The 54,989-nt window shown below is 73.5% G+C and carries 59 protein-coding genes, 1 tRNA gene and 2 pseudogenes (1 of these 62 running past the window's edge); 34 read left to right on the top strand and 28 right to left on the bottom strand.

Annotated elements, in window-relative coordinates:
- Positions 1-500: the 5' portion of a class I SAM-dependent methyltransferase gene (locus FZC61_RS21315; protein WP_148616242.1), read on the bottom strand. Its footprint begins 394 nt before the window's first position; only the first 500 of its 894 coding nucleotides appear in the window; the start codon lies at positions 498-500; the stop codon falls past the left edge of the window.
- A gap of 100 nt (positions 501-600) precedes the next feature.
- On the opposite strand from FZC61_RS21315, the gene FZC61_RS21310 reads away from it, so the two are divergent.
- On the top strand, positions 601-1,329 hold the full coding sequence (locus tag FZC61_RS21310) for a Fic family protein (protein WP_148616240.1): 729 nt from the start codon (positions 601-603) through the stop codon (positions 1,327-1,329).
- Here FZC61_RS21310 and FZC61_RS21305 read toward each other — a convergent pair.
- A complete protein-coding gene (locus FZC61_RS21305; RefSeq protein ID WP_148616238.1) occupies positions 1,326-1,706 on the bottom strand; it encodes a hypothetical protein in 381 nt (126 codons plus the stop codon). The two genes, FZC61_RS21310 and FZC61_RS21305, sit on opposite strands and share 4 nt — an antisense overlap.
- Positions 1,707-1,770: 64 nt before the next feature.
- Between FZC61_RS21305 and FZC61_RS21300 the strand changes: the two genes are divergently transcribed.
- Positions 1,771-2,304 carry a TetR/AcrR family transcriptional regulator gene (locus tag FZC61_RS21300; RefSeq protein WP_148616235.1) on the top strand — a complete coding sequence of 178 codons (534 nt, stop codon included), beginning with the start codon at positions 1,771-1,773 and terminating at the stop codon, positions 2,302-2,304.
- A 253-nt stretch (positions 2,305-2,557) separates the two neighbouring features.
- Here FZC61_RS21300 and FZC61_RS21295 read toward each other — a convergent pair whose 3' ends face one another.
- The 4 genes from FZC61_RS21295 to FZC61_RS21280 form a co-directional block, all read right to left on the bottom strand.
- A complete protein-coding gene (locus tag FZC61_RS21295; protein WP_148616233.1) occupies positions 2,558-2,914 on the bottom strand; it encodes a hypothetical protein in 357 nt (118 codons plus the stop codon).
- A 16-nt stretch (positions 2,915-2,930) separates the two neighbouring features.
- A complete protein-coding gene (locus FZC61_RS21290; RefSeq protein ID WP_148616231.1) occupies positions 2,931-4,292 on the bottom strand; it encodes a PGAP1-like alpha/beta domain-containing protein in 1,362 nt (453 codons plus the stop codon).
- A gap of 2 nt (positions 4,293-4,294) precedes the next feature.
- Positions 4,295-4,798, bottom strand: a complete 504-nt coding sequence (locus FZC61_RS21285) for a hypothetical protein (protein ID WP_148616229.1) — start codon at positions 4,796-4,798, stop codon at positions 4,295-4,297.
- Positions 4,799-4,887: 89 nt separating this feature from the next.
- Positions 4,888-5,685, bottom strand: coding sequence for an HAD family hydrolase (locus FZC61_RS21280; protein WP_148616227.1), 798 nt, complete (start codon positions 5,683-5,685; stop codon positions 4,888-4,890).
- A 185-nt stretch (positions 5,686-5,870) separates the two neighbouring features.
- On the opposite strand from FZC61_RS21280, the gene ssd reads away from it, so the two are divergent.
- The 7 genes from ssd (at position 5,871) to FZC61_RS21245 (ending at position 10,718) form a co-directional block, all read left to right on the top strand.
- Positions 5,871-6,974 (top strand): septum site-determining protein Ssd, encoded by a 1,104-nt coding sequence (ssd, locus tag FZC61_RS21275; protein WP_148616225.1) that lies wholly within the window; start codon positions 5,871-5,873, stop codon positions 6,972-6,974.
- On the top strand, positions 6,974-8,137 hold the full coding sequence (locus FZC61_RS21270) for a TadA family conjugal transfer-associated ATPase (RefSeq protein ID WP_211357384.1): 1,164 nt from the start codon (positions 6,974-6,976) through the stop codon (positions 8,135-8,137). Before ssd ends, FZC61_RS21270 begins: the two co-directional genes overlap by 1 nt.
- Positions 8,134-8,937, top strand: a complete 804-nt coding sequence (locus FZC61_RS21265; protein WP_148616224.1) for a type II secretion system F family protein — start codon at positions 8,134-8,136, stop codon at positions 8,935-8,937. Before FZC61_RS21270 ends, FZC61_RS21265 begins: the two co-directional genes overlap by 4 nt.
- Positions 8,934-9,659: a type II secretion system F family protein gene (locus FZC61_RS21260; protein ID WP_148616222.1), complete on the top strand. Its 726-nt coding sequence runs from the start codon at positions 8,934-8,936 to the stop codon at positions 9,657-9,659. The genes FZC61_RS21265 and FZC61_RS21260 overlap by 4 nt, the downstream gene beginning before the upstream one ends.
- 143 nt (positions 9,660-9,802) lie before the next feature.
- The gene (locus FZC61_RS21255; RefSeq protein WP_148616220.1) at positions 9,803-10,000 is read left to right on the top strand and encodes a DUF4244 domain-containing protein; all 198 of its coding nucleotides are present in this window, start codon (positions 9,803-9,805) and stop codon (positions 9,998-10,000) included.
- Positions 10,001-10,029: 29 nt separating this feature from the next.
- Entirely contained in the window at positions 10,030-10,362 is a 333-nt protein-coding gene (locus FZC61_RS21250; RefSeq protein WP_246142843.1) for a TadE family type IV pilus minor pilin, read from the top strand.
- Positions 10,359-10,718 (top strand): Rv3654c family TadE-like protein, encoded by a 360-nt coding sequence (locus FZC61_RS21245; protein WP_246142842.1) that lies wholly within the window; start codon positions 10,359-10,361, stop codon positions 10,716-10,718. The genes FZC61_RS21250 and FZC61_RS21245 overlap by 4 nt, the downstream gene beginning before the upstream one ends.
- Positions 10,719-10,737: 19 nt before the next feature.
- Here FZC61_RS21245 and FZC61_RS21240 read toward each other — a convergent pair whose 3' ends face one another.
- The gene (locus FZC61_RS21240; protein ID WP_148616218.1) at positions 10,738-11,037 is read right to left on the bottom strand and encodes a hypothetical protein; all 300 of its coding nucleotides are present in this window, start codon (positions 11,035-11,037) and stop codon (positions 10,738-10,740) included.
- A gap of 9 nt (positions 11,038-11,046) precedes the next feature.
- Positions 11,047-13,443 carry a DEAD/DEAH box helicase gene (locus FZC61_RS21235; RefSeq protein WP_211357382.1) on the bottom strand — a complete coding sequence of 799 codons (2,397 nt, stop codon included), beginning with the start codon at positions 13,441-13,443 and terminating at the stop codon, positions 11,047-11,049.
- 175 nt (positions 13,444-13,618) lie between these two features.
- Between FZC61_RS21235 and FZC61_RS21230 the strand changes: the two genes are divergently transcribed.
- From FZC61_RS21230 to FZC61_RS21220, 3 genes are all read left to right on the top strand, one after another.
- Positions 13,619-13,957 carry an anti-sigma factor antagonist gene (locus tag FZC61_RS21230; protein WP_148616215.1) on the top strand — a complete coding sequence of 113 codons (339 nt, stop codon included), beginning with the start codon at positions 13,619-13,621 and terminating at the stop codon, positions 13,955-13,957.
- Positions 13,958-14,175: 218 nt separating this feature from the next.
- Entirely contained in the window at positions 14,176-16,497 is a 2,322-nt protein-coding gene (locus FZC61_RS21225) for a sodium-translocating pyrophosphatase (protein ID WP_148616214.1), read from the top strand.
- 67 nt (positions 16,498-16,564) lie between these two features.
- Positions 16,565-17,386, top strand: coding sequence for a metallophosphoesterase family protein (locus FZC61_RS21220; RefSeq protein ID WP_148616213.1), 822 nt, complete (start codon positions 16,565-16,567; stop codon positions 17,384-17,386).
- Here the strand turns inward: FZC61_RS21220 and FZC61_RS21215 are convergent, their stop codons facing one another.
- Positions 17,387-18,385 carry an Ig-like domain repeat protein gene (locus tag FZC61_RS21215; RefSeq protein ID WP_148616211.1) on the bottom strand — a complete coding sequence of 333 codons (999 nt, stop codon included), beginning with the start codon at positions 18,383-18,385 and terminating at the stop codon, positions 17,387-17,389. It lies immediately after the preceding gene.
- Between the two features lie 48 nt (positions 18,386-18,433).
- Here FZC61_RS21215 and FZC61_RS21210 point away from each other — a divergent pair, with 48 nt between their 5' ends.
- The 3 genes from FZC61_RS21210 to FZC61_RS21200 are packed head-to-tail and all read left to right on the top strand — an operon-like array spanning position 18,434 to position 21,198.
- Entirely contained in the window at positions 18,434-19,924 is a 1,491-nt protein-coding gene (locus FZC61_RS21210; RefSeq protein ID WP_148616209.1) for a DUF7059 domain-containing protein, read from the top strand.
- Positions 19,925-19,961: 37 nt separating this feature from the next.
- Positions 19,962-20,714, top strand: coding sequence for a cyclase family protein (locus FZC61_RS21205; RefSeq protein WP_148616208.1), 753 nt, complete (start codon positions 19,962-19,964; stop codon positions 20,712-20,714).
- A gap of 22 nt (positions 20,715-20,736) precedes the next feature.
- Positions 20,737-21,198 (top strand): DUF2510 domain-containing protein, encoded by a 462-nt coding sequence (locus FZC61_RS21200; RefSeq protein ID WP_148616206.1) that lies wholly within the window; start codon positions 20,737-20,739, stop codon positions 21,196-21,198.
- Positions 21,199-21,229: 31 nt separating this feature from the next.
- Here the strand turns inward: FZC61_RS21200 and FZC61_RS21195 are convergent, their stop codons facing one another.
- From FZC61_RS21195 to FZC61_RS21185, 4 genes are read right to left on the bottom strand one after another with little or no spacing between them, the layout of a single operon-like run.
- Positions 21,230-21,496, bottom strand: a complete 267-nt coding sequence (locus FZC61_RS21195; RefSeq protein ID WP_246142840.1) for a type II toxin-antitoxin system VapC family toxin — start codon at positions 21,494-21,496, stop codon at positions 21,230-21,232.
- Positions 21,497-21,505: 9 nt separating this feature from the next.
- Positions 21,506-21,625: a type II toxin-antitoxin system VapC family toxin gene (locus FZC61_RS23810; RefSeq protein WP_246142839.1), complete on the bottom strand. Its 120-nt coding sequence runs from the start codon at positions 21,623-21,625 to the stop codon at positions 21,506-21,508.
- Entirely contained in the window at positions 21,622-21,876 is a 255-nt protein-coding gene (locus FZC61_RS21190) for a type II toxin-antitoxin system VapB family antitoxin (RefSeq protein WP_170286210.1), read from the bottom strand. The genes FZC61_RS23810 and FZC61_RS21190 overlap by 4 nt, the downstream gene beginning before the upstream one ends.
- Positions 21,877-21,893: 17 nt before the next feature.
- Positions 21,894-22,298 carry a hypothetical protein gene (locus tag FZC61_RS21185; protein WP_148616203.1) on the bottom strand — a complete coding sequence of 135 codons (405 nt, stop codon included), beginning with the start codon at positions 22,296-22,298 and terminating at the stop codon, positions 21,894-21,896.
- Positions 22,299-22,688: 390 nt separating this feature from the next.
- Between FZC61_RS21185 and topA the strand changes: the two genes are divergently transcribed.
- The 6 genes from topA to FZC61_RS21155 all read left to right on the top strand — a co-directional run bounded on the left by topA (position 22,689) and on the right by FZC61_RS21155 (position 31,023).
- Positions 22,689-25,424 (top strand): type I DNA topoisomerase, encoded by a 2,736-nt coding sequence (topA, locus tag FZC61_RS21180; protein WP_148616201.1) that lies wholly within the window; start codon positions 22,689-22,691, stop codon positions 25,422-25,424.
- Positions 25,425-25,558: 134 nt separating this feature from the next.
- Positions 25,559-26,218 (top strand): dTMP kinase, encoded by a 660-nt coding sequence (tmk, locus tag FZC61_RS21175; RefSeq protein ID WP_148616200.1) that lies wholly within the window; start codon positions 25,559-25,561, stop codon positions 26,216-26,218.
- 70 nt (positions 26,219-26,288) lie between these two features.
- Positions 26,289-27,434, top strand: a complete 1,146-nt coding sequence (locus FZC61_RS21170; protein WP_148616198.1) for a DNA polymerase III subunit delta' — start codon at positions 26,289-26,291, stop codon at positions 27,432-27,434.
- Between the two features lie 95 nt (positions 27,435-27,529).
- A complete protein-coding gene (locus tag FZC61_RS21165; protein ID WP_148616196.1) occupies positions 27,530-28,504 on the top strand; it encodes a hypothetical protein in 975 nt (324 codons plus the stop codon).
- A 257-nt stretch (positions 28,505-28,761) separates the two neighbouring features.
- Positions 28,762-30,354, top strand: a complete 1,593-nt coding sequence (locus FZC61_RS21160; RefSeq protein WP_246142838.1) for an alpha/beta hydrolase — start codon at positions 28,762-28,764, stop codon at positions 30,352-30,354.
- A 72-nt stretch (positions 30,355-30,426) separates the two neighbouring features.
- Complete coding sequence (locus FZC61_RS21155) at positions 30,427-31,023, top strand: hypothetical protein (protein ID WP_148616192.1); 597 nt, start codon at positions 30,427-30,429, stop codon at positions 31,021-31,023.
- Positions 31,024-31,047: 24 nt separating this feature from the next.
- On the opposite strand, the gene FZC61_RS21150 is transcribed toward FZC61_RS21155, so the two are convergent.
- From FZC61_RS21150 to FZC61_RS21135, 4 genes are read right to left on the bottom strand one after another with little or no spacing between them, the layout of a single operon-like run.
- On the bottom strand, positions 31,048-32,037 hold the full coding sequence (locus FZC61_RS21150) for a VWA domain-containing protein (protein WP_148616190.1): 990 nt from the start codon (positions 32,035-32,037) through the stop codon (positions 31,048-31,050).
- Complete coding sequence (locus FZC61_RS21145; RefSeq protein ID WP_211357381.1) at positions 32,034-32,975, bottom strand: DUF58 domain-containing protein; 942 nt, start codon at positions 32,973-32,975, stop codon at positions 32,034-32,036. The genes FZC61_RS21150 and FZC61_RS21145 overlap by 4 nt, the downstream gene beginning before the upstream one ends.
- Positions 32,972-34,051 carry an AAA family ATPase gene (locus tag FZC61_RS21140; protein WP_148616189.1) on the bottom strand — a complete coding sequence of 360 codons (1,080 nt, stop codon included), beginning with the start codon at positions 34,049-34,051 and terminating at the stop codon, positions 32,972-32,974. Before FZC61_RS21140 ends, FZC61_RS21145 begins: the two co-directional genes overlap by 4 nt.
- 46 nt (positions 34,052-34,097) lie before the next feature.
- On the bottom strand, positions 34,098-35,024 hold the full coding sequence (locus tag FZC61_RS21135; protein ID WP_148616187.1) for a LysR family transcriptional regulator: 927 nt from the start codon (positions 35,022-35,024) through the stop codon (positions 34,098-34,100).
- A gap of 70 nt (positions 35,025-35,094) precedes the next feature.
- Here FZC61_RS21135 and FZC61_RS21130 point away from each other — a divergent pair, with 70 nt between their 5' ends.
- The 4 genes from FZC61_RS21130 (at position 35,095) to istB (ending at position 36,914) form a co-directional block, all read left to right on the top strand.
- Complete coding sequence (locus FZC61_RS21130) at positions 35,095-35,280, top strand: hypothetical protein (protein WP_148616185.1); 186 nt, start codon at positions 35,095-35,097, stop codon at positions 35,278-35,280.
- 98 nt (positions 35,281-35,378) lie between these two features.
- A tRNA-Thr gene (locus FZC61_RS21125) sits at positions 35,379-35,451 on the top strand.
- A gap of 246 nt (positions 35,452-35,697) precedes the next feature.
- Positions 35,698-36,126: a Mu transposase domain-containing protein gene (locus FZC61_RS21120; protein WP_148616184.1), complete on the top strand. Its 429-nt coding sequence runs from the start codon at positions 35,698-35,700 to the stop codon at positions 36,124-36,126.
- Positions 36,126-36,914, top strand: coding sequence for an IS21-like element helper ATPase IstB (gene istB, locus FZC61_RS21115; RefSeq protein ID WP_148616182.1), 789 nt, complete (start codon positions 36,126-36,128; stop codon positions 36,912-36,914). The genes FZC61_RS21120 and istB overlap by 1 nt, the downstream gene beginning before the upstream one ends.
- A 513-nt stretch (positions 36,915-37,427) precedes the next feature.
- On the opposite strand, the gene FZC61_RS21110 is transcribed toward istB, so the two are convergent.
- From FZC61_RS21110 to FZC61_RS21100, 3 genes are all read right to left on the bottom strand, one after another.
- Positions 37,428-37,697 (bottom strand): hypothetical protein, encoded by a 270-nt coding sequence (locus FZC61_RS21110; RefSeq protein WP_148616180.1) that lies wholly within the window; start codon positions 37,695-37,697, stop codon positions 37,428-37,430.
- A 138-nt stretch (positions 37,698-37,835) separates the two neighbouring features.
- On the bottom strand, positions 37,836-38,078 hold the full coding sequence (locus FZC61_RS21105; protein WP_148616179.1) for a hypothetical protein: 243 nt from the start codon (positions 38,076-38,078) through the stop codon (positions 37,836-37,838).
- A 166-nt stretch (positions 38,079-38,244) separates the two neighbouring features.
- Entirely contained in the window at positions 38,245-39,213 is a 969-nt protein-coding gene (locus FZC61_RS21100) for a GlxA family transcriptional regulator (RefSeq protein WP_148616177.1), read from the bottom strand.
- 74 nt (positions 39,214-39,287) lie between these two features.
- Here FZC61_RS21100 and FZC61_RS21095 point away from each other — a divergent pair, with 74 nt between their 5' ends.
- From FZC61_RS21095 to FZC61_RS21080, 4 genes are read left to right on the top strand one after another with little or no spacing between them, the layout of a single operon-like run.
- Positions 39,288-39,923 (top strand): isochorismatase family protein, encoded by a 636-nt coding sequence (locus FZC61_RS21095; RefSeq protein WP_148616175.1) that lies wholly within the window; start codon positions 39,288-39,290, stop codon positions 39,921-39,923.
- Positions 39,924-39,970: 47 nt separating this feature from the next.
- Positions 39,971-41,158: a thiolase family protein gene (locus tag FZC61_RS21090; protein ID WP_148616173.1), complete on the top strand. Its 1,188-nt coding sequence runs from the start codon at positions 39,971-39,973 to the stop codon at positions 41,156-41,158.
- Between the two features lie 5 nt (positions 41,159-41,163).
- Positions 41,164-41,817: a 3-oxoacid CoA-transferase subunit A gene (locus tag FZC61_RS21085; protein WP_246142837.1), complete on the top strand. Its 654-nt coding sequence runs from the start codon at positions 41,164-41,166 to the stop codon at positions 41,815-41,817.
- Positions 41,814-42,455, top strand: coding sequence for a 3-oxoacid CoA-transferase subunit B (locus FZC61_RS21080; protein WP_148616171.1), 642 nt, complete (start codon positions 41,814-41,816; stop codon positions 42,453-42,455). Before FZC61_RS21085 ends, FZC61_RS21080 begins: the two co-directional genes overlap by 4 nt.
- 97 nt (positions 42,456-42,552) lie before the next feature.
- Here the strand turns inward: FZC61_RS21080 and FZC61_RS21075 are convergent, their stop codons facing one another.
- Together FZC61_RS21075 and FZC61_RS21070 are read right to left on the bottom strand one after the other, a co-directional pair.
- Entirely contained in the window at positions 42,553-43,182 is a 630-nt protein-coding gene (locus FZC61_RS21075; protein ID WP_148616169.1) for a YceI family protein, read from the bottom strand.
- An 83-nt stretch (positions 43,183-43,265) separates the two neighbouring features.
- A complete protein-coding gene (locus tag FZC61_RS21070) occupies positions 43,266-44,231 on the bottom strand; it encodes a GlxA family transcriptional regulator (protein WP_148616167.1) in 966 nt (321 codons plus the stop codon).
- 71 nt (positions 44,232-44,302) lie between these two features.
- Between FZC61_RS21070 and FZC61_RS21065 the strand changes: the two genes are divergently transcribed.
- Entirely contained in the window at positions 44,303-44,899 is a 597-nt protein-coding gene (locus FZC61_RS21065; RefSeq protein WP_246142836.1) for a DJ-1/PfpI family protein, read from the top strand.
- Between the two features lies 1 nt (position 44,900).
- Here FZC61_RS21065 and FZC61_RS21060 read toward each other — a convergent pair whose 3' ends face one another.
- The 6 genes and pseudogenes from FZC61_RS21060 to gabT form a co-directional block, all read right to left on the bottom strand.
- Positions 44,901-47,333 carry a glycoside hydrolase family 31 protein gene (locus FZC61_RS21060; protein ID WP_148616166.1) on the bottom strand — a complete coding sequence of 811 codons (2,433 nt, stop codon included), beginning with the start codon at positions 47,331-47,333 and terminating at the stop codon, positions 44,901-44,903.
- Between the two features lie 75 nt (positions 47,334-47,408).
- Positions 47,409-47,744, bottom strand: a pseudogene (locus FZC61_RS24015) (lysoplasmalogenase family protein); the annotation flags it as partial.
- 40 nt (positions 47,745-47,784) lie between these two features.
- Positions 47,785-48,114: pseudogene (locus FZC61_RS24125) on the bottom strand (lysoplasmalogenase family protein); the annotation flags it as partial.
- A 145-nt stretch (positions 48,115-48,259) separates the two neighbouring features.
- Complete coding sequence (locus FZC61_RS21050) at positions 48,260-48,880, bottom strand: hypothetical protein (protein WP_148616162.1); 621 nt, start codon at positions 48,878-48,880, stop codon at positions 48,260-48,262.
- A 247-nt stretch (positions 48,881-49,127) separates the two neighbouring features.
- Positions 49,128-50,630, bottom strand: a complete 1,503-nt coding sequence (locus FZC61_RS21045) for an APC family permease (RefSeq protein WP_246142835.1) — start codon at positions 50,628-50,630, stop codon at positions 49,128-49,130.
- A gap of 103 nt (positions 50,631-50,733) precedes the next feature.
- Positions 50,734-52,104, bottom strand: a complete 1,371-nt coding sequence (gene gabT / locus FZC61_RS21040) for a 4-aminobutyrate--2-oxoglutarate transaminase (protein ID WP_148616287.1) — start codon at positions 52,102-52,104, stop codon at positions 50,734-50,736.
- Between the two features lie 154 nt (positions 52,105-52,258).
- On the opposite strand from gabT, the gene FZC61_RS21035 reads away from it, so the two are divergent.
- The 4 genes from FZC61_RS21035 to FZC61_RS21020 form a co-directional block, all read left to right on the top strand.
- Positions 52,259-52,867 carry a cysteine hydrolase family protein gene (locus tag FZC61_RS21035; protein ID WP_148616160.1) on the top strand — a complete coding sequence of 203 codons (609 nt, stop codon included), beginning with the start codon at positions 52,259-52,261 and terminating at the stop codon, positions 52,865-52,867.
- A gap of 16 nt (positions 52,868-52,883) precedes the next feature.
- On the top strand, positions 52,884-54,092 hold the full coding sequence (locus FZC61_RS21030) for an MFS transporter (RefSeq protein ID WP_170286208.1): 1,209 nt from the start codon (positions 52,884-52,886) through the stop codon (positions 54,090-54,092).
- 7 nt (positions 54,093-54,099) lie between these two features.
- Complete coding sequence (locus FZC61_RS21025; RefSeq protein WP_148616155.1) at positions 54,100-54,609, top strand: MarR family winged helix-turn-helix transcriptional regulator; 510 nt, start codon at positions 54,100-54,102, stop codon at positions 54,607-54,609.
- Positions 54,606-54,989, top strand: a 384-nt coding sequence (locus tag FZC61_RS21020) for a citrate/2-methylcitrate synthase (protein ID WP_425465829.1), incomplete at its 3' end; no start/stop codon positions are given. The genes FZC61_RS21025 and FZC61_RS21020, both read left to right, overlap by 4 nt.

The following is a 54,989-nucleotide window of genomic DNA, read 5'->3' as shown; positions in this document are numbered from 1 at the left end:
GACTCGACCGAGGCCAGGGGGGCCGTGACGTTGTCCTGGGTGCCGATGATGCGGCCGAGCTTGCGGACCCAGGGGATGCGCTCGTCGCGCTGGTTCCACACCGCGGCCAGGTGGCCGCCGGGGCGCAGCACCCGGGCGATCTCGGGCAGGGCGACCGCGGCGTCGAACCAGTGGAAGCACTGGGCGGCGACGACGACGTCGACGGACTGGTCGGCGACGGGGATCTCCTCGGCCCCGGTCGCGGAGGTGCGCACGTCGGGCAGCCGCCGGCGCAGCACGGCCAGCATCGCCTCGTCGGGCTCGGTCGCGTGGACGTCGTGGCCCGCAGCGACCAGGCGCTCGGTCAGCTTGCCGGTGCCGGCGCCGAGCTCGAGCACCGTCACGGGGCGGTCGCCGACCAGCCACGCCACGGCGTCGTCGGGGTAGGACGGCCGTCCGCGGTGGTAGGCGTCGGCCACGCCCCCGAAGGATCGGGCGTGGCGCTGGTGGTCCTCGCTCATCGCTGCCGATCGTACGGCGCCGGGCCGTGCCGGTGGGCGAGGCGCGAGCGGGTCGAGGTGCCGAACCCTGGCGCCGATCGGGCACCGATACCGTGGACGGGTGACCACCGATCCCCTCGCCTGGCTGGTGACCCTCGAGGGCGTCCCGTCGGCCTACGCCGCCGCGCGCGACGGGATCGACGTGGTGCTGCGCGACCGCGGGCTGCGCCGTACCTCGCCCGAGACGACGGCCGAGTCGCTGTTACGTGGGGCCCACGCCAGTGCGGTCCTCGAGGGCTCGACCTCGACGCTGGCGCAGGTGCGGCGCGGCGAGGGCGACGAGATCGCCGTCGACAGCGTGCGGGTCTCGACCGAACTGCTCTTGCTGGCGCCCACGCTGGGGCGCTCGCCGCTGCAGGCCCTGGCCCGCGTGCACGCCCTGGCCGCCACCGGGTCGGTCGCCGACGACCGGTTGGGGCGCCCGCGCGACGCCGAGTCGGCCGCCCGGCTGCGCGACATCGCCTCCGTGCTGACCTCGAACACCGACGCTCCGGCCCTGCTCGTCGCGGGCCTGGTGCACGCCGAGCTGGTCACGGCGGCACCGTTCCCGTCGCACAACGGCATCGTGGCCCGCGCCGTCGAGCGGCTCGTGCTGGTCGCGCGCGGCGTCGACGAGAAGTCGTTGATCGTGCCCGAGGCCGGCCACCTGGCGCTGCGGGAGGCCTACGAGTCCAACCTGCGCGGCTACGCCGAGGGTGGTGCTGCCGGCGTGCACGCCTGGACCCTGTACGCCGCCGAGGCCTACGCCGCCGCCGCGGAGGCGAGCCCGCTGCGGCGGGCCGCGGACTAGCTCACTCGTCCTGGCCGATCCTGACCGAGGGCGACCGCGCCCAGGGCGACGAAGGAGGCAGCCCCGGCCGCGACGCCGAGCAGGGTGGCCCTCGGGGCGCCGTTGCGCAGGCCGATGAGGCTGGCCGCGACGTCGATGCTGTCGATGGCCAGGCCGGCCTGCAGGACCACGCGGCGCACGGCCGGGTCGGGGTGGCGCAGGCCGAGGGCCAGGGCGAGCTCGCGGGCGCCGAACAGCCGGCTGATGATGCCGGCCGAGGGCCCGGCGTCCGCGAGGCTGCCGAGGCCGAACGTGCGCCACGACGGGCCGGGAGCCGCCCATGTGCCGGCGCCGACGGCGGCGCGGGAGGCGGACAGGATCTGCAGTGCACTCGTCATGGCGTGCTCCTCCTTTGTAGTGACTACTACATAAACTAGCTGTAGTGATCACTACGATCAAGGCATGGGTTATCGACACACGCGCGAGGAGCTGCTCCAGGGTGCCGTCGACGCAGCCCTCGAGGACGGCCTCCACCGGCTCACCTTCGGCCGGCTCGCGACGCGGCTCGGTGTCACCGACCGCGCGATCGTCTACTACTTCCCGAGCAAGGACGACCTGGTGACCCAGGTGCTCACCGTGCTGGGCGACCGGCTCGTCGGCGTGCTCGCCGACGCCGTGTCCGGTGGGGCGCGTGACCACCGGGACCTGGTGGCCCGGGCCTGGCCGGTGCTCGCCCGGCCGCAGGTCGACCCCCTCTTCGCCCTCTACTTCGAGGCCGTCGGGCTCGCGACCGCCGGTGCCGAGCCCTACCGCTCGCTGGCCGCGCCGCTGGTCGCCGGCTGGGTCGACTGGTTTGCCACGGTGCTCGTCGGCACCCCCGCCGTACGACGTCGCGAGGCCGAGGCCGCCCTGGCCCTGGTCGACGGGCTGCTGCTGCTGCGACAGCTCGCCGGGCCGGCTGCGGCCAACCGGGCCGCGAAGGTGCTGGTGGGCTGACGTGCAGGTGGCGCCCGGGTCCTCGAGGACCTGAGCGCCACCGCGAACACGTGAACCGCTGGCTACCAAGCGTGCAATCTCAGCTTGCTGTCCCGGGAGTATCCCGATGGCAGGCGCCCTCAAGAAGGGTGGTTCGCCGCGTGGGTACCCGGTTCACGTGCTGCTCTTGAGTTGTCTTCCTGACTCCATGTCTACGCCGGTGTGACCGCCGACACAAGGCTTGACTTTCGCGGGTCGGGCGCGCCGGACGCCGTCACGACAGCAGTCGTTGGGCGACCTCGCGGCCGGTCGGCGGCTGTGTGAGGCCGAGGTCGCCGGGCGTCACCGGGACCCCGTCGGGAGTGCGGCCGGTGAGGTAGAAGGTGACCCGGTCGGCGCCGGCGCCGAGGAGCCCGTCGAGCACGCGGCGTACGGTCCGCAGCACCTCGAGGAAGGTCGCTGAGTCGGCCACGTCGACGATCCCCGAGACGGCGCCGGAGGCCTGGGGCTGGTGGTTGTAGCGCAGCGAGTGGCCGGTGACGCCCGGCAGCACCCGCACCGCGTCGGCGAGCGTGGCGTTGATGGCGGCCTCGCCGGGGCGACCGCCGAGCATCTTGGAGAGCAGGCCCATCCGGTGCCTCCCCAGGTCAGGGCCGGCGGGTGACCGGCACGTCGATCGCGGTCGCGGTGCCGGTCGCGGTGACGAGGAACGGCGAGAGCGTGGACTGGTAGTCCCGGAGGATACGACCGGCGTCGCTGTCGCCGGCCATGGCGTCGCGCACCGAGTTGATGTAGGCCGTGTGGTCGTGGTTGGTGACGACGCCGAGGACGCCGCCGGGGCTGTCGAGCGTCACCGCGGTGACGTGGGTGTGGGGGTCGACCCCGTGCACGTCGACGCCGCCGAGGTCGAGGCGCGGCACGAGGTCGAAGCGGTGCTGCACCTGTAGGGCCTCGACGCCGGGCGCCAGCTGCACGTGGTCGATGGGGGCGCCGTAGGTGAGCAGGTTGGTGACGCCGTAGTGACGCACGAACGTCGGGTCGGAGGCCAGCTGGGCGGCGATGATGCCGCCCTGGCTGTGACCCACGAGCATCACCGGGGAGCCGGGCGGGATGCCGGCGGCGTCCATCGCCGCGCGCACCGACTCGGCCGCGGCCGTCGGGTTGCCGGCCACGAGCTGCAGGTTGGCCGACAAGTCGCGCGGCTCGGACCCGGCCACCGGCGACCAGGTCTCGGTGCCGGGGATCGACACGACGTACGCCGGCCCCGACCCGTTGTCGACGCGGGTGATGCGCACGTCGCCGCTGCCGCCCGAGGGGTCGGCGCCGACCTGGTAGGAGTCGGTGACGCTCTGCATCAGGCCGGGCAGGTCGGTGGGCGGGGCGAGGGCGGGGTGGTAGAGGCTGCCCGCGCCCTGGGCGGGCACGACGGTCGGGACCCCGGCGACACCGGTGCCCTCGCCGAGCACGTGCTGCTCCTTGCCGGTGACCAGGTTGGCGACGGTGCCGGCCGCCGAGCCCAGGGTGAGCAGGGCGCTCGCAGCGATCTCGGAGACCGAGTGGTCCTGGCGGCCGGTGAGCACGTCGCCGACCTGGCCCAGCGGGCCGCCCGCGTGGCCGAGCGTGCGCACCGCCCCGTCGTACGCCGCGGCGATGCGGTCGGTGAGGAACTGCCCGACCGAGGCGAAGAACCCCTGTGGTTGAGCCGATGTGACGACCCCACCGTCGCCGGTGACCGGCGACGAGCCGTCGCCGGACACGACGTCCTGGGCCTGGGCCTCCTGCCGGACCTGCAGCGCCATCTCGGCGAGCCGGGTGACGGTCGCGTCGAGGGCAGGCCGCTCGGTGTGCTGCCAGGCGTCGAGGGTGCGCTCGGCGTCGAGGCCGGTCCACTCGAAGGAGCGCAGCGCGCCGTCGAGGCGCGTCGCGAGCTCGGCGATGCGCTGCGAGCCGCGGTCGAGCTCGGTCGAGGCCGCCAGCCCGGCCTCGGTGTCCATCCCCAGCGTGGTCATGGTCAGGACGCCCGTCGCTCGGCCTGCGCCACCAGCACCTCCAGGGCCGCGGTCACGTCCCACACGAGCAGGTCGGCGACAGCGCCGTCGGCCGCGGGGCTGAGGTCGGTGGTGCCGTCGGCCTGCGGCGCGACCGCCCACAGCTCGTCGTCGGTCGCCAGCCAGGTGCGGACGCTGACGCGCTCGTCGGCGACGGTCGCGAGCGCGACGAACGCCCGGCACTCGTCGGCGAAGCCCGGCCCGGGCTCGCGGTGGTCGGTCGCGGGGCGCCCCTCGGGGTCGGCGGTCAGCTGCGGCAGCGGCGGCAGCAGCCCCCGCACCACCGGCCACAGCTGGTCGGTCGGGAACGTCGTGGCCTCGCCGTCCTCGACCGCCACCGACGCAGCGCCCGCCAGGGCGAGGTCGATGCGACGGGTGCGGCCGTCGTACGTCGTGACGAGGCGCAGCGCGACGGTCGGTGCCTGCGGCGCCCGGTCGGCGAGGTGGCCCAGCTGGTCGAAGGTCATGGGGCGACGCTAGGAGCCCGCGCCAGTGGTGGGCAGGTGGAAGGTTCCGCCCTGCACGCCGGACGCGTGCGCCGGTGCGACGGGGTGGATCAGGTCACGCCGCGCTGCTTCTTGCGCGCGTTGGTCCACAGCACCCCGCCGACGGCGAACGCCCCACCGACGGCGAGCGCGGCCAGGGTCTGCTTGGCCGGCGGCAGCGGCACCCGCGACTCGAGCGCGACCGGCTTGACGAAGACCAGGACCGGCCAGCCGCGCGAGGCGGCCTCCTTGCGCAGGTCCTTGTCGGGGTTGACGGCGTGCGGGAAGCCGACGGCGGCGAGCATCGGCACGTCGGTCACCGAGTCGCTGTAGCCGTAGCACTGCGTCAGGTCGTAGCCGCGGTCGCGGGCCAGCTGCTCGATGGCGCGGGCCTTCTCCTTGCCGAACGCGTAGTAGTCGATCTCGCCGGTGTACTTGCCGTCGACGACCTCGAGCCGCGACGCCACGACGTAGTCGGCGCCGAGCAGCTCGCCGATCGGCTCGACGACCTCGGTGCCCGACGCCGAGACGATCACGACGTCGCGCCCGGCCAGGCTGTGCTCCGCGATCAGGCTGACGGCCTCGTCGTAGACGATCGGGTCGACGACGTGGTGGAGGGTCTCGGCGACGATCTCGCGCACGGTGGCGACGTCCCAGCCGGCGACCAGGCTCGACATGAACTGCCGCAGCTTCTCCATCTGGTCGTGGTCGGCTCCGCCGGCCAGGAAGACGAACTGGGCGTACGCCGAGCGCAGCACCGCTCGTCGCGAGATCAGACCGCCGGCCTGGAAGGGCTTGGAGAAGGCCAGGGTGCTCGACTTCGCGATGATGGTCTTGTCGAGGTCGAAGAACGCCGCCGCGCGGGTCATGCCGTCATCGTAGGTGGACCGACCGGCCCGAAAGGGTGCGCCGAGCCGGGCCGTCGTCTGTGGAAAGCACGTGGAAAGCCCGTGGAAACGACCCGGAGCCGTCCACAGGGCCGCTGCGCCCCGCGTCGTCCCCAGGCCGTACGCCGCCGGGGGTGGGCGCTCGCGGCGGCGGGCAACCCTCGTCCATGCCCCTCGACCATGCACCCCGGACCTCCCACCAGACCCCTCGCCACGACGCTCCTCTGGTCGTCACCGCCGACCCCGCCCTGCGCGACGAGCTGCTGCGCCTGGCCGCGGCCGCCGGCGTGACCCCCGAGGTCGTCGCCGATCCCGGGGGCGCGCTGCGCTCGTGGGCGCGCGCGCCCGTCGTCCTGGTCGGCGGCGACCTGGCCGGTCGGCTGGCCGAGCTCGGGCCCGACCGGCGCGACGGCGTCCACGTCATCGCCTGGGGCGCCACCGACACCGCGCTCTTCCGGGCCGGCCTCGGCCTCGGCGCCGAGAACGTCGCCGAGCTGCCCCGCTCCGAGGGCTGGGTGGTCGAGACCCTCACCGACCTCGGCGAGGCGGCCCGCCCGCGCGGGCTCGTGGTCGGCGTCGTCGGTGGGTCGGGCGGCGCCGGGGCGACCACGCTGGCCTGCTCCCTGGGCCAGGTCGCCGCGCAGACCGGCGAGACCGTCGTCATCGACTGCGACCCCCTGGGCCCCGGGCTCGACCGGGTCCTCGGGCTCGACCGCCACGACGGGTTCCGCTGGGACGCGCTGTGCCAGACCACCGGGCGGCTCAGCGCCCGCGCCCTGCGCGAGGCCTTGCCGCGACGCGGTCGGCTCGGCGTCCTCACCTGGTACGCCGGCACCACCGCGACCCTGCAGGCGTTCGCGGTCCGCGAGGCCCTGTCGGCGGCGCGACGCGGCCACGACACGGTCGTCGTCGACCTCCCGCGCACCCCCGACCCCCTGCTCGACGAGGTGGTCGCGCGCTGCGACCTGGTGCTGGTGGCGACGGTGGCGACCGTCGCCGGCGTCGCGTCGGCGGCCCGGGTCTGCGCGCGCCACGACGGACGCGCCGACCTCGGCCTCGTGCTGCGCGGCGGCGGGCTGCTCGCCCACGAGGTGTCGCGTGCCGCAGGCACGCCGGTGCTCGGCGCCGTCCCCCACCAGCGCGCGCTCGACGAGTCGATCGACCTCGGCCTCGGTCCCGTCCGCAACCCCCGCAGCCCGCTGGCCCGGGCCTGCGCCGACCTCCTCGCGCTGCTGGCCGCGCCCGGCGCCGCCCGTCGGGTCGCGGCGTGATCGAGGCCCTGCCCGCCGGGCTGGTCGACGCCGTGCGCGAGCGGCTCGCACGCACCCCTGGCGACCTGACCCCCCATCGCGTCGCCGAGGCGCTGCGCGACACCGGCCGCCCGGTCGGTGACGCCACCGTGCTCGCCGTGCACGAGCTGCTGCGGCGCGACGTCGTCGGCGCCGGTCCGCTCGAGCCCCTGCTCGCGCTGCCCGGGGTGACCGACGTCGTCGTCAACGGGTCCGGCGAGGTCTACCTCGACCGGGGCGCCGGGCTCGAGCGCAGCACGGTCTCCTTCCCCGACGAGGCGTCCGTACGCCGCCTGGCCCAGCGCCTGGCCTCCCTCGGCGGCCGTCGCCTCGACGACGCCTCGCCGTTCGTCGACCTGCGCCTGGCCGACGGCACCCGCTTCCACGCCGTCCTCGCCCCCATCGCCCGGCCCGGCACGGCGATCTCGCTGCGGGTGCCGCGCCGCGGTGGGTTCACCCTCGACGAGCTGGTCGCGGCCCGCACCCTCACCGCCCCGGTCGCCCGGCTGCTCGAGCGGGTGCTCGCGGCGCGCCTGCCGTTCCTGGTCAGCGGCGGCACCGGCACCGGCAAGACCACGCTGCTCGCCGCGCTGCTGTCGCGGCTGCCGCCCGGCGAACGCATCGTGGTCGTCGAGGACGCCTCCGAGCTGCGTCCCGACCACCCCCACGTGGTCGGGCTCGAGGCCCGCCCGCCCAACGCCGAGGGGGCCGGCGCGGTCGACCTGCGCACGCTGGTCCGCCAGGCCCTGCGGATGCGCCCCGACCGGCTGGTCCTGGGCGAGGTGCGTGGCGGAGAGGTCGTCGAGCTGCTCGCGGCCCTCAACACCGGCCACGAGGGTGGCTGCGGCACCCTCCACGCCAACTCCGCGGTCGACGTCCCGGCACGCGTCGAGGCTCTCGCGCTGGCGGCAGGCCTCGGTCGCGAAGCCGCCCACAGCCAGCTGGCCTCAGCCGTCGACGTGGTCGTCCACCTCGCCCGCGGGCCCGACGGGTCACGCCGGGTCGCCCAGGTCGCCGTCCCCGGCCGCGACGCCGCCGGCCTGGTGACCATGGACGTCGCGCTCGAGGTGGGCCCGACCCTGTCGCTGCACGAGGGCCCGGCGATTGACCGGCTGCTCTCCCGGCTCGACCAGGGCCGCGCGTGAGCGCGTCCGCCCTGCTCGCGATGGCGGCTGCGGCAGCGGCCGCGGCACTGGCGGTGCCCGGCCGGCCACGGTCGCCGGCGCCGGAGTCCGCCGAGGGTCGTGGCCCGCGGTCGCAGACGCTCGGGCCCGTCGGCGTCGCCGGTGCCCTCGTCGTCGGGCTCCTGTTCGTCGGACGGGGCTCGCCCCGGCTGGTGGTCCTCGGGGTCGTGCTCGTCGCGGCCTGCCTGGCCGGGCGGCGGCTGTGGCGGGCCCGCGCCGCACGGCTGGCCGCGGGCGCCACGGCGGCCCGGGTGCTCGAGACCTGCGAGTCCCTCGCGGCCGAGCTCGCCGCCGGGAGGCCCTCGGCCCTCGCGCTCGACCGCGCGGCCGAGGACTGGCCCGCGCTGGGCCCGGTCGCCGAGGCCCACCGGGTCGGGGCCGACGTCCCCGCCGCCTGGCGCTCGCTGGCCGAGCGCCCCGGGGCCGCCGACCTGCGCGTGGTCGCCGCGGCCTGGCAGGTCGCCCACCGCACCGGCGAGGGCCTGGCCGACACCCTCGACCGGGTGGCCCTCGGCCTGCGCGACGCCCAGGCGACCCGCCGGGTGGTCGAGGGCGAGCTCGCCTCGGCCCGGGCGACCGCCCGTCTCGTGGCCGCGCTGCCCCTGCTCGCGCTGTCGATGGGCAACGGCGCCGGTGGCGACCCGTGGGGCTTCCTGCTCACCACCCCTGTCGGGCTCGGCTGCCTGGCGCTCGGGATCGCCTTCGCGTTCGCCGGGCTGGCCTGGATCGAGGCCCTGGCTCGCGAGGTCGACCGCCCGTGAACGCCCTCCACCTCCTCGCCGCCGCGTCGGCCGCGCTCGCCGTGGCGCTGGTGGTGCCGCCACGCGCCCGGCTGCCACCGCCCGCCGCGCCCACGCTCGCGGCCCCGGTCGTCGAGGTCGGCTGGCTGCGTCGCCACCGTGCCGTGTGGTCGTTGCTGGCCGCGGCCGCGGGAGGCACGTTCGTCGGCGGGCCGGCCGGCCTCGTCGCGGCGGCGGGTGCCGGGCTCGGGGTGTGGGTCGTCATCGGGCGCGCCGAGACGCCGGCCGCCCGCCGGGCGCGAGCCGACGTACGTCGTGACCTGCCCGCGGTCGTCGCGCTCCTCGGCGCGGCCCTGCGCTCCGGCGCCGCACCAGCCGACGCGGTCGTGCTGGTCGCCCGGGCCCTGCCCGGTGCCGCCGCCGACCGGCTCGGGCCGGTCGTGGCCCGCCTCGCGCTCGGCGTACCGGCGGCGACGGTGTGGACCGACCTCGCCGCCGACCCCGACCTCGCCCCGCTCGGGCGCACCATGGCCCGCGCCCACGACACCGGCTCCGCCGTCGTGCCCGCGGTCGAGCGCCTCGCCGACGACCTGGCCCGCCGCGCCCGCGCCACGGTCGAGGACCGCGCCCGGGCGGTCGGGGTCAAGGCCGCGGTGCCGCTCGGGCTGTGCCTGCTGCCCGCGTTCGTGCTGATCGGGATCGTGCCGCTCGTGGCCGGGCTGCTGGGCTCGATCGCGTGGTGAGGAGGGCCCGGAGTCGTCCACACCGAACCGATGCCACCGGTCCTCCACAGACCCGTCGTCGTCGGTCGCGAGACGTCCGCCGCGGCCCGCAGTCTTCTGGCCGCGGGCCGCACCGGGCGGCCCCACCACGAAGGGAACCACCCATGCCGCGTCACCTGACCCGCCGCCTCCGTCCGACCCGCCGCGACGACCGCGGCATCACCACCGCCGAGTACGCCGTCGGCACCGCCGCCGGGGCCGGGCTCGCCGGCCTGCTCTACCAGCTGCTGACCGGCGGGTTCGGCGACAAGCTGCTCAAGACGCTGTTCGACCACGTCCTCGGGCTGCTGGGCATCGGGTGACCCGGCGGCGCCGCGACCAGCGTGGTGCGGTGACCGCCGAGCTCGCGATGGCCCTGCCGCTGCTGCTGGCGGTCACGGTCGGCCTGGTGTGGTTGTTGTCGGTCGGCGCCGCCCAGGTCCGCACCGTCGATGCCGCCCGCGAGACCGCCCGGGCCCTGGCCCGTGGCGACGACACCGGGGCCGCGGTCGCGGCGGGCGAGCAGGTGGCGCCCGCCGGTGCCCGGGTCACGGTCACCACGTCGGGCGAGCGCGTCGTCGCCACCGCGTCGGCCGAGGTCGAGGGTCCCGGTGGACTGTTCAGCTTCCTGCCGTCGGTCACCGTGCACGCACAGGCGGTCGCCCTGGCCGAGGACGACCCGTGACCCGTCGCCGGAGCGGCGAGCAGGGCGAGCGGGGAGCCGCCACCGTGCTCACGCTCGCCCTGGCCGGGATGCTGGTGCTCGTCGGCGCGGCGCTGTCGGTGGTGTCGGCCCTGGTCGTCGACCACCGCACCGCCCAGGCGGCGGCCGACCTGGCGGCGCTGGCGGGGGCCCGGGCGCTGGCCGACCGGGGCGACGGCTGTGCGGCGGCCGGCGCCCTCGCCGCAGCCAACGGCGCCGAGGTGACGGCGTGCTCGGTCAGCGGACGTGAGGTCCGGGTCAAGGTCCGGGTCGAGGGCCCTCGTTGGCTCGGCCAGTCCGGCGACCTGGAGGCCGAGGCCCGCGCCGGACCCGGCTGAGGCAGGGGTCGGGCCGAGGTCAGCGCTCGTCGTCGATGTCGCGACGCCGCTCGGCCTCGGCCCGGTCGAGCTTCTGCGACAGCTCGTCGATGCTCTTGCGCTCCTTGCGCTGCCGCAGCTCGCGTCGGGCGCCGAACCGGACCAAGGACAGGCCGAGCAGCACGCACACGCCGGCGGCCGTGCCCAGCAGGAACAGCGCCATCGGGCTGACGTCGATGCCCATGAACTCGGCCTGCCCGCCGGTGATCTCCGCGGCGAAGACGCCACCGATCACCAGCACGGCACCGACGGCGATGAGGACCAGGCCCAGGAGCAACATGCGCGCAGGTTAGCGCGTGGGAGCCTCGTCAGGGTCGTCGTCGGCCTGCGCGAGCAGCACGTCGAGCAGCCGCAGGGCCCCGGGCTTGTCGAGGGGGTTGTTCTGGTTGCCGCACTTGGGTGACTGCACGCACGAGGGGCAGCCGTGCTCGCACTCGCACGATGCGATGGTCTCGCGGGTCGCGCCCAGCCACCGGCGCGCGGCGCGGTAGCCGCGCTCGGCGAAACCGGCCCCGCCCTGCTGGCCGTCGTGGACGAAGACGGTCAACACCCCGGTGTCGGCGTGGCGTGCGGTGGAGACACCGCCGATGTCCCAGCGGTCGCAGGTGGCGACCAGCGGGAGCAGGCCGATCGAGCAGTGCTCGGCGGCGTGGGCGGCCCCGGGGAGGTCGAGGTCGTCGGCGGCCGGCCCGACGAGGCCGGCGTCGACGAGCACGTCGTCGGGCACGGTCCACCACACGGCGGCCGTCGCCAGCGACCGGGCGGGCAGGTCGAGCGGCACCTCGCCCACCACCTCGCCCGACGGCTGGCTGCGCTTGAGGTAGGAGACGACCTGGTGCGACACCTCGACGTCGCCGAACGACAGGCGGCAACGCCCCCACGTGCGGTGCTCGCGCTCGGCCCGGATGGTGATGTCGGTGACCTCGCGGGCGGTGGTCGTGTAGCCCGGGTCGCTGCGCACGATGCTCGCCACGCGCTCGTCGAGGTCGAGCGACTCCACGACCCAGGTGTCGCCCTGGTGGAGGTAGACCGCACCGGTGTGCGCGGTGCCGTGGGCGCGACCGGCGTCGACGGTGCCGACGACGCGTCCGGTGCCGGTCTCGACCAGCGCCACCGCGGCGCCCCCGGTGCTGCGGATGTCGGTGAGGTCGGCGGCGCGACGCCGGTCGGTCCAGAACCAGCCGCGCGCCCGTCGGCGCAGCAGCCCCGCCCGGACCAGCGCCTCGACGACCCGGGCGGCACCGGCCCCGAAGAGGGGCAGGTCGTCCTCGGTGAGCGGACGCTCCTGGGCCGCCGCGCACAGGTGCGGTCCCATCACGTGGGGGTTGTCGGGGTCGAAGACGTGCGCCTCGACCGGTCGGCCCAGCAGCACGTCGGGGTGGTGCACCAGGTAGGTGTCGAGCGGGTCGTCGCGCGCGATCAGCACCCCGAGGGCGTCCTGGGCGCCCCGCCCCGCCCGGCCGACCTGCTGCCAGAGCGCGGCGCGGGTGCCGGGGAACCCCGCGATGATGACGGCGTCGAGCCCGCTCACGTCGATGCCGAGCTCGAGGGCGTTGGTGGCCGCCAGCCCGACCAGGTCGCCGCGGCGCAGCGCCGCCTCGAGGGCGCGGCGCTCCTCGGGCAGGTAGCCCCCGCGGTAGGCCGCGACCCGGCCGGCCAGCCGTGGGTCGACCTCCTCGAGCAGGGCCGCGGCGGTGAGCGCCACCTGCTCGACCCCACGGCGCGAGCGGACGAAGGCCAGCGTGTGCACGTCCTCGGCGACCAGGTCGGCCAGCAGGTCGGCGGCCTCGGACGTCGCGGCGCGCCGGACCGGGGCGCCGTTCTCGCCGGTGAAGGAGGTCAGGGGCGGCTCCCACAGCGCCAGGGTGACCTCGCCGCGGGGCGACCCGTCGTCGGTGACGGCCTCGACGTCGAGGCCCGTGAGCCGCGCGGCGGTGGCGGCGGGCTCGGCGGTCGTGGCCGAGGCGAGGACGAACGTCGGCGTGGCGCCGTACGCCGCGCAGACCCGTCGGAGCCGACGCAGCACGTGGGCGACGTGGGCGCCGAAGACCCCCCGGTAGTGGTGGCACTCGTCGACCACCACGTAGCGCACCGAGCCCAGGAACCCCGCCCACCGCTCGTGGCCGGGGAGGATCGAGCGGTGCAGCATGTCGGGGTTGGTGAGGAGGTACTCGGCGTGGGCCCGCGCCCAGTCGCGCTCGTCGCGGCTGCTGTCGCCGTCGCAGGTGGTGATGCGGGTGTCGAGGTGCAGCGCCAGGAGCGACTCGAGCTGGTCGTGGGCCAGCGCCTTGGTGGGGGAGAGGTAGAGCGTGCTCGCGCCGCGTCGTCCGCGCTCGCGGCGGCCCGCGGCGGCGGCGGTGAGCGCCGGCAGCTGGTAGGCCAGGGACTTGCCGGACGCCGTGCCGGTCGACACCACCACGTGCCGGCCGGCCCAGGCCGCGTCGGCCGCGGCCGCCTGGTGCGACCACGGGCGGGTGATGCCGCGCGCCTCCTGCGCCGCGACGAGCGCCGGATCGACCCAGGCCGGCCAGGGCACGGACTCGGCCGCCCGCGCGGGACGCACGTCGAGGTGGGTGAGCCGGCCCTCGCGACCGGGCACGGAGGCCAACCGGGACACCAGGGCGGCCACCGACTGCCGCCCGACGGCGCCGCTGCCGTGGGAGGTGGCGGCGGCTGCGGTGGACATGCTCGCGATGGTGGCACAACCCGGGGACACGTTCCCGGCGTGCCGCCACCGTGCCATCACTGCTCTGCCACCTCTGTCACCGCTCGGTCGACGTGGCTTCGCCATCGCGTGTGCGCCACCGCGAACCGCATGGTTTGATGTTCCAGCCCTGCTACACCCTCTTCCGGGAGAACACGTGGACCTGAGTCTTGAGACGCGCGACGTCGACGGGCGGACGATCGTCGCCGTCGGCGGCGAGATCGATGTCTACACGGCTCCCAAGCTGCGCGACAAGATCACCGAGCTGGTCGCCGCGGGCACCTACCACCTCGTCGTCGACATGGAGGCGGTCGAGTTCCTCGACTCCACCGGTCTCGGGGTCCTGGTCGGCGGGCTGAAGAAGGTGCGCGCCCACGACGGGTCGCTCAGCCTGGTCTGCAACCAGGACCGGCTGCTCAAGATCTTCCGCATCACCGGGCTGGCGAAGGTCTTCGTCATCCACGAGTCGGCCGAGGCCGCGCTCGCCCAGGCCTGACCCGCCGCTCCACCCCTGGTCCGGTCCACCCCGAAGGGGACCGGCAGCGTCGCGGGCCCGGGTGCGGCCAGGCCACGGGCCACCGGCGTCCGAAGCGTGGTCCACGTCACACCCCCTGTCCTCGTGGGGCTCTCCCGTGCGTAAACTCCGGCTCGTTCCGAACATGACCTGGGTCACATCGACCCGGGCGGCGCACGCCTACCCACGCAGGAGGAAACATGGCCGGGATCGTTCCCGCAGCCGTTGATGGTGTCGATGTCTCTGGCGGCAACCTGGTCCTGGTCATCGTCGTCGCCCTGATCGCACTCGGTGCGCTCGGGATGGCGTTCGTCTTCCGGACCGAGGTGATGTCGGCCCCCGAGGGCACCGACAACATGAAGAACATCGCCCAGGCCGTCCAGGAAGGCGCCGACGCCTACCTCCAGCGGCAGTTCAAGACGCTCGGGGTGTTCGCCGCGGTCGCGTTCTTCGCCCTGCTGGCCCTGCCGGCCGACGAGATGCACGTCCGCATCTTCCGCTCGGTCTTCTTCCTGGTCGGCGCCGGGTTCTCCGCCTCGGTCGGCTACCTCGGCATGTCGCTCGCGGTGCGGGCCAACCTGCGTGTGGCGGCCGCGGCCAACACCGTCGGTCGTGAGCCGGCCATGACCATCGGCCTGCGCACCGGGGCGATGGTCGGCATGCTCACCGTGGGCCTGGGCCTGCTCGGCGCGAGCCTCGTGGTGATCTTCTTCCAGGGCGACGCCCCCGACGTGCTCGAGGGCTTCGGCTTCGGCGCGGCCCTGCTCGCCATGTTCATGCGGGTCGGCGGCGGCATCTTCACCAAGGCCGCAGACGTCGGCGCCGACCTCGTCGGCAAGGTCGAGAACAACATCCCCGAGGACGACCCGCGCAACGCCGCCACGATCGCCGACAACGTCGGCGACAACGTCGGCGACTGCGCCGGCATGGCCGCCGACCTCTTCGAGTCCTACGCCGTGACCCTGGTCGCCGCGCTGATCCTCGGCGCGCAGGCCTTCGGCGACAAGGGTCTGGTCTACCCGCTGCTGATCCCGGCCATCGGCGCGCTCACCGCCGTGCTCGGCGTCTACATCACCAAGCCGACCGCCGGCGTCAACGGCCTGTCGACGATCAACCGCGGCTTCTACATGTCCGCGGGCGTCGGGGCCGTGGCCAGCGTGGTGCTGTCCTTCCTGTACCTGCCCACGAGCTTCTCCGACTTCGGCGAGCTGGGCTCGGCGCTCGACCTGATCTCCAAGGACAACACGCCCGACGGCAACCCGGCCCTGATCGCCTCCATCGCGGTCGTCATCGGCATCGTCCTCGCGGCCGGCATCCTCGCCCTCACCGGCTACTACACCGGCACCGAGTACAAGCCCGTCAAGGACGTCGGCAAGACCTCGCTCACCGGGGCCGCGACCGTCATCCTCTCCGGGCTCTCGGTCGGCTTCGAGTCGGCGGTCTACACCACCCTCGTCCTGGGTGCGGCCGTGTTCAGCGCGTTCCTGCTCGGCACCGGCTCCCTGGCCATCTCGCTGTTCGCTGTCGCGCTCGCCGGGTGCGGCCTGCTGACCACCGTCGGCTCGATCGTCGCGATGGACACCTTCGGCCCCGTCTCCGACAACGCCCAGGGCGTCGCCGAGATGTCGGGCGACGTGTCGCCCGCGGGCGCGCAGATCCTCACCGACCTCGACGCCGTCGGCAACACCACCAAGGCCATCACCAAGGGCATCGCGATCGCCACCGCCGTGCTCGCGGCGACCGCGCTGTTCGGCTCCTACGCCACGACGGTCATCGAGGAGCTCGACATCCTCAACACCGGCAACGCCAAGGAGCTGTTCAGCCTCTTCGTCTTCGACCCCTCCGTCCTCGTCGGGGTGCTGCTCGGCTCGGCCGTCGTGTTCCTGTTCTCCGGCCTGGCCATCAACGCGGTCGCCCGCGCCGCCGGCGCCGTGGTCTACGAGGTGCGGCGCCAGTTCCGTGAGATCCCCGGGATCATGGAGGGCACCGGCCGCCCCGAGTACGGCAAGGTCGTCGACATCGTCACGCGCGACTCCCTGCGCGAGCTGATCACCCCCGGCGTCCTGGCCGTGATGGCGCCCATCGCCGTCGGCTTCGGCCTCGGCTTCACCGCCCTGGCCGGCTTCCTGGCCGGTGCGATCGGCACCGGCACCCTGATGGCGGTGTTCCTCGCCAACGCCGGTGGGGCCTGGGACAACGCCAAGAAGCTCGTCGAGGACGGCGCCCACGGCGGCAAGGGCTCCGAGGCCCACGCCGCCACCGTCATCGGTGACACCGTCGGCGACCCGTTCAAGGACACCGCCGGCCCGGCCATCAACCCGCTGATCAAGGTCATGAACCTGGTGTCGCTGCTCATCGCCAGCGCCGTGGTCTCCCTGAGCATAGGCGAGGACAAGAACGACGCCGCCCGCATCGCCATCGCCCTGGTCGCGGTCGCGATCATCGCGGTCGTCATCGTCGTCTCCAAGCGCCGCGAGTCGGTCATCGGTGACGAGATCCCGGTGGTCGGCACCACCGCCTGACCCGCACCACCACGCTGACCCGTCGCACCTGTGCGGCGGGTCAGCGTCGTCTTGGCAGGATCGGGGCATGTCCCGGGAACAGATCGCGCTCGTGTCCGACGTCCACGGCAACCTCACGGCGCTCGAGGCCGTGCTCGCCGACCTCGACGACCGGGGCATCACCCGGGTCCTCAACCTCGGGGACTACGTCGGCAAGGGCCCACGCGGCCGCGACGTGGTCGCGGTGTGCCGCGAGCGTTGCGAGGTCAACCTCCTCGGCAACTGGGACGACGTCGTCGGCAACCCCGACCAGCACCCCGTCGGTGTCGACGACCCGCTGCGGTGGTGGCGCGACGAGCTCGACGCCGACCAGCTCCCCTGGCTCGCGGGGCTGCCGTTCTGCCACGACCTGCTGATGAGCGGGCGCCGGGTCCGGCTCATGCACGCCAGCGCCGAGACCGTGCACCGACGGGTGCGCTACGTCAAGGACGAGGAGGAGTTCCTGGGGCAGTTCCGCAACACCGACGCCACCCGCTCCGCGGTCGGGGAGACCCCCGAGCCCGACGTCGTGGGCTACGCCGACACCCACGACCCGTTCTACGAGACCCAGCTGCGAGGCCGCACGCTGTTCAACACCGGCAGCGCCGGCAACGCCATGGGCGACCCGACGGCGTCGTACTGCGTGCTCGAGGGCCACCTCGACGAGCCCGACCCGGCGCCGTTCGCCCTGACCTTCGTCCGCGTGCCGTACGACGTGGAGGCCGAGCTGGCGGTCGCGCGCGACCTGGGCGTGCCCGACTACGCGGGCTACGAGTCAGAGCTCAGGCTGGGGCTCTACCGCGGTGCGCGACGCGACTTCGAGGCCGGGGCGTTCACCCTCGACACCGACTACCACGGGGCCGCCCGCTGATCAGCGGGTGACGGTGAGGACCGCCACGCCCGAGGTCGAGGAGCGGTGGGCGGTGTCGCCGGCGTAGCGGGCGGTCAGCCGGTGCTTGCCGACGCCCTGGCGGGCGAGCTGGAAGGTCACGATGCCGTCGGCGGCGGCCGAGACGGTGAAGGAGCGCACGCGACGGGTGCCGTCGAAGATGGTGACGACGCCGGTCGGGGTGAGTCCGGCCCCGCTGCCGAGGACGACCCGCACGCTGGGGGCCTGGGTGCGGCGGACGGTGCTGCGCACCAGGCTCAGCCCGGTGGTGCTCGACGTCTTGGGCACGCGGACGACGTCGGAGACCGCGGCGCCCTTCCCGTAGCCGTAGCGGTCCGCGACGACGACGGCCACCAGCGCGCGGCCGGTGTCGGCGGTGACCGGCGTGTAGGTCGAGGTCGTGGTGCCCTCGATCTTCTCGGCCCCGCGCCCGCTGAACCGGCTGCGGTACCACTGGTAGGTGTAGCTCGGCGCGGGCTCGCCCCACTCGCCGTCGGAGGTGGTCACGGCCTCGCCGACCGCGCCGCTGCCGGTGAGCACCGGGGCGGTCGTGGCGGTGATCGGGTCGCCCAGGGCGGGCTCGACCGCCGCCGAGTCGGAGGTGCCGGGCAGCAGGCCGGAGCCCTGGCCGCTGGCGCGCACCGAGATCATCGTGCCGAAGTCGTCGGAGGTCAGCGTGTAGGTCTGCGCGGTCGCGTCGGCGATGTCGGCGCCGTCGCGCAGCCACTGGTAGGTGGTCGTCACGCCGTCCTGGTCCCAGACCGGCTCGGTGGCGGCGACGACCTCGCCGACCTTCGCGGTGCCGGCGATGGTGGGCGGGGTCGTCGCGGCCGGCTGCGGGCACAGTGGCGGCAGCCCGGGCACGACCACGACGCACGCCGCGGCGTCGGCCGGCCCGGCGGGCACGACGAGCACGGTGGTGGTCAGGGCGGCGACGAGGCCGGCGCGCAGGGAGCGGGCGGCCGGCAGGTGAATCCCCATGGGGGCACAGTAGGTCCGGCCGCCGTCCGACGCAGCGGATCGGCCAGGATGGGCCGGGTGAACCCCTCCACCGCCCCCGTCCTGCGCGAGGCCCTCGTCGCGGCCGACTTCACCTACGACCGCGTCGCCGAGCTGTTGGGGGAGCGAGCGCACGCCGCGCTGGGACGCAACGAGACCGCTCCGGGGCTCGCGCGCACCCGCGGCGGGAGCCCGCTGGAGACGCTGGTGCGGCTGTTCCTGCTGCAGACCACGGTGTCGCTCAGCCAGGCCGAGCGGGCGCTGCCCGGCCTGGTCGACCGGCTCGCCGTCGACGGACTGGTCGAGCGCAGCGTCGGTGAGGTCGCGGCCCGGCTCGACTGCCGGCCCTACTCCACCTCCCACGGCGCCGACGACCTCGACCTGTGGGTCGTCAGCGACCTGACCCCGGGCCTCGACGGAGGTCCCCAGCGCGTCGGCGGCGACCACGTGCTCGGCATCAGCCCGGCCTCGACGTCGCTGGCCCAGCTCACGATCCGCGAGCCGGTCGCCTCCGCCCTCGACCTCGGCGCCGGCTGCGGCGTCCAGGCCCTGCACCTGGCCCACCACGTCGGCCGGGTCGTCGCCACCGACGTCAACGCCCGCGCGCTCGCGCTCACCCGCTTCAACGCCGCGCTCAACGAGGTCGCCGTCGACGTGCGCGACGGCTCGTTCTTCGAGCCCGTGCGCGGCGAGCGGTTCGACCTGGTCGCCACCAACCCGCCGTTCGTCATCTCGCCCGCGCTCTACCGGCACGACGAGCGGCTCGTCTACCGCGACTCCGGGCTGCCCGGCGACCGGGTCGTCGAGGACATCGTCCGGACGGCGCCGCGCCACCTCAACCCCGGTGGCTGGTGCCAGGTGCTGGCCAACTGGGTCATCGAGCGCGACCGACCCTGGGACGAGCGGCTGGCCGGCTGGCTGCCCGAGCGCCACGACGCGCTGGTCGTGCAGCGCGAGGTGCTCGATCCGGCGGCCTACGTCGAGCTGTGGCTCAAGGACGCCGGCCTGCACGGCGGTCCCGACTACCTCACCCGCTACGACACCTGGCTCTCGTGGTTCGACGAGCAGGGCGTCGAGGCCATCGGGTTCGGCTGGATCAACCTGCACGCCGTCGACGCCGACCACCCGCGCACCGAGCTGCTGGCGTGGCCCTACGACGTCGAGCAGCCGATCGCCGCGGCCGTCCACGACTGGGGTCGGGCGGCCCGGGCCGTCGCAGCCGGCATCGGGCCCGACGACCACCTGGCCGCCCGCGCCGACGTCGTGCAGGAGACCCGCGGGCCCGTCGGCGCCGAGGACCCCGAGACGATCGTGCTGCGCCAGCAGGTCGGCTTCCGGCGCGCGCGTACCGCCGACACCGTCGAGGCCGCGCTCGTCGGCGCGTGCGACGGCGACCTGCCCGTGGGTGCGATCCTCGACGCCGTGGCCGAGCTGCTCGGCGCCGACGCCGCCGAGACCCGCGCCACGTACCTCCCGGTGGTCGACGAGCTCGTGGCCGAGGGTTTCCTCACCGTGGCGTGACGGGTCCCGGCCCGCCGCGCGTGCGAGCCTTGGCCGCATGACCGATGCGCACCCGTTGTGGGCCCTCCAGCGCCGCCTGGTGGACGACCACGTCTTCACCGACCTCACCCACGCCTTCCACCCCGGGCAGCCCCACTTCCCGCAGTTCCCCGACGAGGAGCGCACCCAGCCCTTCGACATGGCCGCAGGGGCCGGCTTCAACGTCCACCGCTACACGCTGGTCGGGCAGTGGGGCACCCACGTCGACCCGCCGTCGCACTTCGTCGACGGGGCCAGGACCCTCGACCAGATCCCGGTCGAGCAGATGATCCTGCCGCTGGTGGTGCTCGACATCTCCGAGCGCGTGGCCGTCGACCCCGACGCCGTCCCCACCCTCGCCGACGTGGCGGCGTGGGAGGAGCGCCACGGCCCGATGCCCGAGGGCTGCTTCGTCGCCCTGCGCACCGACTGGTGGAAGCGCTGGCCCGACGCCGAGGCGACGGCCAACCGCGGTGACGACGGCGCGAGCCACGTGCCCGGCTGGTCGCGCGAGGTGCTCGAGCACCTCATCACCCGCGTCGGCGTCGTCGCCGTCGGTCACGAGCAGACCGACACCGACCCCGGCTCGTCGACGTCGGCCGGCGACTACGGTCTAGAGCTGCTGCTGCTCGAGAACGACCTGTGGCAGCTGGAGCTGATGGCCCACCTCGACGAGGTGCCTGAGGCCGGCGCCCTGATCGTCGCGAGCTGGCCCAAGCCCCTGGGGGGCTCGGGCTTCCCCGCTCGCGCGTTCGCGATCCACGCCCGCTGACGGTTGTCCTAGGGTTTGGGCCGTGGCGACTCCAGGCTGGTACCCCGACCCCGCCGGGCGCCCCGGTGCCTTCCGCTTCTGGGACGGGCAGACGTGGGGCTCCGACACGACCGACAACCCGTACGCCGCGGCGCCGGGCTCGGCCCCCGCACCCGCGGTCCCGCCCGCACCGGCCAACCCCTTCGACACCCCGTCGTACCAGTCCTACGCGGCGTACCCCGGCCAGCAGCAGCCGTCCCAGCATCCCGGCCAGTACCCCGCCCAGCCGGGCTGGGGCGTCCAGACCGCTGCGGGCGCACCGGCGGCCCCGGCGGGTCCGCGCAGCACCGCCAGGACCCTCGGGATCGTCGCGCTCGCGGTGGTGATGACCGTCCTGGTCGGTGTCATCACGTTCTTCGTCGCTCGCGCGCTCCTCGACGACGGGTCCGCCGCGGCCATCGACACCTGTTCGTCAGCCTCGTGCCGACCGGCCGTGCAGGACTGATCGCCCAGCAAGCAGACGCGAGCCGACGCGCTCAGGGTGGTGAGAGCGGAGACAGAGCGGGCGTGACGTCGGTGTGGGTCAAGTCGTCGCCCTTGAAGAGCAGGGGCTCGCCGGTCGTCATCGCCAGCGCGTAGGTGATGCAGTCGCCCAGGTTGAGTCGTGCGGGACTGCCCGAGCCCCTGCCGTAACGCGCGTACGCCGCTCGCGCGGCGAGCGCCTGCTCGTGGTCGAACGGCACGACGGTGAACCCGCTGACCGCCTCGTCGAGGTAGGACAACAGTCCTCTCGCCCCCGCCACGATGCTGGCCTAGAGCAACGTGCCGGCAGACACGCGCGGAGCTTCGGCCTCGCCGATCGCTTCGTGCATCACCGGGGCGTCATCCTCGTCGAGCAGGACCGACATCAGGGCCGAGGTGTCGACGATCATCGGGGGAGTCCCGTCTCGTCGTAGAGGTCGTGGTCGCTGCGGATCGTCACGACCTCGGGCTGCGCGACCTGCGCGGCTCTGCGGGTCAGATCGCGCAGCCGGGCCTTGCGCGCCTCGGCCTCGACGTCGCGGCGGGCCAGTGCCTCGGCCAGCGCGTCGCGAACGGCGGCCGTCATCGACGTGCCGCGTTTGTCGGCCAGCTCGGACGCCAGGCGGTAGGCCTCGGGGTCCTTGATGTTGAGCGTCGGCACGAGCGCCATTCTACCGCTCACGGTAGAAACGGGGTCGGGGTCAGTGCCCGCGCCTGGTCGCGCAGCCGCACCAGCCGTGCCCGGGTCGACCGGAGCAGCAGGTCCGGGTGGCCGAGCAGGTCGATCGCGGGCGCCTGCCACGGTCGTAGGGCGTACGGGACCGGGTCGGTGAGGGCCCGGCGTACGGTCTGGCCCGGCGTGGAGAGGCCGCTCGTGCCCAGGCCCAGCCACTGGCTGAGCGCGCCCTGGGTGCACCGGCCGCCGGGCCCCAGGAGCGCGTTGGCCCTGCCGACGGTCCAGCACACACCGGCAGCGAGGTGAGCCGGCGAGTGGAGCCGGACCCGGGGGTCGGACTCCCAGGACCGGACCAGCGCCCGGCGCAGGGCGACCCCGGTCTCGGCGTCGAAGAACCGCGCGGCCACCTCGTCGAGGAGCGCGGCCGCCTCGGTGAGGTGTGCGCGCGCGTCGGGCTCGCCCGGGCTCGGGAGCTCGGTACGGCTGGGGCCGTCGGTCAGCGCCTCGCCGTCGAGGGCGAGGACTCGTCGTCGTAGCCGGGCAAGGAGTAGAACCGAGGGTGCATGACGGGCGCCTCTCCTGGACGGGAGGAGGGCCCGAGAGTGGCACGGTGCGCCGACGGTCCCGCGAGTTCTCCACAGGCTCCGCGACCGCCGGTCCGCGGGTGGGCCGCAGAGAGCCCGCCCCAGCGTCCGCCGGAGCCCGGATGAGCCGGGTGCTGGACAGCACGCGCTACCGTGATCGGCCGTGAGCCCCGGACGGGGCGCACGGGAGCCTGCAAGGAGCACCTGAGTCCAGTGGCACACAAGTTGGTGATCGTCGAGTCCCCGGCGAAGGCCCGCACCATCGGCGGTTACCTCGGCAAGGACTACGTCGTGGAGTCGTCGATCGGGCACATCCGCGACCTCCCCAACAACGCCGCCGACACGCCGGCAGGCATCAAGGACAAGCCGTGGGGCCGGCTCGCGGTCGACGTCGACAACGAGTTCACCCCCTACTACGTCGTGCCGCGCGACAAGAAGTCCCACATCAGCAAGCTCAAGAGCCTGCTCAAGGACGCCGACGAGCTCTTCCTGGCCACCGACGAGGACCGCGAGGGCGAGGCCATCGCGTGGCACCTGCTCGACGAGCTCAAGCCCAAGAAGGGCGTCGAGGTCAAGCGGATGGTGTTCCACGAGATCACCAAGCAGGCGATCCTCGACGCCGCCGCCAACCCGCGCGAGATCGCGATGGACCTCGTCGAGGCCCAGGAGACCCGCCGCATCCTCGACCGTCTCTACGGCTACGAGGTCAGCCCGGTGCTGTGGAAGAAGGTCATGTCCGGCCTGTCCGCGGGCCGCGTGCAGTCGGTGGCGACCCGGCTGGTCGTCGACAAGGAGCGCCAGCGGATGGCGTTCAAGGTCGCGTCCTACTGGGACCTCGAGGGCACCTTCGACGCGGGCAGCAAGCACGAGCAGCGGATGTTCCCGGCCAAGCTCCACAGCCTCGACGGCGTCCGCGTCGCGACCGGCGCCAGCTTCGGCCCCGACGGCCAGCTGAAGGCCGGCTCGTCGCAGCAGGCCGTCCACCTCGACCGCACCCGCGCCGAGGCGCTGGTCACCGCACTGGCCGACACGACGTTCGACGTCCGCTCGGTCGAGGCCAAGCCCTACCGTCGCTCGCCCTACGCGCCGTTCCGTACGACGACCCTGCAGCAGGAGGCCGGGCGCAAGCTCGGCATGAGCGCGTCGGTGACCATGTCGGTCGCCCAGCGTCTCTACGAGAACGGCTACATCACCTACATGCGCACCGACTCCACGACCCTGTCGACCGGTGCGATCAACGCCGCCCGCTCGCAGGCCCGTGAGCTGTACGGCGCCGAGTACGTCCCCGACGCCCCGCGGTCCTACACCTCGAAGGTCAAGAACGCCCAGGAGGCGCACGAGGCGATCCGCCCGGCCGGCGAGACCTTCCGCACCCCCGCGCAGACCGGGCTGACCGGCGACCAGTTCCGGCTCTACGAGCTGATCTGGATGCGCACGGTGGCCTCGCAGATGAAGGACGCCACCGGCCAGTCGGTCTCGATCCGCGTCGGCGGCGCCGCCTCGACCGGCGAGGACGTCGTCTTCGCCGCGTCGGGTCGCGTGATCACCTTCCACGGCTTCCTCAAGGCCTACGTCGAGGGCACCGACGACGACGGCGCCAAGGACGACCAGGAGTCGCGGCTGCCCAACCTCGCCGAGGGCGACACCGTCACCGCGGCGTCGTTGAGCGCCAACGGCCACGAGACCAAGCCCCCCGCGCGCTACACCGAGGCCACGCTGATCAAGGAGCTCGAGGAGCGCGAGATCGGCCGCCCCTCGACGTACGCCTCGATCATCGGCACGATCCTCAACCGCGGCTACGTCTACAAGAAGGGCACCGCGCTGGTGCCGGCCTGGCTGGCGTTCTCGGTGATCCGGCTGATGGAGGAGCACTTCCCGCGCCACGTGTCCTACGAGTTCACCGCCGCCATGGAGGACGTGCTCGACGAGATCGCCGGCGGCCGCAAGAGCCGCGTCGAGGAGCTCACCGAGTTCTACTACGGCTCCGACTCCGTGCCGGGCCTGCACGCGCTGGTCAACGGGCTGGGCGACATCGACGCCAAGGAGCTCGCGACGTTCCCCGTGGGCGGTCCCGACTCGGGCATCAACCTGCGCGTCGGTCGCTACGGCCCCTACCTCGAGGGTCCCGACGACGAGGGCAACCCGGTCGGCAAGCGGGCCAACGTGCCCGACGACCTGCCGCCCGACGAGCTGACGCTGGAGAAGGCCGCCGAGCTGTTCGCCAACCCGGCCGGCGAGGAGATCGAGCTCGGCAAGCACCCCGAGACCGGGCTGCGCGTCATCGCCAAGAACGGTCGCTACGGCCCCTACGTCACCGAGGACCTCCCCGAGGACGCCAAGAAGAACGACAAGCCGCGCACCGGCTCGCTGTTCAAGTCGATGTCGCTCGACACCATCACCCTCGACGACGCCGTCAAGCTGCTGTCGCTGCCGCGCGTCGTGGGCGCCGACCCCGAGAGCGGCGAGGAGATCACCGCCCAGAACGGCCGTTACGGGCCCTACCTCAAGAAGGGCACCGACTCGCGGTCGCTGACCACCGAGGAGCAGCTCTTCACCGTCACCCTCGACGAGGCGCTGAAGATCTACGCCCAGCCCAAGCAGCGCGGGCGGGCGGCCGCGGCGCCGCCGCTCAAGGAGCTCGGCAACGACCCCGTCTCCGGGCAGCCGATCGTGGTCAAGTCGGGTCGCTTCGGCGAGTACGTCACCGACGGCGAGTACAACGCGACGCTGCGCAAGGACGACTCGGTGGAGACGATCACCACCGAGCGCGCCGCCGAGCTGCTCGCCGACCGCCGCGAGCGCGGTCCGGCCAAGGGCGCCAAGAAGACGACCAAGAAGGCGCCCGCCAAGAAGGCCCCGGCCAAGAAGACCGCCACGAAGAAGACGGCGGCCAAGAAGACGACCACCAAGAAGACCGCGGCCAAGAAGGCGACGGCCAAGAAGGCCTGAGTCTGCGCCGGCTCCGGGATAGTCCCTGACGAAAATCACGGAATTCGGGCGCGGATCCGTGATCTTCGTCAGGGACTATCCCGCCGCCGGGCCTGCGGACCGAGGTGTCGGTGGCGACCGGTAGCGTCGCCGCCGTGCCTCTACCCCCCTCGGCCCCGTCGTACGCCGACCGTGGCGTCTTCGTGTGCTTCGAGGGTGGCGAGGGGTCGGGCAAGTCCACCCAGTCGCGGCGTCTGGGCTCCTGGCTCGAGGCGGCGGGCTACGAGGTGGTCCTCACCTTCGAGCCCGGCGACACGGCGGTGGGCCAGGAGGTCCGGCGCATCGTGCTGAGCCCCGAGACCGGCGCGCTCGACGACCGCACCGAGGCGCTGCTCTACGCCGCCGACAAGGCCGAGCACGTCGCGACGCTGGTGCGGCCCGCCCTCGACCGGGGCGGCGTCGTGGTCACCGACCGCTACGTCGACTCGACCCTGGCCTACCAGGGGGCCGGCCGCGCGCTCGACGTCCGCGAGGTCGAGGCGGTCGCCCGCTGGGCCACCGGCGGCCTGCGGCCGCACCTGACCGTCGTCCTCGACCTCGCGCCCGAGACCGGCCTGGGCCGGTTCGTGGGCCGCGACCGCATCGAGGGCGAGTCGCTGGAGTTCCACCAGCGGGTCCGCCAGGCGTTCCTCGACATGGCCGCCGCCGACCCCGGCCACTACCTCGTCGTCGACGCACGTGCCGACGTCGACGAGATCGAGCAGTCGATCCGGGCCGCACTCACACCGCTGCTGACCCAGGCCGTGCAGTCATGAGCGACTCCCCAGGACGTTCTCCGTCTCCCCCGCTCCGCTCCTGCGCCGGACAACGCCCCGGGGGCCCCGGATGAGCGTGTGGGACGACCTCGTCGGGCAGCAGCACGCCGTGACCGCCCTGCGGCGCGCGGTCGCCGGCGACGGCATGACCCACGCGTGGCTCTTCACCGGGCCGCCCGGCTCCGGACGCTCCAACGCGGCCATCGCGTTCGCGGCGGCGCTGCAGTGCCCGCAGGGCGGGTGCGGCGAGTGCCACGAGTGCCGCACCGCACTGGCCGGCAGCCACGCCGACGTCACCATCCACCGCACCCAGAGCGTGCAGCTGCGCATCCACGAGGCCAAGGAGCTCACCCGGCAGGCCGCGCTCAGCCCGGTCGGGTCGCGACAGGTGTTCGTGATCGAGGACGCCGACCGCTTCAACGACTCCTCGGGCAACGCCATGCTCAAGGCCATCGAGGAGCCCCACCCCCGCACCGTGTGGCTGCTGTGCGCGCCCACCCTCGAGGACGTCCTGCCGACGATCCGGTCGCGTTGCCGCCAGGTCAACCTGTCGACCCCGACCCCGCGCGACGTCGCGGCCTTCCTGGTCCGCACCGAGGGCGTCCCCGAGGCGCTCGCCTCCTACGCCGCGCGCGCAAGCCAGGGCCACATCGGCCGGGCCCGGGCCCTCGCCCTCGACGAGGCCACCCGCAACCGCCGCAACGAGGTCGTCTCGCTGCCCACCCGCCTCACCTCCCTGGGCGCCTGCATGACCGCGGCCACCAACCTCGCCGAGGTCGCCAAGGAGGAGGCCGAGGCCATCACCGGCGAGCTCGACGCGCGCGAGAAGGCCGCCCTCGACGCGGCGTACGGCGTGGAGGAGCGTGGCCGTCGCCCTCGCGAGTACGGCCCGGCGCTCAAGGAGATGCTCGACGACCAGAAGCGCCGCTCGCGCCGCCGGCTCATCGACGTCGTCGACCGCGGCCTGATGGACCTCGTCTCGGTCTACCGTGACGCGATCGCCGTGGCCCTCGGCGCCCCCGGCGAGCTGGTCAACCAGGAGCGGCGCGCCGACGTCGCCGACCTCGTGCGCGACTCCACCCCCGAGCTCAACCTGCGTCGCATCGACTGGATCTTCGAGGCCCGCCAGCAGATGGTCGAGTTCAACGTGCCGGTGCAGCTGGCCCTCGAGGCGATGATGGTCGCGCTCAAGGTGCCCGGCCGTTCCGACGACTGACCAGGGATTGTCGCCAGGGGCTGCTTGCGGCCGCCCGGTCCACAGGCGCTCGTCTGGCGCCGCCGCCTGTAGTGATCAGCGCCGACGCTGGGTCGGTGAGGCCGATCCCCGACGAGCTGTGGCACCGACCGTTCTCCTGCGCCGAGGCCGCGGCCGCCGGCATCACGTCGCGGATGCTGGAGGGGCGGCGGTTCGTCCGGGTCCACGAGGGCGTCTGGCGGGCCCGCGACCACGAGATGACCGATTACGACTGGCTGGTCGCCGCCCGGCTCGCGCTGCCCGACCGTGCCCTGCTCACCGGGATCAGCCGGATCCAGGAGCTCGGCCTCGACCACGGCCCGCGGCTGCCGGTGCGCTTCGTGGTCGAGGGGGACCTCCACCGTGAGCTCCAGCATGTCTTCGTGCACCGCACCACCCAGCTCGGCCCTCACGACTCCACCGGTCTCTGCGCCGCGGCAGCCTTCATCGCCTACTGCGCCCTGGCCCGGGTGATCGACGCGATCAAGGTCGGCGACTGGCTGCTGCACCACGAGCACATGACCCTCGACGGGCTGCGCGCCCTCGCCTGGGGTGCGCGCTGGCGCGACGGGGCGTTCGAGGCGCTGTGGGTCTCCGACCACCTCGACGGCAGAGTGCGCTCGCTCAAGGAGTCCGAGAGCCGGGCCGTCCTGGAGTTCGCGGGCCTTCCCCGTCCCGAGGTCAACCACACGATCCCGCTGGTCGAGGCGGTCACGGTGATCGCCGACCTCTTCTACGTCGCGCAGCGAGCGGCGGTCGAGTACGAGGGCAGCCACCACCTCGAGGACCCTCTCCAGGTCGTCTCCGACATCGACCGCTACGCGGTGATGCGCCGCGGCGACGTCGCCTACGTCCAGGCGACCAACGCCAAGCTCAGCGATCCGCGCCGTCTTGTCCGCGAGGTCCACCAGATGCTCGTCTCCCGCGGCTACGACGGCCCGGAGCCGGAGTTCGGGGACCGGTGGCGGTCCCTCTTCGGCCGGCTGCGCGATGCGGTGGGTGGCTCGCGACGTGAGTTCCTGCTGCGCAGCGCGCGGGGTGAGGTCTCGTGAGCGGTGCGGGGCCTGGTGGGGCGGTGAGCAGGCCACCTTTCGGCTGGTCGGAAGGGGGCGGAAGGGTGGCTGGCGCACCGCTTGGTGAGGCGGGGTGGGTGGGCTGGTGAGCAGGCCACCGGTCGGCCGGTCGGACGGGACCGGAAAGGTGGCTCACGCACCGCCCCACCGACCCGACCCGGCCGCCCTGCACCACCGGTTGGCACCTCACGCCATGATGGGGGCGCTCGCCGTCCATGCGGAGAAGGGTCGTCCCGGTGAACAACAAGCTGGTCTGGGTGGTCGCGGTCGTGGCCGTGCTGGTGCTGGGCATCGGCGGTGGCCTCACGGCCGCCCTGGTGGTGGGCAGTGACGACGCCGACTCGTCGGCGCCGCGCGAGGCCGACCCGCAGTCCTCCGACACCGGCGGCTCGACCACGCCCAACACGCCGACCACACCGGTCGGACCGGTGCCCAAGGGGCTCGAGGAGTTCTACACCCAGCAGCTCGACTGGCAGGCGTGCGGCGACAACGAGTGCGCGGCCCTCACCGTGCCGGTCGACTACCAGGACCCGCAGGCCAGCGACCCGATCAAGCTCAAGCTCGAGCGGGTCCCGGCCGCCGACCAGGCCAACCGGGTCGGCTCGCTGGTGGTCAACCCCGGCGGCCCGGGCGCGCCCGGCACGACGATGGCCGAGAACGCCGACGGCTACTTCCGCCCGCAGCTGCTCGACCGCGTCGACATCGTCGCGTTCGACCCGCGCGGCACCGGCGACTCCGACCCGGTCGACTGCCTGTCCGACTCCGAGCTCGACGCCTACGTCGCCCAGGACCCCTCGCCCGACGACGCGGCCGAGGGCGAGCAGGTCGTCGCCAACCAGGACAGGTTCTTCGCCTCCTGCGTGGCCAACTCCGACGCGCTGATCGGGCACGTCTCCACCGTCGAGGCCGCCCGCGACATGGACGTGCTGCGCGCGGCCCTGGGCGAGGAGGAGCTCAGCTATCTCGGGTTCTCCTACGGCACGACGCTGGGCTCGACGTACGCCTCGCTCTTCCCCAAGAACGTGGGCCGGTTCGTGCTCGACGGTGCCACCGACCCCACGCTCGACTTCCGCCAGAACGCGCTGAGCCAGGCGGCCGGCTTCCAGACCGCGCTCGACGCCTACGTCGACAACTGCGTCGCCGAGGGCGACTGCTTCCTGGGCGCCGACCGCGCCGCCGCGCTCGACACCATCACCCGGCTGCTGGCCGACATCGAGGACGAGCCGCTGCCCACCAACCAGGACCGCGACCTCGAGGCCGGCAACGCGCTCTACGGCTTGATCACCCCGCTCTACAGCCGCGACAGCTGGACCTACCTCGACCAAGCGCTGCAGCAGGCCCTCGACGGCGACGGCAGCACCCTGCTGCTGCTCTCGGACCTCTACGGCTCGCGCAACGCCGCCGGCGGCTACGACGACAACAGCCTCGAGGCCATCCTCGCCATCAACTGCCTCGACGACCCCGAGTCGATCGAGCCGTCGCAGGTGCCCGCCGAGCTCCCGGCGTTCGAGAAGGCCTCGCCGACCTTCGGCGAGGTGTTCGCGTGGGGCCTGACCGGCTGCCACGGCATCCAGGTCAAGGCCGAGGAGCCGCCGCCCACCATCAAGGCCCCCGGCGCCGCCCCGATCGTCGTGGTCGGCACCACCCGCGACCCGGCCACTCCCTACGAGGAGGCGGTCGCCCTGGCCGACCAGCTCGACAGCGGCGTGCTGCTCACCCGCGACGGCGACGGCCACACCGGCTACAACAAGGGCAACTCGTGCATCGACGAGGCCGTCGAGGGCTACCTGATCGACGGGACGGTGCCGGCCGACGGCACCCAGTGCTGACCGGCTGCTGACCGGCCGCTGACCGGATAGTTCCGGTGGCGCCCGGCGTACGCCGCCGCGCACAGTGGGTCCATGTCGGCCCTCGGACGCCTCCTCGCCCTGCTCCTGCTCGCGCCGCTCCTCGCCGTGCCCACGACGGCCGCCACCGGGTCGCCGGCCGCGGCGGAGGAACGCCAGCGGCAGTGCGCCAACGGCCGCCCGGAGAAGGTGGTCCGTGAGCGGCTCGGCGACGGCCCGCGCGGTGCCGACATCACCGCCGCCGGGCTGTGGCACAAGCGGGCCGACGACTGCGTGTGGACCACGGTCACCGGCCGGCTGACGGTGGCCGGCTCCCAGGTGGTGCAGGTGCTCTACGACACCGACCGCGACCACCCCGGCGCGGAGCTCTACGCGTTCGCCTACAGCCCGGTCGACGGCGACCAGCGGCGCGGGGGCTACCTCGTCGGACGGGTCGACGGGCAGTGGCGGGCGCTCGACTGCCCGGTCTACTTCTTCTTCCGCCCCGGCCGCGACCAGGTCGGCCTGGGCCTGCCGAAGACCTGCCTGGGCAGCCCGCGCAGCGTGCGGGTCAAGGTGCAGCTGTGGGACATCGTGGCCTACCGCACCCACAACCGCTGGCGCGGCAAGGCCGACCAGGTCCCGAGCCGGCGCTGGTCGCGGCGGTTCTGACCTCGGCCCGCCGAGCTCGCAGCGTCAGGGCAGCCGGGAGAACCAGCGCAGGCTCAGCCCCGCGGCGACCAGGCCGACCAGCAGCGCCAGCGCCACGGCGTACGGCGTGACGTCGCGCGGCTCGGTGCGGTAGCCGATCGACGACTGGATGTCGTCGTAGACCTGGTCGAGCTGCGCGGCGGTCTCGGCGGAGTAGCCGGTGCCCCCGGTGGCCCGGGCCAGCGCGTCGAGCGAGGGCTGGTCGACCGGCACGGGCACGGTCTCGCCGCCGACGACGACGGTGCCGCTGGGGGTGCCGTAGGCGATGGTCGACACCGGGACGTCGTCGTCGACCGCGGCCGCGACGGCCTCGTCGATGCTGCTGCCGACGGTGTTGGTGCCGTCGGACAGCAGCACGATCTGCGCCGGGACCGGCTCGCTCGGGTTGCCGTCGGCGTCGGTGGTGGACTGGTCGCCGAGCGCCTTGATCTGGGCCAGCGAGGTGAGGACGCCGTCGCCGATCGCGGTGCCCTCGGCGAGCTCGAGCCGGTCGAGGGCGGCGATCGCCTTGGCGTGGTCGGGGCCGGGCTCGGACAGCACGGCGGCCGCCCCGGCGAACTCCACGACGCCGACGTTGAACCCCGCGGGCAGGCCCTGGATGAAGCGCTTGGCGGCCTCGCGGGCCGCGGTCAGCCGGTCGGGGTCGACGTCGGTGGCCTGCATCGACAGCGACACGTCGACGGTCACGATCACGGTGGCCCGCTCGCGCGGCACCTGCGTGTCGACCTGCGGTCGCGCCGCGGCGACGGCGAGCACCGCGAACGCCAGCAGCAGCAGGGCTGCCGGCACGTGCCGACGCCAGGCGGGCCGCTTCGGCACCAGGCGCTCGAGCATCGGCAGGGTCGCGAACCTCACGGCGTACGTCGAGCGGCGGCGCTGGGCCAGCAGGTAGGCCACTAGCAGCGCGGCGACCGGGACCAGCAGCCACAGCCAGCCGGGGGAGGCCAGGGCGAGCAGCGGGGCGGGGGCGCTCATGCGGGGACCACCCGTCGCATCGGGGCGCCGTTGACGTGGCGGGCCAGGTCGCGCACCCAGTCGCGGTCGGTGCGCAGCAGCACGTGGCCGGACCGCGCTGAGCGCACGGCGTCGGCCGTCGCGGCCCGGTGGGCGGCAGTCAGCTCGGCGTAGCGACGCCGCAGCCGCTTGTCGGAGGTGAAGACCTCCTGGCGGCGTCCGGTCTCGGGGTCCTCGAGGGTGACGGTGCCGACGTCGGGCAGCGCGAGCTCGCGGGGGTCGACGACCTCGACCAGCAGGGTCTCGTGGGTGGCGGCGAGGCGGCGCAGCGGCTGCTCCCAGGCGAAGGGCCGCTCGGTGCGGCCGTCGGGCTCGACGAGGTCGGTGACGACGACCCGCACCCCGGGTCGCGGGTGCCGGGCTGCGAAGGTCCGCAGCGCGGTGGCCAGGTCCGGGCCGCCCTGGGTGGGGGCGACGGCGTGGCGGCGCAGGGCCCGGTGGGCGGCGGCGCGCGACGGCACGGGCGCGGCCCAGACGAGACCGTCGCCGGTGAGGTGGGCGGTGCCGAGGCGGTTGCCCGGCCCGGCGGTGAGCATCGCGATCGCGGCCGTGACGCCGGCGGCGATGTCGCGCTTCTCCAGCGCGACGGTGCCGAAGGCCATGCTGGGGGAGTCGTCGACGAGCACCCAGGTCTCGAGCTCGTGCTCGGCCAGGGGGCGCCACACGTGGGCCTCGCCGGAGCGCGCGGTGACGTTCCAGTCGATGCGGCGTACGTCGTCCTCGCCGGGTCGGTAGCGCACGACCTCCTCCGGGTCGGAGCCCGAGCCCAGCCGCAGCCCCCGCTTGTCGCCGTGCAGGCGGCCCGGCAGGCGGCGGCGTACGGCGAGCTCGAGGGCGTCGAACACCGCCTCGGGCGAGGTGGCGCCGCCGAGCGGGGGAAGGGGGGCGGGGTGGCTCACGGGCCGACGTGCTCGCCGGCGTAGCCACCGCTGACCGGCAGCGGCTGGGTCGCGTGGTAGCCGTTCTTGTGGCCGTCGGGGTCCTCGCGGGTGGCCACGCTGGGCTGCGGCACGGCGGCCACGACCTCGCGGACGATGGCGCGCGCGTCGGCGCCGTCGGCGACCGCGTCGAACGACAGCAGCAGCCGGTGGCTCATCACGTCGGAGGCGACCTCGGCGACGTCGGAGGGCAGCACGTAGGAGCGGCCGCGCAGCAGGGCCAGGGCCCGGCCGGCGGCGAGCATGCCGAGCGAGGCGCGGGGGCTGACGCCGAGCTCGATGGCGCTGCGCAGGTGGGGCAGCCCGTAGCGCTCGGGGGAGCGGGTCGCGATGGTGAGGTTGACCAGGTACGACGCCACGGAGTGGTGCACGAACAACCCGTCGGCCACGCCCTGCAGCCGGATTATCTCCTGCGGGGAGAGCACGGCCTCGGCGCGCGGCGGGTTGACCGACATCCGGTGCAGGATCGTGAACTCCTCCTGACCGGTCGGGTAGGGCACGTCGACCTTGAGCAGGAATCGGTCGCGCTGGGCCTCGGGCAGGCGGTAGACGCCCTCGGACTCGACGGGGTTCTGCGTGGCGAGCACCAGGAACGGGTCGGGCAGCGGGTGGCTCTTGCCGGCGATCGAGACCTGCTTCTCGGCCATCGCCTCGAGCAGCGCGCTCTGCACCTTGGCCGGGGCGCGGTTGATCTCGTCGGCGAGCACGAGGTTGGCGAAGATCGGCCCGAGCTCGACGTCGAAGGTCTCGCTGCTCGCGCGCCACACCCGGGTGCCGGTGATGTCGCCGGGCATCAGGTCGGGGGTGAACTGCAGCCGCGAGAACGACCCGCCGACGACGTCGGCCAGCGTGCGCACCGCGAGCGTCTTGGCCACCCCGGGCACGCCCTCGAGCAGGATGTGTCCGCGGGCCAGCAGGCCCACCATCATCCGCTCGACCATCGTGTCCTGGCCGACGACGACCTTCTTGACCTCGATCAGCGCACGCTCGAGCGTCGCCGAGGCCTCTGCGACCTCGCGCTCCTGTTCAGCCGACATGCGCCTAGGTTCTCATCACCCTGGTTGGGAGACCGGCGGGTGCGCGTCAGGAGACGCCCAGCGGCTCGGCAATCTCCTGGATCCGGGCCGTGGCGAGCTCGATCATCAGCCGGGCCGCCGGCGACAGCACGGCGCCGGTGCGGTGCACGATCGCGAAGGTGTCCCACTGCTGCGGGCGCAACGAGACCCACCCGGCCTCGGGCGCGAGCCGCGGCAGCAGCTGCTCGGCCGCGCCGCGGGGGATCACCGAGTCGGCCAGGCCCATGCCGACGAGCTCGACGGCGGTCTCGACGTCCTCGACCTCGATCCGGGTCTGCGGGTTGCGGCCGGTCTCGTGGAGCATCTGGCGCAGCAGGATGCGCGTCGAGTCGTCGGCGCGCCAGGTGGTCTCGGGCATCACCAGGCTCGCCTCGGCCAGGCGCCGCGCGGTGACCGGGGTCGTCAGTCGCGCCGGGTCGGCGCTGATGTAGACGAGCTCCTCGCGCGCGACCGGCGTGATGGTGATGCCCTCGCTCTCCACGCCCGAGACCGCCAGCATCGCGGCCTCGAGCCGGCCGCGGCGCAGGTCGTCGGCGACCTCGGTGGAGTTCTGCCCGACGAGCTCGACGCGTACGCCGGGGTAGCGCGCCAGCACGTCGGCGATCAGCCCGGCGCTGGCGTACAGCCGCGCGACCCCGAACATGCCGAAGCGGATCGTCCCGGTCTCGAACGACTTGATGCTCTGCACGGCCTCGCGTGCCTCCTCCACGCTGGCCAGCACCTTCTCGGCGTGCGGGCGCAGCGTGTCGGCCACCGTCGTCGGTACGACGCCCCGCCCGACCCGCCGGAAGAGCTGGACGCCCAGCGACTTCTCCAGCGCCCGGACCTGCTCGGACACCGACGGCTGCGCGTAGCCGAGCTCCTCGGCCGCCGCCGTCAGCGAGCCGTGCTCGTAGGTGGCCAGGAAGCACCGCAGCTGGTGGAGCGAAAGCATAGGTCTCTCCTTGGGATGCTTCTGGAAAGCAAGGCTACCCCTGGTGTCTGCTGCGGAAGAGACTATGGGTATGTCGCCGTTCACCCACCACTGCACCGCCTGCGAGCGGGTCCAGCTCATCTTCCCCACCCAGCTCGCCGGCGTGGCCGAGACCGACCAGGGTGTCGTCCTCGCGTTCACCTGCTGGTGCGGCGCTGCGCAGACCTATCCCCTCCAGCCGGCCGACCGTCGTACGGACGACGTCGCCGCCGCCTGACGCACCCTCCGGTGGGTGGGGCGGGCTGGTTTCGGCGCTGGCCGGGCTCGTCCGTATACTTCCTGCGGTCGTCCATGCACTTCGGTGCGGGGATGCCGGCCGCCTTAGCTCAGTCGGTAGAGCGAGTCACTCGTAATGACTAGGTCGTCAGTTCGATTCTGACAGGCGGCTCCGAGAACAGCCCCCCGACCTGCGGAGACGCAGGCGGGGGTTGTTGCATTGAGGGGCCGGAACGGCCTGACTCCACACAAATTCAACACTTACTGGACCGCGCTGGCCGTCGGCGCCCGGTGTCGAGGGCCAGCGATCGGTGCCGCGAAGCCATGCCTCGCCCGGCGACGGGCATCCTGCGTTGTGCGGTTCAGCGCCAAAGGGGCCGGCAGACCTTGCGGTGGGCGCGAGGGTCGCATCGACCGGGTGGATGAGGTGGAGGAGCCGCGCGGCCTCGTCGACCTCGACGGCCTCGACTTCGCTCCCCTCGCGCGCGGTTCGCACCCCTCGCGCGCGGCGGCACCGGGATGGGGGACCGGGGTGGCGGATCGTCAGGTCCGGTCGGCCGACCCCGGTGTCATCGGACGCCGCGTCGAGGTCCACGCCGACCTCGACCGCGTCTGGGTGACCTGCCAAGGCGCGCTGGTCGCTGACCATGCCCGGGTGTGGGCCCAGCACCAGACGATCACCGAGTTCGACCACACCGTCGCGGCCAAGCTCCTGCGCCACGGCCGTGGTGACCTCCTGGCCCCGGTCGCCGACGCGGTGACCGGTGAGGTCGTCGAGGTCCGCTCGCTCGGCATCTACGACCAAGCCTTCGGGATCGCCGGCGCAGTTGATGGGGAGGTCGTGTGATGACCAGCAAGACCAGCAAGGACACGACAGCCGAGTTGGAGTACCTGACCCGGGCGTTGAAGGCGCCCACGCTGCGTGAGTCCGCAGCCCGACTGGCCGAACGCGCACGCGAGGAGTCGTGGACCCACGAGGAGTACCTAGCCGCGTGCCTGCAACGTGAGGTCACCGCCCGCGAGGCTCACGACGGCGAAGGCCGCATCCGCGCAGCCCGATTCCCCGCACGCAAGTCACTAGAGGACTTCGACTACGACCACGCCCGCGGCCTGAAACGCGAAACGATCGCGCACCTGGGCACCCTCGACTTCGTGGCCGGCAAGGAGAACGTGATCCTCCTCGGACCGCCCGGGACCGGGAAAACCCATCTGGCCACCGGCCTGGCGATCAGAGCCTGCCAAGCCGGGCACCGCGTCCAGTTCGCCACCTCATCCCAATGGGTCGACCGACTCGCAGAGGCCCACCACGCCGGCCGGCTGCAGGACGAACTACGCCGACTGGTTCGCTACCCGGTCCTGATCATCGACGAGGTCGGCTACATCCCCTTCGAGCCCGAAGCAGCCAACCTGTTCTTCCAGCTCGTCTCATCACGCTACGAACGAGCCAGCCTCATCGTCACCTCGAACAAGTCCTTCGCGAGATGGGGCGAGGTCTTCGGCGACGACACCGTCGCCGCCGCGATGATCGACCGCCTCGTCCACCACGCCGAGGTCATCGCCTTGAAGGGCGACTCCTACCGACTCAAAGACAGAGACCTCGGCCGCGTCCCCGCAGCCGCCAACCAAGAGAACTAGAACCGAGGGGGTCAATTTTCAACCGACGGAAGGGGGTCAGATTTCAGCCGTCGTTGACAGCGGCGACGTCGTCGATCTCGTTTTCGCAGTTGAGAGGCTGTGTTCAGTTCTCGGACTTGACCCCCGACCATGCCGCGATGCGGGCGTGAAGCGTGGTCAGAGCCCCGCGCTGAGCGGGATCAGGCGACTCAACACTTATTCAACACACTCGGCGTGATCGAGGTTCTTCCAGCGTGACCGGTCGTGACCGGCAATGACGGCGATAGGGCAGTCAGGTCGCTGTGGCCCAGGTTAGAGGGCTGGCTCTCGTCAGAAGACGCCTCGTGAAGCACGGCCACTCGACACGACTAGGTCGTCAGTTCGATTCTGACAGGCGGCTCACCTGAAGGCCCCTGACCTGCGGAGACGCGGGGCGGGGGCCTTCGTCGTGTGGTCGAGTCGAGCGCGCGCCACCCGCCCCGGGCGGCCGGGATGGCTGGACGCGAGTGGGTGTCCGGGCCGTCTCGTGCTCGGTCAGCGCGAGGCCTCGAGCGCAGCGACGAGCTCGTCGAGTGCGGGCTTCGCCGACTCGGGCAGGGAGATGGACATGAAGGACGACATGGCGACCAGCACGTCGTACCGGCCTTCCTTGCCGCGCTTGCCCGGCTTGTGCTTGACCTGCACCTCGCGGTAGGTCGACAGCGGGTTGCGTGCGGCCTCGTCCATGCCGTTGTGACGGTACTTCGCCAGCGTCGCCCCGTCGAAGAGCAGCGATTCCCCGTTGAGCCCCTTGACCTCGATCACGCCGGCGAGCCTAGGACATCCGCGATCCTTGCGCCGGGCGTTCGGCGGCCTCGGAGCTCGACCTCGGTAGGCGCCTCGTGGCCAGGGGTCGACGACACGCGCCTTCGCTGCCCAGGCTCGTCGGCGACCGGGTCGTGCTCAGGCAGGGGTGGCGTAGCAGCCGCCGCACAAGCCGAGGGGGCGCGACGTGCCGGCGTCGCCGTCACAGCACACGGTGAGGGCGTACATCAGCTGGCTGGTGTCGGGAGGGACGGCGTGCGGGTCACGGCACCACTCGAAGAGCAGCTCCAGCACGATGCGGTCGGCCAGAGCCGGGTCCAGGCTCGTGTCGTCGCTGACCACGGTGAGGGCCGAGATGGGCCTCGCGGATCGAGCGGTCACGACGACTCCTGGGTCGGCGGGGAGCTGGTCCCCGATGTCGGTTGATGCGTGGACCAACGACCCGATGCCCCCGGAGGTACGGTCCCGGCCGCAGTGGTCTGGACCGGGAGCAGCATCGGGACGACCACCGGGACGACCACCGCCTCGGCCGGCTGGGGCGCAGCGGTCAGGGGTGGCCGTCGACCGGTCCCGGCGAGGTGAACCGGCTGCGGTACGACGAGGGGGTGGTCGCGTAGGCCGCGACGAAGCGCTGCCGGAACGTCACCGCGCTGGCGAACCCGCAGGCGCGGGCCACCTCGGCGACCGGCCGGTCCGTGGTCTCCAGGAGTCGGCGCGACTCGTCGAGCCGCCGGGCCAGCACCCACCGGGCCGGGCTGGTGCCGGTGACCTCCTCGAAGCGGCGGGTGAAGTTGCGCCGGCTCATGCGTGCGTGGCGGGCCAGGTCGTCGACGGAGAGCGGTTCGTGGAGGTGGCACTGGGCCCACTCCAGGGTCGGCGCCAGGTGGCCCACACCGCCGGGCTCGGTGACGGGTCGCTCGACGTACTGCGCCTGGTCGCCGTCGCGGTGGGGTGCGACCACGAGGTGGCGCGAGACGGTGGTGGCCACGGCGGAGCCGAGGCGGGTGCGCACGACGTCGACGCAGGCGTCGAGGGCCGAGGCGGTGCCGGCCGAGGTGAGCACGTCGCCGTAGTCGCGGTAGAGCGCGGCGGCGTCGACCCCGACGCCCGGGCGGCGCGCGGCGAGCCGGTCGACGGCCGCCCAGTGGGTGACCGCGACCCGTCCGTCGAGGAGTCCCGCGTCGACCACCGGGAACGCCCCCAGGCACAGCCCGGCGATGCTCGCGCCCCGGTCGTGGGCCGCGCGCACGTCGCGCACGAGCCGGTCGTCGGCCACGGGCAGGTCGCTGGGCCACGACGGCAGCACCACCAGGTCGGCGTCGGCGAGCACCTCGGGACCGCTGACGACGCCGACGCTGAGCCCCTCGGCCGTGCGGATCGCCTCGCCGTCGCTGGTCCACACCGTCGTCTCCCAGTCGGGGGCAAGTCCCAGGCGGCCGACCACGCCGAAGACGAGCAGCGGCGCGGACAGGTGGAACATCGTGATGCCGTCGAAGGCGTGCACGGCGATGCGCATCGTGGCCCGATCCCATCGATAGGTGGCGTACGGGCCACTCACGCTACCCGTTCGACGCGGGGCACGCTGGATCCATGACCACACCCCGCCGCGCACTCATCGTCGTCGACGTCCAGAACGAGTACGTCGATGGCGTCCTCGCCATCCAGCACCCGCCCCGCGAGCAGTCCATCGCCAACGTCGTGCGCGCCCTCGAGGCCGCCCACGAGCACGACCTGCCGGTCGTGATGGTCCAGCACCAGCTGCCCGAGGGGGCTCCGGTCTTCGCCGTCGGCTCGCACAGCTGGCAGCTGCACCCGCAGGTCGAGGCGCTGCGTCGCCCGACGTGGAAGTCGGCCACCAAGGACAAGGCGAGCGTCTTCGCCGGCACCGACGTCGCCGGCTGGCTCGCCGAGCAGGGGGTCGACACCGTGACGCTCGTCGGCTTCATGACCAACAACTGTGACCTCGCCACTGCCGTCGGCGCTGAGGAGCTGGGCCTGGCGGCCGAGGTCCTGTCCGACGCCACCGGCGCCATCCACCTGACCAACGAGCTCGGCTCGGTGCCCGCCCAGCAGGTCCACGAGGTCCTGATGGTGCTGCTCCAGTCCAACTTCGCGGCCGTCGCGACCACCGACGCCTGGGTCGCCGCCGTGCAGGCCGGCGAGCCGCTGAACGGCAGCGACCTCGGGACGTCGGCGACCCAGGGGCGCGCGGCGTACGCCGGCTGACCGCTGGGTCGTGCGCGGCCGGAGCCCGGTCGGCCTACGCTCGGGGCGTGCCCCATGCCTACGTGTACGCCGCTGCCCGCACGCCGTTCGGCCGCTTCGGCGGCGCCCTGGCCGAGGTGCGTCCCGACGACCTCGCCGCGGTCGCGCTGACCGGGGTGCTGGCCCAGGCGCCCGGTCTCGCCCCGGCCGACGTCGGCGAGGTGGTGTGGGGCAACGCCAACGGTGCGGGGGAGGACAACCGCAACGTCGGCCGGATGGCGGTGCTGCTCGCCGGCCTGCCGACGTCGGTGCCGGCCACCACGGTCAACCGTCTGTGCGGCTCGTCGCTCGACGCGGCGATGATCGCCTCACGAGTGGTGGAGTGCGGTGACGCCGAGGTGGTGGTCGCCGGCGGTGTCGAGTCGATGACGCGGGCGCCGTGGGTGCTGCCCAAGCCGTCGCGCGCCTACCCGGCCGGCAACGTCACGGCCGTGTCGACGACGCTCGGCTGGCGGCTGGTCAACGAGCGGATGCCGGCCGAGTGGACCGTCTCGCTGGGGGAGGCCAACGAGGCGCTGGGCGACCGGTTCTCGATCTCGCGCGAGCGCCAGGACGAGTTCGCGGCGCGGTCGCACAACCTTGCGGCTGCCGCGTGGGAGTCCGGCTTCTACGACGACCTGGTGGTGCCGGTGCCCGGCGTCGACCTCGTCCGCGACGAGGGCATCCGGGCCGGGTCGACCGCCGACAGGCTGGCCGGTCTCAAGCCGTCGTTCCGCACGGACGGCACGATCACCGCGGGCAACGCGTCCCCCCTCAACGACGGGGCGTCCGCGGTCCTCATCGCAAGCGAGAGCGCTGCTCTCGGTCTCGACCCGGTCGCCCGCATCGCCGGCAGAGGCTCGCACGCCCTGGACCCGCAGGACTTCGGGTTCGCGCCGGTCGAGGCGGCCGACAAGGCCCTGGCGAGGGCCGGGATCACCTGGGCCGACGTGGGTGCGGTCGAGCTCAACGAGGCCTTCGCGGTGCAGTCGCTGGCGTGCGTCGACGCGTGGCTGGGCGAGGGGATGGTCGACCCGGAGATCGTCAACGCCATGGGTGGGGCGATCGCGATCGGCCACCCGCTCGGTGCCAGCGGCGCCCGCATCCTCGGCACCCTCGCGCACCGGCTGCAGCGCAGCGGCGAGCGCTGGGGCGTCGCTGCGATCTGCATCGGCGTCGGTCAGGCGCTGGCCGTCGTGCTCGAGAACGTGTCCTGAGCGTGGTGACGATCTGCGACTCCGCAGCCGAGGCGGTGGCCGACGTGGCCGACGGCAGCACCGTGCTGGTCGGTGGCTTCGGCCCGGCCGGGATGCCCTTCACCCTCATCGACGCCCTGATCGACCAGGGCGCCACCGATCTCACGGTGGTCTCCAACAACGCCGGCAACGCCGACGTCGGCCTCGCGGCCCTGCTGGCCAAGGGCCGCGTGCGCAAGGTCGTGTGCTCCTACCCCCGCCAGGTCGACTCGTGGGTCTTCGACGCTCTCTACCGCGAGGGTCGCATCGAGCTCGAGCTCGTGCCCCAGGGCAACCTCGCCGAGCGGATGCGCGCCGCCGGCGCCGGCATCGGCGCGTTCTTCTGCCCCACCGGGGTCGGTACGCCGCTGGCCGAGGGCAAGGAGACCCGCGAGATCGACGGGCGCACCTACGTGCTCGAGATGCCGATCAAGGGCGACGTCGCGCTCGTCTGCGCCCACCGGGCCGACCGCGCGGGCAACCTCGTCTACCGCAGGACGGCGCGCAACTTCGGGCCTGTCATGGCCACCGCCGCAGCGACCACCGTGGTCCAGGTCAGCGAGGTCGTCGACGTCGGGGAGATCGATCCCGAGGTGGTCGTGACCCCGGGCATCTACGTCGACCGGGTCGTGGTCGCGTGAGCGCGGCCCGCACCAAGGAGCAGATCGCGGCCGCGATCGCGCGCGACATCCCCGCCGGGTCCTTCGTCAACCTCGGCATCGGCCAGCCCACCCTGGTCGCCGACCACCTCCCGCCGGGCTCCGGCGTGGTGCTCCACACCGAGAACGGCATGCTCGGCATGGGGCCGGCGGCCCGCGGCGGCCCCGACGACCCGCTCGACCCCGACCTGACCAACGCCGGCAAGATCCCGGTCACCGCGCTGCCCGGGGCGTCGTACTTCCACCAGGCCGACTCGTTCGCGATGATGCGCGGCGGCCACCTCGACGTCTGCGTGCTCGGGGCCTTCCAGGTCTCGGTGCGCGGCGACCTGGCCAACTGGCACACCGGTGAGCCCGACGCGATCCCGGCCGTGGGTGGGGCGATGGACCTCGCCATCGGGGCCAAGCAGGTCTTCGTGATGATGACGCTGTTCGCCAACGACGGCACGCCCAAGCTGGTGCCGACGTGCACCTACCCGCTGACCGGGCTCGGCTGCGTGAGCCGGCTCTACACCGACCTCGCGACCTTCGAGGTCGGGGCCGGCGGCGTCCGGCTGCTCGAGGCCTTCGGCACCACCCGCGACGAGCTGACCGAGCGCCTGGGCGTCGACCTGGGCTGACGGCCGCCCGGCCGCTGGGCCGCTCGACGAGAGGACCCCGTGCGCCGGCGGCGTACGGGGCCTTCTGTTGCTGGGTGTCGCTGTGTGTCGCGGGGTGTCAGGCGTTCTTGATCGCCGAGACGTCGAACTCGAGCTTGATCTTGTCGGAGACCAGGACGCCGCCGGTCTCGAGCGCGGCGTTCCAGGTCAGGCCCCAGTCCTTGCGGTTGACCGTCGTGGCGCCCTCGAACCCGATGCGGGTGTTGCCGAACGGGTCGAGCGAGGTGCCGAGGAAGTCGAAGTCGATGGTCACCGGCTTGGTGGTGCCCTTGATGGTCAGGTCGCCGGTGATCGACCAGGTGTCGCCGTCGCGCACGACCGCGGTCGAGGCGAACGTGATGTCGGGGTGGGTCTCGGCGTCGAAGAAGTCGGCGGAGACCAGGTGGCCGTCGCGGTCGGCCGACCCGGTGTCGACCGACGCGGTCTTGAGGACGAGCTCGACCGACGACGACGACGGCACCGCGGTGTCGACGACCGCGTGGCCGCTGAGGTCGCCGAAGGCGCCGCGGACCGAGGTCACCATCGCGTGGCGGGCGTTGAAGCCGACGCGGGTGTGCGACGGGTCGATCGTGTAGCTCCCGCTGATGTCGGGCGCGACGGCCGTGGTGGTCGCGGTGGTCGGGGTGCTGCCGGTGGCGGGCGCGGACGTCGTCGCGGGGGTGCGGTTCTTGCGGCTGAAGAGGGCCATGGTGTGCTCCTGGGGTGGTGAGGTTGAAAGTTCAACTATAGGGACAACGACCGGGCCCGGGGTATTCCCGGGGAGGCGCACGCTCAGTCGGCGAGGCGGAACGTCGCGCGGTAGGCGGAGGGGGAGACCCCGGTCGCGGCTCGCAGGTGGGCCCGCAGCGAGGCCGCGGTGCCGAAGCCGGAGCGCGCGGCGACCTCGTCCACGCCGAGGTCGCCCGCCTCGAGGAGCCGCTGGGCGTGCCGGAGTCGCTGCTGGACCAGCCAGGCGCCGGGCGTCAGGCCGGTCTCGGCGCGGAACCGGCGGTTGAACGTCCGCACGCTCATCGACGCCTGCTGGGCCAGCTGGGGCAGCGTCACCCGGTCGGCGAGGTGGGCCAGCGCCCAGGCGCGGGCGCCGGTCGTGGACTGGTCGCCCATCTCCGGCAGCGGTGTCTCGATGAACTGGGCCTGGCCGCCGTCGCGCCACGGCGGCACCACCATGTGGCGGGCGACCCGGTGGGCGACCTGGGCCCCGGCCGCCGTGCGGATCAGGTGCAGGCACAGGTCGACGCCGGCGCTGAGACCGGCGGAGGTCAGCACGTCGCCGTCGTCGACGTAGAGCACGCGCGGGTCCAGGTCGACGCGTGGGTAGAGCCGCTCGAACTCCTCGGCCGCGCTCCAGTGCGTCGTCGCCCTGCGGCCGTCGAGCAGGCCCGCCGCCGCGAGGACGAAGGCGCCGGTGCAGATCGACGCCACCCGAGCGCCCGGCCGTCGGCGGTCGAGCGCCCGCGCGACCTCGGCCGGGAGCCGGCCCTCGTGGCGCGGACCGGGGCTGTGGGTGCCGGGCACGACCACGACGTCGGCCGCCTCGACCAGCCGGGCGTCGCCGTGGGGGGTCAGGCCGTAGCCGTGGGTGGTGCGGACCGTCGCACCGTCGTGGCTCGCCAGCGCGACGTCGTACAGGCGCTCGTCGGTCGCGCTGCGCGCCTGGCCGAGCACCTGGGCCGGGATCGCGGCGTCGTAGGCGACGACGGGCTCGACCAGCAGGACGACGACACGGGTCACGGGCATGGCCAGATCCTTGCACTTCACGGCATCCGTGCCACTGGCTCCCGGTCGCCGGGCGGCGCGAGGCTGTCCGCATGACGTCCCCGACATCGATCCGCACGATGGGCATCCTGGCCTTCGACGACATGGAGGTGCTCGACTACGCAGGCCCCTACGAGGTCTTCAACGTCGCCAGCGAGCGCTGGCCCGGCCCCCGCCCGCAGGTCCGGTCCATCGGGACCCGCGCCGGTCAGGTGGTGGGCCGCGGTGGCTTCGCCGTGGTGCCCGACGCCGACCTCGGGGACGACGGCTACCCCGACGTCCTGGTCGTCCCGGGCGGCGCCGGGACCCGTCGCCTGCTCGGCGACCGCGAGGTCGTCGACTGGGTGCGCTCGGCCGCGCACGAGGCGCAGCTGGTGCTCTCGGTGTGCACCGGCGCCCTGGTGCTGGCGGCCGCCGGGCTGCTCGACGACCGCCCGGCGGCGACCCACCACGGGGCGCTGGACGAGCTGGCCGCGCTCTCGCCGTCCGTCACGGTGGTGACGGGTCGCCGCTTCGTGCAGAGCTCCGACCGCGTCTGGACCTCGGCCGGGGTCTCCGCGGGCATCGACCTGTCGCTGCACGCGGTGGACCTGCTCGCGGGGCCCGACCTGCGCGACCAGGTGGTGGAGGAGATGGAGTGGGGGTGGTGACTCAGCCGAGCCGCACCGTCGCGCCGCGGCTGCTGGGCACCCGCGCGAGCACCACCCGGACCGACCGGGTCCTGGCGTCGTAGGACCAGGTGCTGACGCGTCGTCCGTCCACCTGCACCGTCGTGGGCCGGTCGACGGCGAGCACCCGGAGCTCCCAGGTGCGCGCCCTCAGCGCTCCGTCGAAGCCGCCGACCGCGCGCCCGATCCGGACCGTCACCGTGCCGCTGCGTCGCTGCTGGTCGAAGGAGGTCCGCGTGAAGGCGCTGCGCTCGTAGCCGAAACCGGTGCCGGCGTCGTCGTAGAGCTGGCCGCCGCCGCGTCGTCCCGGGTAGGCGGTGAGCACCATCCGCGTCGTCGGGGCCACGCCCGCGTTGGCGCCGACGCGGTGGGTCGGGAGCACCGAGCCGGCCCGCACCAGGACCGGGACGTGGTCCAGCCCGACCTCGACCGTGGCGACCGAGGGGCCGCTCAGACGCCGCCCCGTGGTCCGCTCGACCCACTGCCCCGGCGGCACCCACAGCCGCACCGCCGCGCGCGTGCCCGGCGTCGTCACGGGCGCGACCACGAGGTCGCGGCCGAAGGTGAACTGGGTCGGGTGCCGGTACGCCGCCTCCTGGCGGGGCCAGCGCAGGTAGAGCGGCCCGTTGATCGGCAGGCCGGTGTCGACGGCCCGTCGGGCTGCGGTGTACGTGTACGGCACCATCTCGCCACGCAGCCGCAGGGCCTTCGTCGCGGCGCTGCGGGTCCGGCCGGCGTACTCCCAGGGCAGGCGCTGGCCGTGGTTGGAGTGCACCCGGTCGAGCGGCTGGAACGTGCCGAGCTGCAGCCACCGGACGTAGAGGTCGTCGGGGAGCGGTGCCCTCGCCACCGCGGCGGTGACCGCGTTGCACTCGCCGCCCTGGGGCGCGCCGTTGAAGCTGCCGATGTCGTGGCTCACGTAGGGCATGCCGATCGCGGACTCGGCCGCGGTGTGCTCGGCCTCGAAGGCCAGCATCTCCCACGTGGCGCAGGTGTCACCGGTGAAGTGGATGGCGCTGCGGTGCTCGGCCAGGGCGCCCGTGCCCCCGGCGCCCACGCTGCGGTCGCCGTAGGAACCGTCGTTGCGGTACTCGCCACCGATGCGCGACAGCGCCGGCCACCGGCTGCCCAGCCCGCGGTTGTAGGCGGCGTACTGCGAGTTGATCCAGGTGTCGGGGCTGAGCCCGGGGGCGTCCGCGGCGCCCTGGGCCTCGCAGCACCAGTCGAGCCAGAACGCGTCGATCCCGGTGGCGGCGAGCGTGTCGTGCAGGTCGAAGTACGCCGTGAGCTGGCGCGGGTCGGTCCAGTCGAAGACGTGGCACTGGCCGGTGGTGTCGGCCTGGATGGTCCGGCAGTCCTGGCTCGCCGCGAGGCCGCCGGCCGCCCGGTCGGTGGCCTCGAACTGCGGGTCGTTGCTGCTGATCGACGGGTGGATGTTGGCGATCAGGGCGAGGTCGCGGCGCTGGGCCCAGTCGACGAACGTGTCGGGGTCGGGGAACAGGTCCTTGTTCCAGTCCCACCCGTTCCACGCGAACATCCGGCCCGGCTGCCCCACCACGAGGGTGGCCAGGGCCGAGCCGATCGGGTCGTTCTGGCGCTTGAAGTCGGTGTCGAGCGAGAGCGTGTCGAGCGGCACGCGCTCGGTGTCGAAGCGCTCCACGAGTGCGCGGAACTCGGCATCGGTGTAGGCGAAGTACTTCGAGAACCACACGCCGAACGCGTTGCGCGGCAGCAACGGGGCGGCCCCCGTCAGCGTGCGCAGGTCGGCCAGGGCCCGGCGGAGGTCGTGGCCGTAGGCGAAGGCGTACCAGTCGCGGTAGGTGCCGGAGCGCTGCGGTCGGACCCGGAAGCCGGGGCCCCGGTCGACCAGCAGGGCGGTGTCGGTGTCGTCGACGACGTACCAGCCCTCCCGGGTCAGGATGCCGTGGTTGAGCGGCTCCCGGCCGGTCGAGAGGTCGAGCCCCCGCGTCCACCCGCCGAGGTAGGAGTGCCGGGCGTCGGGGCGCGGCCGCACCGTGCGCGACCTGCTGCCGTCGCGGAAGGTGAGGACGAGGTTGCCGGCGCTGAAGTCACGACCCCGTCGCCAGCGCAGCTCGACCCGGTCGGTCCGGATCACCCGCCAAGCGCCTTCCACGCCGGTGGTGAAACGCGGTGCCGCTCCGTCGCGGTCGGGCACGGTCACGGTCGGCGTGTTCTCGAAGCGGCCGTCGGCGGCGTACTCCATCCGGATCAGGCTGGGCGTGATCACCCGGAAGCGGGCGCGCCCGTCGACCACGGCGCGGTCCTGGGTCGGGGCCTGGGTCCGGCCTCGCGGCTGGGGCTGGGCCTGGGCCTGAGGACCCGCGACGAGCAGCGTCGCGGTCAGCACCAGGGTCAGCAGGCTGAGTCGGAACAGCGTCAGTCGGGGGGACCGCATGTAGCAGTAACGCCGGTCACAACGCGGAGTTACGTCGACGTCAGGTCGTCACGGCTGCGTCGGCCTCCGCGCGGATCACCGCGCCTGGGCCGCGCCCGCCGCGATCAGGCCCTGGCCCGCGGTGTAGGTCGACATGACGACGAGCTCGAGCAGCGGTCGCGGCTCGGCGAGCAGGAACTTCTGCGACGCCAGCACGCTGTCGGAGAGCAGGAAGAGCGCCGCGCCGGCGCGCAGGGCTCGGCGCGCTCGCAGCGGCAGAGCGGGGTCGAGCTGGTGGGAGCCTGCGAACATGGCCGACACGATGGTCGCGTAGGCAGCGACCGCGACCCGCAGCGCCGGGTCCTGTCGCGCGGCCGCCGCACTCATCAGGGGGGCGGCGGTCAGCCAGAGGCCGAGCGTCGCCGCGAGGGGCGGCGGTGTCGCGGTCCGCGCGCCCGCCGCGCACCGAGGCGAACGCCGCGATGTAGGCGACGTGCGCCCCGGAGAAGGAGCCGACGCCGGTCAGGAACGACCGCTCGGACGTGCCGAGCAGCGCCACGTCGCCGCCCCAGGAGAGCAGCTGGGCGGCCGCCGTCCCGGTGCGCAGGCGCTCGGTGCCGGCGCCGCCTGCGCCGCCGCGCGTGGCCTGCAGGAACGCTGCCGCGAGCGTGGGCATCAACGCCGGCTTGAGCACGTGCCGCAGCCGCCGGGAGGCGGTGGTGCGCCGCGCAGCGGCCACGCTGTCGGCGACCACGAGGGCGACGTACGCAGCGCCGGGCAGGACGACCGCGGCTCGGGGCATGGCGGCCATCGTGGGCCGTGCGGCAGCGACCCGGCAAGGTGCCTGCGCGTGGTCCTGGGCTCGGGGCGCGACGTTACTGGGGGTGCGCCCCCGTTGAGGCCCGCGCGCACTCCTCTGCCGATGAGTGGTCCTGCCACCTGAGTGCTCAGCGTGCCCGGACGACGAACTTCTGACCGTCGATGCGCTCAACCCCGCTCTGTCCGCCGTGCGCGTCATCGCGGGCGTAGTCGAACGCGAACGAGTCGATCTCCGCGACGCCAGGACGGGTTGGGCGGATGGTGAGGACGAGGAACTCGCCCTCCATGGATTCGGTGCCCCATCGGAGGGTCGTGCCGGGGACGACCGGCCTGGAGCTCCGGCAGAACTCCTCCAGCGTGGGTGCACGCACCGCACCGCCTCCGCCCAGTCCGCCGTTCGGGGAGTTGCGCGGCAGGCACACCGAGATGGTTGCGGTCGCTTCGGCAGTGTTGCGCCGGAAGTGCGCCGTGGCGGACTGAAAGGTCAACGTCTCGGGGTCCTCTGTCCCCCGGTACGGGGCCATGATCCCCACCTGAAGCGTCGACTCACGGAGCGGCACGGGATCTGCAGCGAAGCCGAAGCCGCCCACTCTCGGACCGAGCACCTGAGGCGGCCCGGAGCGGAGGTCGGTCACCCGCCAGACAACGGTCGCCGCGATGGCGGCAACGATGACAACTACGACCACGAGTACGTGCTGGTTGCGCGTCCGGGTGACAGTCGCATCAGGTGCAGCAACGTCGGTGGTCATCGCAGCAGTGTGCCATCGGAGCAACCGAACACGACGTGTGCCGCTACGAGCGCTCCGCCCGAAGACGCCGACCCGTCGCGTACACGCGACGGGTCGGTCCGGCGATGGGGCGAGCGCCCGACCCTGACGCCCCAAGTGCGACATGCGGTAGCGGTGCGTCAGCCACCTTCTGAGGCGGCAGCAGCCCCTGTATCGGTGGCTGGTTCACCGCCGCGCCGCCGTCCACGCGTGAGCGGGTCACACCCGGTCAGCCGGCGGTCACCTTGCCGGTCACGCCCCGGCCCAGCGCGGAGTGCCGGAAGCCGTAGCCGGCGTAAACGGCCAGCCCGATGACCAGCCAGACGACGAACCGCAACCACGTCTCGACGGCCAGGCTCGACATGAGCCCGACGCAGCACACCGCCGACACGATCGGCAGCAGCGGCACCGACGGGGTCCGGAACGGGCGCTCCATCTGGGGCTTGGTACGGCGCAGCACGGCGACCGCGATCGCCACGACGACGAAGGCGAAGAGGGTGCCGATCGACACCATCTCGGCCAGCGTCGCGAGCGGCACGAATGCGGCGATCACGGCGACGACGAGGGTGGTGCCGACGGTGATCCGGAACGGTGTCTGGTACTTCGGGTGGATCGCGCCGATCGACGGGGGCAGCAGGCCGTCGCGGCACAGCGCGAAGCCGATGCGGCCCATCGCGACGATGTCGACCAGGATCACCGAGCTCAGCCCGGCGACGGCGGCGATGCCGATGAGCACGCCCGCCCAGCCGAGGCCGACGGAGTGGAAGGCCTCGGAGATCGGGGCGCCCTCGTCGAGGTCCTTGTAGTTGACCATCCCGGTCAGCACGAAGCAGACGGCGAGGTAAAGCAAGGTGCAGATCGCCAGGGTGCCGAGCAGCCCGCGCGGCATGTCGCGACCCGGGTCGTCGGTCTCCTCGCCGAGGTTGGCGACGGCCTCGAAGCCGGAGTAGGCGAAGAACACGACGGCGGCCGCGACGAAGACGCCGGCGATGCCGTAGGCCTCGGGGTTGACGCCCGACACGAACTGCCACAGCGGCTGGGCCAGGCCCGAGGTCTGGGAGTCGGACGGGGTCGGCTCCGAGGGCGGGAACCACGGCGTGAGGTTGCTGGCCTTGAGGAAGAAGGCGCCGACGGCGATCACGAAGATGCAGATGGTGACCTTGATGATGACCAATCCGTTGGTGACGAGCTTGGACTCGCGGATGCCGACGGCGGCGACGGCACCGAGCACGAGCACGATGAAGACGGCGCCGAGGTTGACCGTCGAGTCGGTCTCGCCGAAGTACTGGTGGGGCAGGTCGAGGGCGCTGCCCAGGTAGCCCGACCACCCGCGTGCGACCACCGCGGCGCCGAGCGCGAACTCCAGGATCAGGTCCCAGGCGATGATCCAGGCGAAGATCTCGCCGATCGTCGTGTAGGCGTAGGTGTAGGACGACCCGGCGGTCGGCACCGCGGCCGCGAGCTCGGCGTAGCAGAGCGCGGCGAGCATGCTGACGACGCCGGCGATGAGGAACGACACCACGATCGCGGGACCGGCGTGGTTCTTGGCCTCGACGCCGGTGAGGGTGAAGATGCCGGTGCCGATGACGATCCCGATGCCGAAGCCCATCAGGTCCCGGGCGCCGAGGCTCCGCTTCAGCCCGGACGACTCCTCGCCCTCGGGCGCCTGGTCGTTCTGGTGGATGACGGTGTCGACGTCCTTGGTGCGGACGATGTGCCCGAGAAAACTCACCGCTCGAACGTAGGCGCGCCGCCGCTACCGGTACTCACCCTTGGGGGCGGTCGATGACCCGATGCCTGGGCATCGAGGCGCTTGCCTGTGCTGCCGGTCTCCGTCAGCGAGTCGCGGCGAACGCCGCGTCCAGGACGTCGAGCGCGTCGTGGAGCAGGTCGTCGCCGATGCTGAGCGGGGGCAGGAAGCGCAGCACGTTGCCGTGGGTGCCGCAGGTCAGGACGATGACGCCCTCGCGGTGGGCGGCGGTGGCGACCTGCTTGGCCAGGGCGGCGTCGGGCTCGAGGGTGCCGGCGACGACGAGCTCGACGGCCAGCATCGCGCCGCGCCCGCGGACGTCGCCGACCCGCGGGTCGGCGGCCTGCAGCGCGTGCAGCCGGGCCTTCATCAGGGTCTCGACCTCGCGGGCCCGCGCGACCAGGCCCTCGGCCTCGATGGTCTCGATCGCGGCGAGGGCCGCGGCGCAGGCCAGCGGGTTGCCGCCGTAGGTGCCGCCGAGCCCGCCGACGTGGGCGGCGTCCATCATCTCGGCGCGGCCGGTGACCGCCGAGAGCGGCAGCCCGCCGGCGATGCCCTTGGCGGTGACGACGAGGTCGGGGACGACCTGCTCGTGGTCGCAGGCGAACATGGCCCCGGTGCGAGCGAAGCCGGTCTGCACCTCGTCGGCCACGAAGACGACGCCGTGCTCGCGGCACCACGCGGCGATCGCGGGCAGGAAGCCGGGGGCCGGCACGATGAAGCCGCCCTCGCCCTGGACCGGCTCGATGACGACCGCGGCCAGGTTGCCGGCGCCGACCTGGGTCTCGACGACCTCGATCGCGCGACGTGCGGCCGCTGCCCCGTCGAGGCCGCCGTCACGCAACGGGTAGGACAGCGGGGCGCGGTAGACCTCGGCGGCGAAGGGTCCGAAGCCCGACTTGTAGGGCATGGACTTGGCCGTCATCGCCATCGTGAGGTTGGTGCGTCCGTGGTAGCCGTGCTCGAAGACGACGACCGCCGGCCGGCGGGTGTGGGCGCGCGCGACCTTGACGGCGTTCTCGACCGCCTCGGCGCCGGAGTTGAACAGCGCGGACCGCTTGTCGTGGTCGCCCGGGGTGAGCCGGTTGAGGGCCTCGCAGACCTCCACGTAGCCGGCGTACGGGGTGACCATGAAGCAGGTGTGGGTGAACGCCTCGACCTGGCGCTGCACGGCGTCGACGACCCGCGGGGCGGCGTTGCCGACCGTCGTCACCGCGATGCCGGAGCCCAGGTCGATCAGGTGGTTGCCGTCGACGTCGACGACGATGCCCCCGCCGGCGCGCGCGGCGAACACCGGCATGGTGGTGCCCACGCCCGCGGCCACCGCCGCGCTCTTGCGCGCCATCAGCTCCACCGAGCGCGGCCCGGGGATCGCCGTGACCAGGCGCCTCTGCTGGGCGATCGCGTCGTGGGGCCCGGCGCCCTGCGTCGGGGACGAGGTGTGGGTCGGCTCGATGGTGGTGGTCACGTGACCGAGTCTGGTCCGCCGTCCTGCCTGATGTCGAGCGTCCCTGGGGCTGGATCCGGTCGGCAGGTCCGCCGTCCTTGACAGCAGGTGTCGATCTACTATCAGATACCTGATATACGACAGTCGACGTAGAAGAGTGACCATGACGCGAGCGCTGCTGATGCTGGACCTCATCAACGACGGCACCGATCCTGCGGGGGCCTTCGCCGGCGCGGGGTACGCCGACCAGGCGCGCGAACGGTCGGTGGTGAGCCGCAGCGCCGAGGCGCTGCGCGCGGCCCGCGCGGCCGGCGCGCTCGTCGTCCACACGAGACTGGGCTTGCGGCCCGGTTACGTCGACGCGCCCGCCGGGTCGCCGCTCCTCGGCGGGGCCGCCGCCGCGGGCATCCTCGCCGAGGACGACTGGGGGACGCGCCTCGCGCCACCCGTCGCGGCGCGGCACGGCGAGCCGGTCGTGCTGAAGCGACGCGTGAGCGCCTTCGCGGCCACCGACCTCGACCTGCTGCTGCGCAGCAGGGGCGTCACCTCCGTGGTGCTGTGCGGGGTGGCGACCGACCTGGTGGTGCTGTCCACCGCGCGTGACGCCCACGACCGCGACTTCGACGTCGTTGTGCTCGCCGACTGCACGTCGACGAGCAGCGCGCAGGTGACGGCCGCGGCCGAGCTGCTCCTGGCCAGCACCGCCCGCCTGACCACCTCGGCCGCCCTGCCCGAGCTGTTCTCCGACCCGCACCGCTGTGTCGGCGACTGAGCCCTTCGTCGGGCAGGTGGTCGGTGCACACCCCTACCGCTGGGTCGTCCTGGCCGCCGGCTTCACGGCCCAGGTGGTGAGCTCGGCCGTCTTCCAGGGCCTGCCGTCCATCGCTCCGACGCTGAGTGCCGGGCTCGACCTCGACGCCGCCCGGCTCGGACTGGCGATCGGCGCCCTCAACCTCGGCCTCACCGCTGCGCTGTGGCCCTGGGGCCGCCTGGTCGACCGGTGGGGCGAGCGCTCCGTCATGTCGGCGGGCATGGCGCTCTGTGCGGTCGGCTGTGCCATGGCGATCGTCGACGCCGGGTACGTGACCCTCCTGGTCTCGCTCGCCCTGGCCGGGGTCGGGGCCGCGAGCGTCCCGGCCGCCAGCGGCAGCGCCGTCCTCGCGTGGTTCCCGCGGCGGGGTCGTGGCCTCGCCATGGGCATCAGGCAGACGGCCATGCCGGTCGGCGCCGCCCTGGGTGCCTTCGTCCTGCCCCACGCGGCGGGAGGCGACGTGCGGTCGGGGGCGTTCCCCGTGCTGGTCGTCGCGTCCACGGTGGTGGCCGGCATCGTCCTGGTGGCGGTACGCCCCGGCCCGCCGGGCCCCTTCCCGGGAGCCGTCGGCTCGGCCGTGGACGGCGACGACGCCCAGGGTCGCAGCGACTCGCGCCGCCTCGTCCTGGTCGCTTGCCTGCTGACGGTCTCCCAGGCCCTCGTGCTCGGCGCCGCGGGCCTCTTCCTCGTCGACCAGGTGGGCGTCTCCGCGGGGCTGGCGGCCTCGGTGCTCGGTGCCGCTCAGCTCGTCGGCGCTGCGCTGCGTCTGCTCAGCGGCCCCGTCGCGGACCGGGTCGCGTCCCGTCTCAGCCTGCTGAGGATCGTCTCGCTCGCACTCGCGGTCGGGTGGGTGGTGACGGCGGCATCGGCGACGGTCGAGGCGCTGGCCCCGGGCACGGCCGCGCAGGTCGCCGCCGTGGGGTGCATCCTCGTCCTCGGCGCGCTGTCGGTCTCCTGGAACACCGTGACGACGACGATCGCCGCCGAGCTCGCCGGCCCCGGGCGCGCGGGCCGGGCGCTGGGACGGCAGTACACCGCGACCGGGCTGACCGTCACCGCAGCCCCGGCCCTGCTCATCGCCCTGGGGTCCGTCAGCTGGCCCCTCGTCTTCCTCGTCGCCGCCGGCTCCGGCTCGGGCGCGGCTCGCCTGTGCCGGGTGGGCGCCGAGGTGGGCAACGACCGATAGTTCACCCATGAGTCCTGCCGACGACTACACCCAGCGCCTCCTCACCCACCTGCGGCTCACCGACCTCACGTGCCAGGCCGCGAAGGAAGAAGCACTGCGGCCCGTAGGCATCCCGGTGGCGCACTACTCCGTGCTGCTGGTGCTGTCCGCCGTGCCCGGTGCGACGGGAGCCGAGATCGCACGACGGTGCGGCGTGACACCGCAGACCGTCGCCGCGCTGCTCACGCGGCTCGAGGGCAACGGTCTGGTCGCGCGGCGACCGCACGCCGTGCACCGGTCCCTCATCGAGTGCTCGCTGACCGACCTCGGCTGGGCGACGTTCGACCAGGCCGACCAGGCGATCCGGAGGGTCGAGGAGAGGCTGTCGGAAGCGCTCTCCACCGACGAGGTCGCCGGCCTCACCGAGATCCTGTCCCGCCTGCGTGCGGCGCTCGACGCCCGCGACCCCTCTGACGCGACCGACCCCGCCCCGGCGGCCGGCGCCCCCTCACCACGTCGACGAAAGGACGGGACATGACCGAGGTACACCACGGGCTCGAAGGAGTCGTCGCTTTCGAGTCCGAGATCGCCGAGCCCGACAAGGAAGGATCGGCGCTGCGCTACCGCGGCGTCGACATCGAGGACCTCGTGGGGCGGGTGCCCTTCGAGAACGTGTGGGGCCTGCTCATCGACGGCGCCTACACCCCCGGGCTGGCCCCGGCCGAGCCCTACAACCTGCCGGTCCACACCGGCGACGTGCGCGTCGACGTCCAGGCCGCGGTGGCCATGCTCGCCCCCGCGTCGGGTTCGGGTTCGGGTTCGGCCAGACCTACGACATCACCGACGAGCAGGCCCGCGAGGACATCGGACGCCTGGCCGTCATGGTCCTGTCCTACGCCGCACAGTCCGCGCGCGGCC

The organism is Nocardioides rubriscoriae (assembly GCF_008087085.1).
Taxonomy (GTDB): domain Bacteria; phylum Actinomycetota; class Actinomycetes; order Propionibacteriales; family Nocardioidaceae; genus Nocardioides; species Nocardioides rubriscoriae.
Note: the sequence above shows the minus strand (reverse complement) of the source record. Positions and strands in the feature narration are given on the sequence as shown.

Coding starts and splice junctions, on each gene's coding strand:
- FZC61_RS21305 (WP_148616238.1), bottom strand. CDS start 1,706: ATGACGAGTGCACTGCAGATCCTGTCCGCCTCCCGCGCCGCCGTCGGC.
- FZC61_RS21300 (WP_148616235.1), top strand. CDS start 1,771: ATGGGTTATCGACACACGCGCGAGGAGCTGCTCCAGGGTGCCGTCGAC.
- FZC61_RS21295 (WP_148616233.1), bottom strand. CDS start 2,914: ATGGGCCTGCTCTCCAAGATGCTCGGCGGTCGCCCCGGCGAGGCCGCC.
- FZC61_RS21290 (WP_148616231.1), bottom strand. CDS start 4,292: ATGACCACGCTGGGGATGGACACCGAGGCCGGGCTGGCGGCCTCGACC.
- FZC61_RS21285 (WP_148616229.1), bottom strand. CDS start 4,798: ATGACCTTCGACCAGCTGGGCCACCTCGCCGACCGGGCGCCGCAGGCA.
- FZC61_RS21280 (WP_148616227.1), bottom strand. CDS start 5,685: ATGACCCGCGCGGCGGCGTTCTTCGACCTCGACAAGACCATCATCGCG.
- ssd (WP_148616225.1), top strand. CDS start 5,871: ATGCCCCTCGACCATGCACCCCGGACCTCCCACCAGACCCCTCGCCAC.
- FZC61_RS21255 (WP_148616220.1), top strand. CDS start 9,803: ATGCCGCGTCACCTGACCCGCCGCCTCCGTCCGACCCGCCGCGACGAC.
- FZC61_RS21240 (WP_148616218.1), bottom strand. CDS start 11,037: ATGTTGCTCCTGGGCCTGGTCCTCATCGCCGTCGGTGCCGTGCTGGTG.
- FZC61_RS21235 (WP_211357382.1), bottom strand. CDS start 13,443: ATGTCCACCGCAGCCGCCGCCACCTCCCACGGCAGCGGCGCCGTCGGG.
- FZC61_RS21225 (WP_148616214.1), top strand. CDS start 14,176: ATGGCCGGGATCGTTCCCGCAGCCGTTGATGGTGTCGATGTCTCTGGC.
- FZC61_RS21220 (WP_148616213.1), top strand. CDS start 16,565: ATGTCCCGGGAACAGATCGCGCTCGTGTCCGACGTCCACGGCAACCTC.
- FZC61_RS21215 (WP_148616211.1), bottom strand. CDS start 18,385: ATGGGGATTCACCTGCCGGCCGCCCGCTCCCTGCGCGCCGGCCTCGTC.
- FZC61_RS21210 (WP_148616209.1), top strand. CDS start 18,434: ATGGGCCGGGTGAACCCCTCCACCGCCCCCGTCCTGCGCGAGGCCCTC.
- FZC61_RS21205 (WP_148616208.1), top strand. CDS start 19,962: ATGACCGATGCGCACCCGTTGTGGGCCCTCCAGCGCCGCCTGGTGGAC.
- FZC61_RS23810 (WP_246142839.1), bottom strand. CDS start 21,625: ATGATCGTCGACACCTCGGCCCTGATGTCGGTCCTGCTCGACGAGGAT.
- FZC61_RS21170 (WP_148616198.1), top strand. CDS start 26,289: ATGAGCGTGTGGGACGACCTCGTCGGGCAGCAGCACGCCGTGACCGCC.
- FZC61_RS21155 (WP_148616192.1), top strand. CDS start 30,427: ATGTCGGCCCTCGGACGCCTCCTCGCCCTGCTCCTGCTCGCGCCGCTC.
- FZC61_RS21150 (WP_148616190.1), bottom strand. CDS start 32,037: ATGAGCGCCCCCGCCCCGCTGCTCGCCCTGGCCTCCCCCGGCTGGCTG.
- FZC61_RS21140 (WP_148616189.1), bottom strand. CDS start 34,051: ATGTCGGCTGAACAGGAGCGCGAGGTCGCAGAGGCCTCGGCGACGCTC.
- FZC61_RS21135 (WP_148616187.1), bottom strand. CDS start 35,024: ATGCTTTCGCTCCACCAGCTGCGGTGCTTCCTGGCCACCTACGAGCAC.
- FZC61_RS21130 (WP_148616185.1), top strand. CDS start 35,095: ATGTCGCCGTTCACCCACCACTGCACCGCCTGCGAGCGGGTCCAGCTC.
- istB (WP_148616182.1), top strand. CDS start 36,126: ATGACCAGCAAGACCAGCAAGGACACGACAGCCGAGTTGGAGTACCTG.
- FZC61_RS21100 (WP_148616177.1), bottom strand. CDS start 39,213: ATGCGCATCGCCGTGCACGCCTTCGACGGCATCACGATGTTCCACCTG.
- FZC61_RS21095 (WP_148616175.1), top strand. CDS start 39,288: ATGACCACACCCCGCCGCGCACTCATCGTCGTCGACGTCCAGAACGAG.
- FZC61_RS21075 (WP_148616169.1), bottom strand. CDS start 43,182: ATGGCCCTCTTCAGCCGCAAGAACCGCACCCCCGCGACGACGTCCGCG.
- FZC61_RS21070 (WP_148616167.1), bottom strand. CDS start 44,231: ATGCCCGTGACCCGTGTCGTCGTCCTGCTGGTCGAGCCCGTCGTCGCC.
- FZC61_RS21065 (WP_246142836.1), top strand. CDS start 44,303: ATGACGTCCCCGACATCGATCCGCACGATGGGCATCCTGGCCTTCGAC.
- FZC61_RS21060 (WP_148616166.1), bottom strand. CDS start 47,333: ATGCGGTCCCCCCGACTGACGCTGTTCCGACTCAGCCTGCTGACCCTG.
- FZC61_RS21050 (WP_148616162.1), bottom strand. CDS start 48,880: ATGACCACCGACGTTGCTGCACCTGATGCGACTGTCACCCGGACGCGC.
- FZC61_RS21035 (WP_148616160.1), top strand. CDS start 52,259: ATGACGCGAGCGCTGCTGATGCTGGACCTCATCAACGACGGCACCGAT.
- FZC61_RS21025 (WP_148616155.1), top strand. CDS start 54,100: ATGAGTCCTGCCGACGACTACACCCAGCGCCTCCTCACCCACCTGCGG.